The sequence below is a fragment of the Catellatospora tritici genome, from assembly GCF_019083965.1.
Classification (GTDB): Bacteria; Actinomycetota; Actinomycetes; order Mycobacteriales; family Micromonosporaceae; genus Catellatospora; species Catellatospora tritici.
Genome location: NZ_JAHRCY010000002.1, coordinates 630,314 through 685,713, shown reverse-complemented (window position 1 = coordinate 685,713; position 55,400 = coordinate 630,314). Strand labels below are relative to the sequence as shown.

The 55,400-nt window shown below is 71.9% G+C and carries 55 protein-coding genes, 1 tRNA gene and 2 pseudogenes (1 of these 58 cut by a window edge); 34 read left to right on the top strand and 24 right to left on the bottom strand.

The genetic code is table 11. The annotated features are described in order from the left end of the window. Positions 1 to 1,160 carry the 5' portion of a SigE family RNA polymerase sigma factor gene (locus tag KUA19_RS07075; protein WP_254548701.1) on the bottom strand. Its footprint begins 631 nt before the window's first position, so 1,160 of the gene's 1,791 nt are visible here — the first part of the coding sequence; it begins with the start codon at positions 1,158 to 1,160; the stop codon falls past the left edge of the window. A gap of 74 nt (positions 1,161 to 1,234) precedes the next feature. On the opposite strand from KUA19_RS07075, the gene KUA19_RS07070 reads away from it, so the two are divergent. The 3 genes from KUA19_RS07070 to KUA19_RS07060 all read left to right on the top strand — a co-directional run bounded on the left by KUA19_RS07070 (position 1,235) and on the right by KUA19_RS07060 (position 2,733). After that, a complete protein-coding gene (locus KUA19_RS07070) occupies positions 1,235 to 1,606 on the top strand; it encodes an NADH-quinone oxidoreductase subunit A (protein ID WP_217395256.1) in 372 nt (123 codons plus the stop codon). Between the two features lie 123 nt (positions 1,607 to 1,729). Next, on the top strand, positions 1,730 to 2,260 hold the full coding sequence (locus KUA19_RS07065; RefSeq protein WP_217395255.1) for a DivIVA domain-containing protein: 531 nt from the start codon (positions 1,730 to 1,732) through the stop codon (positions 2,258 to 2,260). Further along, positions 2,257 to 2,733: an SRPBCC family protein gene (locus KUA19_RS07060; protein WP_217395254.1), complete on the top strand. Its 477-nt coding sequence runs from the start codon at positions 2,257 to 2,259 to the stop codon at positions 2,731 to 2,733. Before KUA19_RS07065 ends, KUA19_RS07060 begins: the two co-directional genes overlap by 4 nt. A 45-nt stretch (positions 2,734 to 2,778) precedes the next feature. On the opposite strand, the gene KUA19_RS07055 is transcribed toward KUA19_RS07060, so the two are convergent. Continuing rightward, positions 2,779 to 3,645, bottom strand: coding sequence for a sterol desaturase family protein (locus KUA19_RS07055; RefSeq protein ID WP_217395253.1), 867 nt, complete (start codon positions 3,643 to 3,645; stop codon positions 2,779 to 2,781). 42 nt (positions 3,646 to 3,687) lie between these two features. Here KUA19_RS07055 and KUA19_RS07050 point away from each other — a divergent pair, with 42 nt between their 5' ends. Further along, positions 3,688 to 4,260 carry a DNA-3-methyladenine glycosylase I gene (locus KUA19_RS07050; protein WP_308167361.1) on the top strand — a complete coding sequence of 191 codons (573 nt, stop codon included), beginning with the start codon at positions 3,688 to 3,690 and terminating at the stop codon, positions 4,258 to 4,260. Between the two features lie 24 nt (positions 4,261 to 4,284). Beyond that, positions 4,285 to 4,473: pseudogene (locus KUA19_RS07045) on the top strand (hypothetical protein); the annotation flags it as partial. 254 nt (positions 4,474 to 4,727) lie between these two features. On the opposite strand, the gene KUA19_RS07040 reads toward KUA19_RS07045, so the two are convergent. Together KUA19_RS07040 and KUA19_RS07035 are read right to left on the bottom strand one after the other, a co-directional pair. After that, positions 4,728 to 5,513: an enoyl-CoA hydratase-related protein gene (locus KUA19_RS07040; protein WP_217395250.1), complete on the bottom strand. Its 786-nt coding sequence runs from the start codon at positions 5,511 to 5,513 to the stop codon at positions 4,728 to 4,730. After that, positions 5,513 to 6,310 carry a PaaX family transcriptional regulator gene (locus tag KUA19_RS07035; RefSeq protein WP_217395249.1) on the bottom strand — a complete coding sequence of 266 codons (798 nt, stop codon included), beginning with the start codon at positions 6,308 to 6,310 and terminating at the stop codon, positions 5,513 to 5,515. The genes KUA19_RS07040 and KUA19_RS07035 overlap by 1 nt, the downstream gene beginning before the upstream one ends. 289 nt (positions 6,311 to 6,599) lie before the next feature. On the opposite strand from KUA19_RS07035, the gene KUA19_RS07030 reads away from it, so the two are divergent. Both KUA19_RS07030 and KUA19_RS07025 read left to right on the top strand, forming a co-directional pair. Continuing rightward, on the top strand, positions 6,600 to 6,767 hold the full coding sequence (locus tag KUA19_RS07030; protein WP_120317235.1) for a DUF3117 domain-containing protein: 168 nt from the start codon (positions 6,600 to 6,602) through the stop codon (positions 6,765 to 6,767). 275 nt (positions 6,768 to 7,042) lie between these two features. Next, positions 7,043 to 8,506, top strand: coding sequence for a leucyl aminopeptidase family protein (locus KUA19_RS07025; protein WP_217395248.1), 1,464 nt, complete (start codon positions 7,043 to 7,045; stop codon positions 8,504 to 8,506). Here KUA19_RS07025 and KUA19_RS07020 read toward each other — a convergent pair. Beyond that, positions 8,503 to 9,117, bottom strand: a complete 615-nt coding sequence (locus KUA19_RS07020) for an O-methyltransferase (RefSeq protein WP_217395247.1) — start codon at positions 9,115 to 9,117, stop codon at positions 8,503 to 8,505. The two genes, KUA19_RS07025 and KUA19_RS07020, sit on opposite strands and share 4 nt — an antisense overlap. A gap of 81 nt (positions 9,118 to 9,198) precedes the next feature. Here KUA19_RS07020 and KUA19_RS07015 point away from each other — a divergent pair, with 81 nt between their 5' ends. Both KUA19_RS07015 and KUA19_RS07010 read left to right on the top strand, forming a co-directional pair. Continuing rightward, positions 9,199 to 10,473, top strand: coding sequence for a S1C family serine protease (locus KUA19_RS07015; protein WP_217395246.1), 1,275 nt, complete (start codon positions 9,199 to 9,201; stop codon positions 10,471 to 10,473). Positions 10,474 to 10,538: 65 nt separating this feature from the next. After that, positions 10,539 to 10,961, top strand: coding sequence for a twin-arginine translocase TatA/TatE family subunit (locus KUA19_RS07010; protein ID WP_217395245.1), 423 nt, complete (start codon positions 10,539 to 10,541; stop codon positions 10,959 to 10,961). A 1,202-nt stretch (positions 10,962 to 12,163) separates the two neighbouring features. Here KUA19_RS07010 and KUA19_RS07005 read toward each other — a convergent pair. The 5 genes from KUA19_RS07005 to KUA19_RS06985 form a co-directional block, all read right to left on the bottom strand. Next, complete coding sequence (locus KUA19_RS07005; protein WP_217395244.1) at positions 12,164 to 13,309, bottom strand: Mrp/NBP35 family ATP-binding protein; 1,146 nt, start codon at positions 13,307 to 13,309, stop codon at positions 12,164 to 12,166. Positions 13,310 to 13,544: 235 nt separating this feature from the next. After that, entirely contained in the window at positions 13,545 to 14,057 is a 513-nt protein-coding gene (locus KUA19_RS07000; protein ID WP_217395243.1) for a DUF1003 domain-containing protein, read from the bottom strand. A 10-nt stretch (positions 14,058 to 14,067) separates the two neighbouring features. After that, entirely contained in the window at positions 14,068 to 15,318 is a 1,251-nt protein-coding gene (locus KUA19_RS06995) for a magnesium transporter MgtE N-terminal domain-containing protein (RefSeq protein ID WP_217395242.1), read from the bottom strand. A gap of 62 nt (positions 15,319 to 15,380) precedes the next feature. Next, positions 15,381 to 15,860, bottom strand: a complete 480-nt coding sequence (locus KUA19_RS06990) for a hypothetical protein (RefSeq protein ID WP_217395241.1) — start codon at positions 15,858 to 15,860, stop codon at positions 15,381 to 15,383. A 133-nt stretch (positions 15,861 to 15,993) separates the two neighbouring features. After that, a complete protein-coding gene (locus KUA19_RS06985; RefSeq protein WP_372451771.1) occupies positions 15,994 to 16,719 on the bottom strand; it encodes an HAD family hydrolase in 726 nt (241 codons plus the stop codon). Positions 16,720 to 16,798: 79 nt separating this feature from the next. On the opposite strand from KUA19_RS06985, the gene KUA19_RS06980 reads away from it, so the two are divergent. Continuing rightward, entirely contained in the window at positions 16,799 to 17,794 is a 996-nt protein-coding gene (locus tag KUA19_RS06980) for a DMT family transporter (protein ID WP_372451770.1), read from the top strand. 100 nt (positions 17,795 to 17,894) lie between these two features. Here KUA19_RS06980 and KUA19_RS06975 read toward each other — a convergent pair whose 3' ends face one another. After that, positions 17,895 to 18,662, bottom strand: a complete 768-nt coding sequence (locus tag KUA19_RS06975; protein ID WP_217395238.1) for an SDR family NAD(P)-dependent oxidoreductase — start codon at positions 18,660 to 18,662, stop codon at positions 17,895 to 17,897. Positions 18,663 to 18,750: 88 nt separating this feature from the next. Between KUA19_RS06975 and KUA19_RS06970 the strand changes: the two genes are divergently transcribed. Together KUA19_RS06970 and KUA19_RS06965 are read left to right on the top strand one after the other, a co-directional pair. Then, entirely contained in the window at positions 18,751 to 19,410 is a 660-nt protein-coding gene (locus tag KUA19_RS06970) for a DUF4190 domain-containing protein (protein ID WP_217395237.1), read from the top strand. Between the two features lie 71 nt (positions 19,411 to 19,481). Further along, positions 19,482 to 20,636, top strand: a complete 1,155-nt coding sequence (locus KUA19_RS06965; protein WP_217395236.1) for a class I SAM-dependent methyltransferase — start codon at positions 19,482 to 19,484, stop codon at positions 20,634 to 20,636. Positions 20,637 to 20,641: 5 nt separating this feature from the next. Here the strand turns inward: KUA19_RS06965 and KUA19_RS06960 are convergent, their stop codons facing one another. The 6 genes from KUA19_RS06960 to KUA19_RS06930 form a co-directional block, all read right to left on the bottom strand. After that, positions 20,642 to 21,715, bottom strand: a complete 1,074-nt coding sequence (locus KUA19_RS06960) for a hypothetical protein (RefSeq protein WP_217395235.1) — start codon at positions 21,713 to 21,715, stop codon at positions 20,642 to 20,644. Positions 21,716 to 21,768: 53 nt separating this feature from the next. Then, complete coding sequence (locus tag KUA19_RS06950; protein ID WP_254548697.1) at positions 21,769 to 22,704, bottom strand: biliverdin-producing heme oxygenase; 936 nt, start codon at positions 22,702 to 22,704, stop codon at positions 21,769 to 21,771. 149 nt (positions 22,705 to 22,853) lie between these two features. Continuing rightward, the gene (locus KUA19_RS06945; protein WP_217395234.1) at positions 22,854 to 24,662 is read right to left on the bottom strand and encodes a DEAD/DEAH box helicase; all 1,809 of its coding nucleotides are present in this window, start codon (positions 24,660 to 24,662) and stop codon (positions 22,854 to 22,856) included. A gap of 300 nt (positions 24,663 to 24,962) precedes the next feature. Then, positions 24,963 to 25,619 (bottom strand): ferritin-like fold-containing protein, encoded by a 657-nt coding sequence (locus tag KUA19_RS06940; protein WP_308167359.1) that lies wholly within the window; start codon positions 25,617 to 25,619, stop codon positions 24,963 to 24,965. A 74-nt stretch (positions 25,620 to 25,693) separates the two neighbouring features. After that, complete coding sequence (locus KUA19_RS06935) at positions 25,694 to 25,918, bottom strand: DUF3107 domain-containing protein (RefSeq protein ID WP_217395233.1); 225 nt, start codon at positions 25,916 to 25,918, stop codon at positions 25,694 to 25,696. Between the two features lie 97 nt (positions 25,919 to 26,015). Continuing rightward, on the bottom strand, positions 26,016 to 26,666 hold the full coding sequence (locus KUA19_RS06930; protein ID WP_217395232.1) for a TetR/AcrR family transcriptional regulator: 651 nt from the start codon (positions 26,664 to 26,666) through the stop codon (positions 26,016 to 26,018). 190 nt (positions 26,667 to 26,856) lie between these two features. Here KUA19_RS06930 and KUA19_RS06925 point away from each other — a divergent pair, with 190 nt between their 5' ends. From KUA19_RS06925 to KUA19_RS06905, 5 genes are all read left to right on the top strand, one after another. Next, complete coding sequence (locus KUA19_RS06925) at positions 26,857 to 29,013, top strand: hypothetical protein (RefSeq protein ID WP_217395231.1); 2,157 nt, start codon at positions 26,857 to 26,859, stop codon at positions 29,011 to 29,013. A 21-nt stretch (positions 29,014 to 29,034) separates the two neighbouring features. Next, entirely contained in the window at positions 29,035 to 29,940 is a 906-nt protein-coding gene (locus KUA19_RS06920) for a DUF3152 domain-containing protein (protein WP_254548695.1), read from the top strand. Beyond that, positions 29,940 to 30,836, top strand: coding sequence for a DUF3152 domain-containing protein (locus KUA19_RS06915; protein WP_254548693.1), 897 nt, complete (start codon positions 29,940 to 29,942; stop codon positions 30,834 to 30,836). The genes KUA19_RS06920 and KUA19_RS06915 overlap by 1 nt, the downstream gene beginning before the upstream one ends. An 87-nt stretch (positions 30,837 to 30,923) precedes the next feature. Continuing rightward, on the top strand, positions 30,924 to 32,105 hold the full coding sequence (gene moeZ, locus KUA19_RS06910; protein WP_217395230.1) for an adenylyltransferase/sulfurtransferase MoeZ: 1,182 nt from the start codon (positions 30,924 to 30,926) through the stop codon (positions 32,103 to 32,105). A 149-nt stretch (positions 32,106 to 32,254) separates the two neighbouring features. Beyond that, positions 32,255 to 33,100 (top strand): prenyltransferase/squalene oxidase repeat-containing protein, encoded by an 846-nt coding sequence (locus KUA19_RS06905; protein WP_254548691.1) that lies wholly within the window; start codon positions 32,255 to 32,257, stop codon positions 33,098 to 33,100. Here the strand turns inward: KUA19_RS06905 and KUA19_RS06900 are convergent. Together KUA19_RS06900 and proB are read right to left on the bottom strand one after the other, a co-directional pair. After that, positions 33,097 to 34,341 (bottom strand): glutamate-5-semialdehyde dehydrogenase, encoded by a 1,245-nt coding sequence (locus KUA19_RS06900; protein WP_217395229.1) that lies wholly within the window; start codon positions 34,339 to 34,341, stop codon positions 33,097 to 33,099. The genes KUA19_RS06905 and KUA19_RS06900 overlap by 4 nt on opposite strands. Before the next feature lie 115 nt (positions 34,342 to 34,456). Then, positions 34,457 to 35,584: a glutamate 5-kinase gene (gene proB, locus KUA19_RS06895; protein WP_217395228.1), complete on the bottom strand. Its 1,128-nt coding sequence runs from the start codon at positions 35,582 to 35,584 to the stop codon at positions 34,457 to 34,459. A gap of 262 nt (positions 35,585 to 35,846) precedes the next feature. Here proB and KUA19_RS06890 point away from each other — a divergent pair, with 262 nt between their 5' ends. Further along, complete coding sequence (locus KUA19_RS06890; RefSeq protein ID WP_217395227.1) at positions 35,847 to 36,140, top strand: MGMT family protein; 294 nt, start codon at positions 35,847 to 35,849, stop codon at positions 36,138 to 36,140. A gap of 111 nt (positions 36,141 to 36,251) precedes the next feature. Here the strand turns inward: KUA19_RS06890 and KUA19_RS06885 are convergent, their stop codons facing one another. Beyond that, complete coding sequence (locus KUA19_RS06885; RefSeq protein ID WP_217395226.1) at positions 36,252 to 37,649, bottom strand: gamma-glutamyltransferase; 1,398 nt, start codon at positions 37,647 to 37,649, stop codon at positions 36,252 to 36,254. Positions 37,650 to 37,677: 28 nt separating this feature from the next. Between KUA19_RS06885 and KUA19_RS06880 the strand changes: the two genes are divergently transcribed. From KUA19_RS06880 to htpX, 12 genes are all read left to right on the top strand, one after another. After that, complete coding sequence (locus KUA19_RS06880) at positions 37,678 to 39,111, top strand: MFS transporter (protein WP_217395225.1); 1,434 nt, start codon at positions 37,678 to 37,680, stop codon at positions 39,109 to 39,111. Between the two features lie 127 nt (positions 39,112 to 39,238). Beyond that, positions 39,239 to 40,258 (top strand): hypothetical protein, encoded by a 1,020-nt coding sequence (locus KUA19_RS06875; RefSeq protein ID WP_217395224.1) that lies wholly within the window; start codon positions 39,239 to 39,241, stop codon positions 40,256 to 40,258. Between the two features lie 61 nt (positions 40,259 to 40,319). Further along, positions 40,320 to 40,841, top strand: coding sequence for an NADH-quinone oxidoreductase subunit B (locus KUA19_RS06870; RefSeq protein ID WP_217395223.1), 522 nt, complete (start codon positions 40,320 to 40,322; stop codon positions 40,839 to 40,841). Between the two features lie 66 nt (positions 40,842 to 40,907). Beyond that, a complete protein-coding gene (locus KUA19_RS06865) occupies positions 40,908 to 41,468 on the top strand; it encodes an NADH-quinone oxidoreductase subunit C (RefSeq protein WP_217395222.1) in 561 nt (186 codons plus the stop codon). 67 nt (positions 41,469 to 41,535) lie between these two features. Next, the gene (locus KUA19_RS06860; protein WP_217395221.1) at positions 41,536 to 42,492 is read left to right on the top strand and encodes a complex I subunit 1/NuoH family protein; all 957 of its coding nucleotides are present in this window, start codon (positions 41,536 to 41,538) and stop codon (positions 42,490 to 42,492) included. A 150-nt stretch (positions 42,493 to 42,642) separates the two neighbouring features. Further along, a complete protein-coding gene (locus tag KUA19_RS06855) occupies positions 42,643 to 43,161 on the top strand; it encodes a NuoI/complex I 23 kDa subunit family protein (RefSeq protein ID WP_372451769.1) in 519 nt (172 codons plus the stop codon). Then, positions 43,158 to 43,655, top strand: a complete 498-nt coding sequence (locus KUA19_RS06850) for an NADH-quinone oxidoreductase subunit J family protein (RefSeq protein ID WP_217395219.1) — start codon at positions 43,158 to 43,160, stop codon at positions 43,653 to 43,655. Before KUA19_RS06855 ends, KUA19_RS06850 begins: the two co-directional genes overlap by 4 nt. Beyond that, the gene (gene nuoK, locus KUA19_RS06845; protein ID WP_217395380.1) at positions 43,655 to 43,996 is read left to right on the top strand and encodes an NADH-quinone oxidoreductase subunit NuoK; all 342 of its coding nucleotides are present in this window, start codon (positions 43,655 to 43,657) and stop codon (positions 43,994 to 43,996) included. The genes KUA19_RS06850 and nuoK overlap by 1 nt, the downstream gene beginning before the upstream one ends. After that, a complete protein-coding gene (locus KUA19_RS06840; protein WP_217395218.1) occupies positions 43,993 to 45,762 on the top strand; it encodes an NADH-quinone oxidoreductase subunit 5 family protein in 1,770 nt (589 codons plus the stop codon). Before nuoK ends, KUA19_RS06840 begins: the two co-directional genes overlap by 4 nt. Positions 45,763 to 45,956: 194 nt before the next feature. Then, positions 45,957 to 47,447 (top strand): complex I subunit 4 family protein, encoded by a 1,491-nt coding sequence (locus KUA19_RS06835; RefSeq protein ID WP_254548689.1) that lies wholly within the window; start codon positions 45,957 to 45,959, stop codon positions 47,445 to 47,447. Further along, a complete protein-coding gene (locus tag KUA19_RS06830) occupies positions 47,444 to 48,955 on the top strand; it encodes an NADH-quinone oxidoreductase subunit N (protein ID WP_308167357.1) in 1,512 nt (503 codons plus the stop codon). The genes KUA19_RS06835 and KUA19_RS06830 overlap by 4 nt, the downstream gene beginning before the upstream one ends. 178 nt (positions 48,956 to 49,133) lie before the next feature. Beyond that, positions 49,134 to 50,012 (top strand): zinc metalloprotease HtpX, encoded by an 879-nt coding sequence (gene htpX / locus KUA19_RS06825; protein WP_217395216.1) that lies wholly within the window; start codon positions 49,134 to 49,136, stop codon positions 50,010 to 50,012. Positions 50,013 to 50,230: 218 nt separating this feature from the next. On the opposite strand, the pseudogene KUA19_RS06820 reads toward htpX, so the two are convergent. Continuing rightward, positions 50,231 to 50,422: pseudogene (locus tag KUA19_RS06820) on the bottom strand (hypothetical protein); the annotation flags it as partial. 128 nt (positions 50,423 to 50,550) lie between these two features. Next, a complete protein-coding gene (locus KUA19_RS06815) occupies positions 50,551 to 51,042 on the bottom strand; it encodes a YajQ family cyclic di-GMP-binding protein (protein WP_217395215.1) in 492 nt (163 codons plus the stop codon). Positions 51,043 to 51,170: 128 nt separating this feature from the next. Between KUA19_RS06815 and KUA19_RS06810 the strand changes: the two genes are divergently transcribed. Further along, positions 51,171 to 51,251 (top strand) — tRNA-Tyr (locus KUA19_RS06810). A gap of 133 nt (positions 51,252 to 51,384) precedes the next feature. Here KUA19_RS06810 and KUA19_RS06805 read toward each other — a convergent pair. Then, entirely contained in the window at positions 51,385 to 52,332 is a 948-nt protein-coding gene (locus KUA19_RS06805; protein ID WP_217395214.1) for a site-specific integrase, read from the bottom strand. A gap of 774 nt (positions 52,333 to 53,106) precedes the next feature. Then, complete coding sequence (locus KUA19_RS06800; RefSeq protein ID WP_217395213.1) at positions 53,107 to 53,355, bottom strand: hypothetical protein; 249 nt, start codon at positions 53,353 to 53,355, stop codon at positions 53,107 to 53,109. Between the two features lie 330 nt (positions 53,356 to 53,685). Between KUA19_RS06800 and KUA19_RS06795 the strand changes: the two genes are divergently transcribed. The 3 genes from KUA19_RS06795 to KUA19_RS06785 all read left to right on the top strand — a co-directional run bounded on the left by KUA19_RS06795 (position 53,686) and on the right by KUA19_RS06785 (position 55,373). Next, positions 53,686 to 54,087, top strand: coding sequence for a hypothetical protein (locus KUA19_RS06795; protein ID WP_217395212.1), 402 nt, complete (start codon positions 53,686 to 53,688; stop codon positions 54,085 to 54,087). Between the two features lie 793 nt (positions 54,088 to 54,880). Then, a complete protein-coding gene (locus tag KUA19_RS06790) occupies positions 54,881 to 55,129 on the top strand; it encodes a hypothetical protein (protein ID WP_217395211.1) in 249 nt (82 codons plus the stop codon). Positions 55,130 to 55,193: 64 nt separating this feature from the next. Further along, positions 55,194 to 55,373 carry a hypothetical protein gene (locus tag KUA19_RS06785; protein WP_217395210.1) on the top strand — a complete coding sequence of 60 codons (180 nt, stop codon included), beginning with the start codon at positions 55,194 to 55,196 and terminating at the stop codon, positions 55,371 to 55,373. Positions 55,374 to 55,400: the final 27 nt, after the last annotated feature.

Genomic DNA, 55,400 nt, shown 5'->3' with positions numbered 1-55,400 from the left:
ACCCAGAAGCCGGGGTAGAGCGCGCCACGCTCCCCGACCCAGCCCAGTGCGCGCAGGGCACCGCCCGAGGTGCGGGTCACCGCCAGCAGCTGACCCTGGCCGTCGCCGCTGTCGTCGGCTTCGAGCAGGCACTTCGCGTAGAGCACGGCCTCGGCCCGCCCGTCGCCGGTCAGATCCCCGAACGCCTCCCGGGTGCTGTCGAGCATTACCACGGGGTACCCGTCGCCGCCGGTGACGGCCATGCCGCTGTCGGAGGGGTGGAACGTCAGCGTGCCCGAAGGGCAGCCCTCCCAAGCGGGGAGGGTGATGGTCGCCGTCGCGAAGTCGATCTTCGTGATCGGGTCGCCTGGCGCGACGCTCGGCACGGGGGCCGGGTCGGGTCCGGGCACCACCGGGCCGCTGGATGTGGGGCCGGGCGTGGCCGGGATCGGGGTCGGGCTGGGGCTCTCGGCCGGGGGGAGCGGAGGGGCATCGAGCGGGCGTACCCACTGGAAACCGACCAGGACCAGCGCGGCCAGCACCGCCGCCGCGGCCCCGGCCAGCGCGGTCCGGCGCACCCGGCGGCGGGTGTCGCCGCGCCTGCGCACCGCCTCCGGCGCCACCGTGTCGCCGCGTGTGTGGTCGGCCAGCCGCACCGCCAGCTCCGCCCGCCCTCGCGCCAGCCAGGACTTGACCGTGCCGACCGGCACGCCCATCTCCCGGGCCACGTCGTTCACCGGCAGGTCCACCAGGTGGTGCAGCACGATCGCCTGCCGCTGGTCGGCGGGCAGCCCGCGCAGCGCGGCCACCAGCGCGACGTGCTCCGGGTCGGGTGGGGCGACCGTGTCGGAGCGCTGGCGCACCAGGTGCGCCGCGGCCACCTTCAGGTGCCGCCAGCGGGAGTGGGCCAGATTCGCCGCCACCCGGTACACCCAGGCGGCCGGGTTGTCGTAGCGCGACAGCTCGGCCCAGCGCTGCCAGGCCCGGCAGTACGCCTCCTGGGCCAGGTCGTGCGCCTCGGCCCGGTCGGCGGTCAGCGCGTACGCCGCGGCCACGGTGCCGGTGTAGTGCGCCTGGTAGAACGAGTCGAAGTCGGCGGCGGACGCCTCGGCGCGCCGCTTCGGCGCGGTCGCGAGGTCACCGGCGGGCAGGCCGTCCGGCGGGGTGACGGACATGGTCATGCAGGGTCACACACCTTGCCCCCGCATCCGGTTGCACGAGTCCCAACCGTTACGAGAGGCGCTAGGCTGCCCTCGTGGACGGTTACCTCGGCCCGTACGCCACAGTGGGGCTGCTGCTGCTGGTCGGCGTGCTCATCATCGGCGGGGCGTTCACCGCCAACCGGTTGCTGCGGCCGTCGCGACCCAACGACGCGGACGGCAAGTTCGATACGTACGAGTGTGGTCTGGACCCCGTGGGCGGCGGCTGGGCCCAGGTGCACATCCGGTACTACATCTACGCGTACCTGTATGTCCTGTTCGCGGTCGAGGCGGTCTTCCTGTTCCCCTGGGCCGTGGTCTACCTGGCGGGCGGGGCCAAGGTCATCGCCGAGATGGCGGTGTTCGTGGCCGTGCTCGCGCTCGGGCTGCTCTACGCCTGGCGTAAGCAGGCCCTGCGCTGGCTCTGAGCCGTCGCCCCGGGGTCGCCGCCCGGGGTCGGTTCGGCCTCGTCCCACTGGGTGGGCGGATCGGCCCGGACAGGTCGCATGGCAGGGTCGCGCTGAAGCGTCACACGTGCCACGATCGTGGGCATGGGCAACCTGCTGCTTCTGATCGTCGTCGCGCTCACCGTGGGCGCCGTGGTGTTCGGGGTGATGACGCTGGTCACCGGGGGTGACCCGGGGCTGACGCCGGCCGAACCCGACGAGCGCGCCACGCCGTTGCCCGCCGACCGCCCGCTCGTGGAGAGCGATGTCTCCTCGACGACGTTCGACGTCGGCTGGCGCGGATACCGGATGGCCCAGGTCGACCAGACGCTGCGCCGCCTGGCGTACGACCTCGGCTACAAGAGCGAGCTGATCCAGGTGCTCGAGGCCGAGGTCGCCGCGCTGCGCGAGGGCCGCGTCGAGGACGCCGACACGCTCGCCCGCGCCCGCGCCAGCGCGCTGGGCCAGGCCGCGCCGTCGACCGAACCCGTCGCGACCGTCGCCGAAACGGACACCGAGGCCGCTGAGGCGGACGCCGCGCAGCCGGTCGAGGCCGAGCACGACACCGATGTCGACGGCGACGCCGCCGCCGAGACCACCGATCCGGCGCCCGCCGTCGAGCCGGTCCGGCGGTGACCGGAACCGACCCGGCCGCACCCGGCTCAGGCGAGGTGACGGCGACGATCATCGTCGCCGCCCCGGCCGAGCGGGTGTATGCCGCGTTCACGGCCTGGGAGCGGCAGGGCGACTGGATCCCGCTCACCAAGGTCCGTGTGATCGAGGGGGACGGCGGCGAGGGCAGCCTGATCGAGGCGGTTACCGCCGCCGGTCCGGCCACCCTGCGCGACGAGATGCGCGTGGTGAAGCTCGACCCGCCATACGAGGTGCGCGTCGTCCACTGTGGCAAGGTGCTGCGCGGCCCCGGGGTCATGCGCTGCACCCCGATGGCCGGTGACCGCACCCAGGTGGTCTGGCACGAGTGGTTCCACCTGCCGGGCGGGGTCGCCGGGCGGGTCGCGTGGCCGCTGCTGTGGCCCGGCTCGAAGGTCAGCCTGAAGCATTCCCTCAAGCGCTTCGCCCGCCTGGTCGAGAACGGCCGCCTTCCGTGAGTGAATCCCGTTCGGGACGGCGCGATTCCGCGTAGGGCCTTGGCGTCAGCCGCGCTGCGCCGTCGGTGCGGCGGCCGGTTCGGCAGGCGACCAGCCGGGGCCGCGTACGAGGGTGGCGGGCCAGTGGCGTAGGCGGCGGGCGCGCAGGTCGCGGAAGATGGACGCGTACTCGTGGTAGGCCACGCGCAGCGGGTTGTGGGTCTGGATGTTCGTGGTCAGGCCGTACACCGGGCGCTCGGTCTCCGGGGCGAAGGTGCCGAACATCCGGTCCCAGATGATCAGCATGCCCGCGAAGTTGCGGTCCAGGTAGCCGCCCTGCGAGGCGTGGTGCACCCGGTGGTGCGACGGCGTGTTGAAGATGAACTCGAACGGCCGCCACATCTTGTCGATGCGCTCGGTGTGGATCCAGAACTGGTACACCAGGTTGATGCCGCCGCAGAACGCGGTGACCCGCGGATCCACGCCCACGGCAGCCAGCGGCAGGTAGAACAGGAAGCCGGTGAAGCCGGTCCAGCTCTGCCGCAGCGCGGTGGACAGGTTGAACGTCTGCGACGAGTGGTGCACCACGTGCGAGGCCCACAGCATTCGGATCATGTGGTGGCCGCGGTGCGACCAGTAGTAGCAGAGATCCTGCCCGATCAGGAACAGCGGCAGCGCCCACCAGTGGAACTCGATCCGCAGCGGGGTGAGCAGGTAGACGGCAGTGGTGGCCAGTCCGGTGCCGAGTCCCCACAGCAGATCCCAGCCCAGGCTGCCCAGGCCCATGCTCAGGTTGGTCGCCGTGTCCTTGCCGCCGTAACCGACCTCGTCCTCGTCCGGATGGAACCAGTAGGACACGCGTTCGAGGACCATGAGCAGAATGAACAGCGGGACCGAGTACAGCACCACCGGGGGAAAGCTGGGCAGCTCCATGGGTTCCGAAGAGTATTCGCGTACGACGGAGGGGGCAATAGGGTGAGCGTGGTCATCGGTACGGACGGGCTGGCACGGTGCGCCTGGTCAGGCAGCGCGCCGGAGTACAACGCGTACCACGACGACGAGTGGGGCCGTCCGCTGCGCGGTGACGACGCCCTGTTCGAGCGACTGAGCCTGGAGGCGTTCCAGTCCGGGCTGTCCTGGATCACCATCCTGCGCAAGCGTCCGGCGTTCCGGGAGGCCTTCGCCGGGTTCCACATCGCGTCGGTGGCCGCGTTCGGGCCCGCCGACGAGCAGCGGCTGCTGGCCGATCCGGGCATCGTGCGCAACCGGATGAAGATCGAGGCGACGCTGCACAACGCGCGGGTGGCGCTGGAGCTGGAGGGTGGGCTGAGCGCGCTGCTGTGGTCGTACGCCCCGGATCCGGCCGCCCGGCCGCGCCCGGCCGCGCTGTCCGAGGTGCCCGCGACCTCGCCGGAGTCGGTGGCGATGGCCAAGGCGCTGAAGAAGCGGGGGCTGCGCTTCGTCGGCCCGACCACCGCGTACGCGCTGATGCAGGCCACCGGCATGGTCGACGACCACGTCGCGGGCTGCCATCGCGCCGCCCTGTGATGGGATGAACCTGTGCAGAACGAATGGCTGGTGAGCGTGTCCCTGCCGATCGAGGCGGCCACGCCCGCCGAGGCGGTGGCGGAGTTCTGGCGGTACGTCGTGGAGCTGGGCCCCGCCGAACTACCGGCCTTCGTGTCCCCGGCCCACGACGAACTCGCCATGACCGCCTATGTCGCCGACGGCCCCGCCCCCCTCGACCCCGAGGACGACTGACCCTACTGCTGGCGCCCGCCTCCGCGGGCGCGGCGATCGGCTCTACTGCTGGCGCCCGCCTCCGCGGGCGCGGCGATCGGCTCTACTGCTGGCGCCCGCCTCCGCGGGCGCGGCGATCGGCTCTACTGCTGGCGCCCGCCTCCGCGGGCGCGGCGATCGGCCTTTGAGGCCGACCGCATCGGCGCGTCGCTACATCGCCTGCGGCGATGTCACGCTCCTTTACCGATGCGGTCGGCGGCCGATCGCTGGCGCCCCTAGCGGCCTTCGAACCTCGGGGTGCGCTTTTCGACGAAGGCGTTGGTGGCCTCGCGGTGGTCGGTGGTGCCGCCCGCGACGGTCTGGGCGGCGAGTTCGACGGCCAGGGCGTCGGCGAGGGTGCCGGTGGCGCCTTCAAACAGTTCGCGCTTGATCTGGGCGTACGCCACGGTCGGGCCCGCGGCGAGGCGGGCGGCCAGCTTCTGGGCGGCGGGCAGCACCTCGTCGTCGGAGTCCAGTAGGCGGGTCAGCAGGCCGAGGTGGTGCGCCTGCTCGCTCTTGACCGGCTCGGCCAGCAGCAGCAGCTCGGTGGCCTTGGCGTGGCCGATCAGGCGCGGCAGCGTCCACGACACGGCCGAGTCGGCGGCCAGCCCCACCCGCGCGAACGCCATCAGGTACGAGGTGGACGGTCCGCCGATGCGGAAGTCGGCGAGGAAGGCCAGGCCCGCGCCGGCGCCCGCGGCCGCGCCGCGCACCGCCGCCACCACCGGCACCGGCAGCGCGGCCAGCGCGGCGACCATCGGGTTGTAGTGCTCGGAGACGGTGTCCAGCGGCGCCTTGGTCGCCAGCGCGGCCAGGTGCTCGCGCAGGTCCTGACCGACGCAGAAGGCCCGTCCGGCGCCCGCCAGTACCACCGCGCGGCAGCCGGGGTCGGTGGCGAGCTCGAGGAAGGTGTCCCGCAGGGCCACCTTCAGCGCCACGTCCAGCGAGTTCAGCGAGTCGGGGCGGTTCATGGTCACCGTGACGACACCGTCGGTGCGGTCGACGAGCAACGGTCCGGACATCAGTTCTCCCTCAGGCAGTGATCGACGAAACGGTCGGCGGCGGGCCGCAGCCGGGCTGCGTGTCGGTCGAAGAAGGCGGCCGCCGCCGTGCCGGGCCAGTCCGGCGGAAGCACGGAGGCGGGCAGCTGGGGGTCGCGGAACAGGAACGCGCGCCAGGCGTGGACCAGGGCGCAGCGGGCCGCGTACGCGCTGCGGTCGTCGGTGAGCCTGGTCACCGAACCGACGACGGGGGTCAGTTGTGCTACGAACCCAGCGTAGGCGGCGCCCACGGCGGAGATGTTCCAGGCGCGGGCGATCATCGCGGCGGCGTCGCCGCCGGTGTGCGCGGCGGAGAACCGGTCGAAGCGCACTCCCGCGTCGAGCAGCAGCTGGTCGACCTCACCCGCGGGGCGGGCGGCGATCCACACCGCGGACTCCAGGCGGCCGTACCCGAGGAAGGCGAGGTCGGCGGCGAGACGGTCGCGCTCGGCGCGCCCCAGCGTCGCCGGGTCGGGCTGCGCCACGACGATCAGGTCGAAGCGGCCGTCCCAGCCGCCCCGGCCGGTGCGGTAGATGCGCGCGGCGGCCTCGTCGAGACGGCGCACGGCGCGGGGCGTCAGTTGGTAGCCCGGCCCCGACGTGAGGCGTACCGGCGCGAGCCAGCCCTGTCGCACCATCCGGGACACCGCGGTTCGGACGGCGGGCGCCGCGATTCCGAGCGGCGCGAGCAGCCGGATCAGGGCCGCGATCGGCGCCCTGCTGCCACGTTGTCGCAGGTGATCACCGTAGAGGTCGAAGAGTGCCGAACGGGCCTGCATGAGGGGTGATTGTGACAGATGTGAACTGTGGTGGCGAGATGATGTCACAACGTGACCGGCCCGGTTTGGGCTTCGCGTGGTCCATCAGGGAAAATCATTGGTCGGCACCCACGCACGGCTCACCCAACCGTGTCGGGTGCCGGACAGCGTACGACGGCGCGGAGCCGTGACGGGCAGCTTTCGGGCAGGCCCGCCAGGCGAAACCGCCGACGTGGCAAGGCGGGGAGGCCCGCCGAAGTCTTGCATTCCAACCCGGGTGCAGGTCTGGCAAGTCTGAGGGGAGACACACATGGCGGCGATGAAGCCGCGGACGGGCGACGGTCCGCTGGAGGTCACCAAAGAGGGCCGGGGAATCGTCATGCGCGTGCCGCTGGAGGGCGGCGGGCGGCTTGTGGTGGAGATGACACCAGACGAGGCCACTGCCCTGGGCGAGGCGCTCAAGCTCGCCGTCGGCTGACGAGCTCAGCACAAGCAAGGCACACCCCCGCCCGGGTCCGCCGCCACGCGGACGGCGCCCTCCCGGTCGGCCCATCCCTCCATGGCACTGTGCTTCGGGTGCCGCGCTCACCGCGCGGCACCTCGCCCTTTTTCACGCCACCCGACCCCGAGCCGTGGTGGCGGCGACACCGCGGTTCGGCATGCGGCGGTCGCGTTCCACCTCGGCCGCGGCCGGTGGCCGGGTGGAACGCGGTAGGGTCAGGCGGCTGGTACCTGGCGGCGGAGGGGCAGAGCATGATCACGATTCGACTCGGTGGTACGCGACCGGAGTCGGCACAGGGCTGTGTGGCGGTCCCGGTGTCGACGGCGGAGAGCGACGCACCGGTCGCGATCGCGGCTGGCCTGCTCCCAGACGACGTCACCGCCGAGGCGGCGGCGTACCTGACCGAGACCGAGCACAAGGGGTCGGCCGGTGCGGTGCAGGCCCTGCCCCGGCCGCTGCGGCAGCCGGCGAAGCTGCTGCTGGTCGGTGTCGGGGCCGGTGACGAGGCCGGTTGGCGGACCGCCGGCGCGGCGCTGGCGCGGGCCGCGGCCCGCGAGGAGCGGCTCACCGTCCTCGCCCCGGCTGACCTCGACGACGCCGCTCTGCGCGGGCTGACCGAGGGGCTGTGGCTGGCGTCATACCGATTCGGGATGACCGAACCCAAGGCCGACGCCGTGCCGAAGCTGGCCGAGGTCGTGGTGGCGGTGGCGGACTCCCAGGAGCGGGAGATGGTGCTGGCCGCCGCCCGTACGGTCGCTGAGCTGACCCGGTTCGCCCGGGACCTGACCAACACCCCGTCGCAACTGAAGACCCCCAGCTGGTTCGTCGAGCAGGTGCTGGCCCGCACCGGCACCGCCGTCACCGCGCGGGTACGCGAGCAGGACCAGCTCGCCGCCGAGGGGTTCGGCGGCATCGTCGCCGTGGGCGGCGGCTCCGCCCAGCCCCCGCGCCTGCTCGAGCTGAGCTGGGCGCCCGAGGGCGCCACCCGGCACGTGGTGCTGGTCGGCAAGGGCATCACCTTCGACACCGGCGGCATCGACATCAAGCCGACCGACGCCATGCAGCTGATGCGCAAGGACATGGCCGCCGCCGCGACCGTGTGCGCCACCGTCCTGGCCGCCGCCGAGCTCGACCTCCCGGTGCGGATCACCGCACTGGCCCCGCTGGCGGAGAACATGGTCTCCGGCAGCTCCTGGCGCTCCGGTGACGTGGTCACCCACTACGGCGGTCTCACCTCCGAGGTGCACAGCACCGACGCCGAGGGGCGGGTCGTGCTCGCCGACGCGATGGCGTACGCGGTCGCGCACCTGCAGCCCGACCTGCTGCTCGACCTGGCGACCCTGACCGGGGCGTCCCGCGTCGCCCTGGGCAAGAAGACCGCCGCGGTGTTCAGCGACAACGAGGAGCTGCTGGCCGGGATCGGCGCGGCCGCCGCGCAGGCGGGCGAGCTGGTCTGGCGCATGCCGCTGGCCGACGAGTACGTCAAGGACGTCGCCGCCGAGATCGCCGACCTCAACAACGCGGCCGGCAACCCCGGCGCCATCACGGCCGCCCTCTACCTGCGCGAGTTCGCCGGCCCGCTGCGTGACCGCTGGCTGCACGTGGACATGTCCGCCCCGTCCTGGAGCGGTGGCAACGACGCCGAGCTGGCCAAGGGCGCCACCGGCTGGGGCGTGCGCACGCTCGTCCGCTGGCTGACGGGGCTGGCGAACTAGACCCGTACCGCCGCGAGCAGACCCTCGCCGACGGGTAGGACGGCGGGCTGCCAACGCTCGTCGTCGCGAATGGCCAGCGCCACCTCCCGCACGGTGAAGACATCGCGGCCGGTGGTCAGCACGCCGTGCAGCACCACCAGGCCGCCGGGCCGCAGCAGGCGCAGCGCCTCGTGCACGCACGCGGCGTACTCGGTCGGCTCGGCGTCGACGAAGACCAGGTCGTAAGCGCCGTCAGCCAGCCGCGGCAGCACCTCCAGCGCCCGTCCGGTGATCACCCGGGTGCGCGACGCGGGGAAGCCCGCCTCCACGAACAGCCGCCGGGCCATGCGCTGGTGGTCGGGCTCCAGTTCGATGGTGGTGAGCACGCCGTCGGGGCGCATGCCGCGCAGCAGCCACAGCCCGCTGACCCCGGTGCCGGTGCCGATCTCCACCACGGCCCGCGCGCCGCACGCCCCCGCGAGCATCCGCAGCGCCGCGCCGACCGCGGGCGAAACGGGCTGCAACCCCACTTCGACGGCCAACCCCCGGGCCGCCTGCGTGATCAGGTCTTCGGGGACGAACGAGGCCGGAAAGTCCGCCGACGGTCCAGGCTGGCGCAGCGACGTCGTCATGTACGCACCTTCCGCGAACAGTGATTTTTCACGTTGGAACCGTGCCATTCTGGAGCCGGGAACGGGACGGGGGGTCTGCCAGTGACCGACGGCTGGGTATATCGCCGACCGGATGACGAGGAGCGCGCGGCAGCTCACAGCACGCCGCCGCCGGCCGCACCGGCACCGCACTGGTGGTCCGACGCGCTGAACGATCCGTGGCGTGATCCGCATTCTCCGGCGACGCTGACATCGGCTGCGCAGCAGCCGCACCAGCCCGCGCCCGAGCCGCTGGCCGAGCCCGACCATACCCGACGTCGTACGTTGTGGACAGTCGCCGGAGCGGCGGTGCTCGCAGGGGTGCTCGCCGGAGTGCTGGGCGGCGCGCTGGGCGTACGGTTCAGCGACGATCCGGTCACGGTGCGTTCGGTGCTCGGCGCCCCTGGCTCCTCACCGATGCAGCGGGCCCCCGACTCGCTGGCCGCGGTGGCCCGGATGGTGCTGCCCAGCGTGGTCACGGTCCGGGTGCCGGTCGACGGCAGCGTCTCGCTGGGCTCCGGCTTCGTCGTCACCTCCTCCGGCTACGTCGTCACGAACGACCACGTGGTCTCCGGCGGCTCCGGCGTGGCCACCGTGATCTTCGACGACGGCAGCAGCTCGCCCGCCAAACTGATCGGCACCGACCCCGAGTCCGACGTCGCGGTGCTGCAGATCCAGGGCAAGCACGAGGTGACCCCGGCCGTGCTGGGCGACTCCGACTCGGTCGCGGTCGGCGACGCGGTGGTCGCGGTCGGCTCGCCACTGGCGCTGCGCGGCACCGTCACCGCCGGTATCGTCAGCGCGCTGGACCGGCCCATCGCCACCGCCGCCGAGGACGGCACCACCCGCTACTACGCGGCGATCCAGACCGACGCCGCGGTCAACCACGGCAACTCCGGCGGTCCACTGGTCGACGCGGCCGGTCAGGTCGTCGGGATCAACGCCGTGATCAAGTCGATGGCAGGCAGCGAGGAGTCGGCGGGCAACATCGGCCTTGCCTTCGCCATCCCGATCAACCACGCGCGGCGGGTGGCCGACGAGATCATCGCCGAGGGCCGGGCGCACCGGACCGTGATCGGTGCCGAAATCGAGGACTCGTTCCGCGGTCCGGGCGGCGGGGTGAAGTTGGGGCAGGTGGTGGCCCTGGGACCGGCCGCCGAGGCTGGGATGCGTACCGGCGACGTGGTGGTCACCTATGGCGGCCACATGATCGGCGAACCCACGGACCTGGTCGCACTTGTGCGGAAAACTGCACCGGGTGACATGGTCAAAGTGACCTACAAACGGGGGTCTACCAGGCACGATACGTCGGTGACCCTCGTCGCTGACGCCGACTGAGGGGTGGCCTGTCGGGCCGGGGCGCACGTACCCTTGCCGATGCGGGACACAGTCGGGAGGCAGCGGTGCTAGACAACCTGAACAGCTGGGAGTTCATCGGGCTGCTTCTGCTCGCCCTGCTGATCTTCGGCGAGAAGCTGCCCAAGGTCATCCAAGACGGTATGCGGATGCTGCGCAACCTGCGCTCCATGGCGACCAACGCCACCGGCGACCTAAGCCGCGAGCTGGGCACCGACATCCGCATCGAGGACCTCAACCCCAAGGCGTTCGTACGCAAGCACCTGCTCAGCGAGGAGGACGAGGCCGCCCTGCGCAACCCGCTCACCGGCCTCTACGACGACCTGCGCAAGGAGGTCGACGGCGTGGCCCGCTCGGCGCAGGAGACCCGCAGCTCCATCAGCGCGATGACCTCCACCACCCCGTCGACCCAGGTCGCAGCCGCACCCGCCCCGACCCCGCGCACCCACAACTTCGACGACGCTACATAGCTGGCGCCCGCCTCCGCGGGCGCGGCGCTGTGCTGCTGGCGCCCGCCTCCGCGGGCGCGGCGCTGTGCTGCTGGCGCCCGCCTCCGCGGGCGCGGCACGCTCGCCTTTCAGGCGGCGTCTTCCCTCGTCGCTGCCGAGCCTGCGGCTCGGTCACGCTCCTCAGTCCAGACGCCGCCGGCGAGCGTGCAGCTTTCGCCGCGCATGGCTACCCCCGCCGGATGATCACCTGCCTTCGGGCAGCGGGATCTCGTTTCCTTCGGGTCCGGGTTCACGTGGCTTCGGGGCTCTGGGGTCGGCTGCCTTCCGGACCTGTAGATCATCTGGCTTCGGGGCTCTGTGCGATCGCCGATTCCGGTTGGATCGCGTGGAGCGGGGCCGGATTTGGTTGGCGGGCGTCGCTTGCGGGTGCGAGCGGCGGATTCGGTGCTTCGGCTCGCCCGGAGAATGACCGTTGGCAGCGATCTTGCATGCTGTCATCTTTGCCATGATCGCGGCTGGCGGTCGGAATCTCGGATTCGGCCTCTGAAGACGCCCGGAAAATGACCGGAGAACGCGATCTTCGAGTGTCTGCGCCGCGATGATCGGTGTCGTCGGTCAGAACATGGGCTGGATCCGGCTGTTTTGACCACTGACAGCGATCTAGTGGACCGAAGCGAGCGCGGCGGCCGACGGGTGCCGTCAGAGCTGCTCCCGGCCGTCAACGTTGCTGCAGTTCGGGGAAACTGCCCGAATCTTGGGCGCCATTCGCGCAGTTTCCCCGAAACTGCGCTTCCAACGGGGCGAAGATCGCGACCTGCGGGCGCGAAGTGGGTATGCGGGCGTGGCCGCGGCCCGCCAGGGCGGGTCCGACGCGGGCACGGCTCGACACGTGGGCTCGACGCGGGGCGCGTGCCGCTCGGCCATTTCAGCCGCTCCCGGCCGTGATCCGCTCCGGCCGTTACAGCCGCTTCCGGCCCGGTGCAGCCACTGCGGGCCGTGCGGCCGCTCCCGGCCCTGTGCGGCCGCTCCCGGCCGTGTGAGGGCCGCTCCGGGCCCTGTGCGGCCGCTCCCGGCGGTGTGAGGGCCGCTCCCGGTGCAGCCGCTGCGGGCCGTCCACAGCCGCTGCGGGCCGCGAGGGGCACGGCGGCCGCGAGGGGGCACGGCAGCCGGACGCCGCCCGCAGATCTTGGCGGGCGGCGGCGCGTGGCGGGGAGGGTGGGTGGTTACTTGCGGGCGGGGGACAGGCCCAGGGATTTGCCGAGCAGGGAGTCGCGGCGGACGGCGAGGCGGTCGGCGACGGCGTTGAGGGCCTTGCCCGCGGGGGAGTCGGGGGCGCTGAGCACGACCGGCGTGCCGTCGTCGCCTGCCTCGCGTACGCCGGTGTCCAGCGGGATCTGGCCCAGCAGCGGCACCGAGGCGCCGGTGAGGCGGGTCAGCGAGTCGGCGACGGTCTGACCGCCGCCGGAGCCGAACACCTCGAGCACGGTGCCGTCGGGCAGGGTCAGCCCGGACATGTTCTCGATGACGCCGACCAGGCGCTGGTGGGTCTGCAGCGAGATCGCGCCCGCCCGCTCGGCGACCTCGGCCGCGGCGGCCTGGGGCGTGGTGACGACCAGGATCTCGGCAGTGGGCAGCAGTTGGGCCAGCGAGATGGCGATGTCGCCGGTGCCGGGCGGCAGGTCGAGCAGCAGCACGTCCAGGTCGCCCCAGTACACGTCGGCGAGGAACTGCTGCAGGGCGCGGTGCAGCATCGGCCCGCGCCAGACGACGGCGGCGTTGCCGCTGGTGAACATACCGATGGAGATGACCTTCACGCCGTGCGCCTGCGGCGGCATGATCATGTCTTCGACCTGGGTGGGGCGGCCTTCGACACCGAGCATGCGCGGCACCGAGTGGCCGTAGATGTCGGCGTCGACCACGCCGACCGAAAGGCCGCGCGCGGCCAGAGCGGCGGCGAGGTTGACGGTGACGCTGGACTTGCCGACGCCGCCCTTGCCGGAGGCGACCGCGTACACGCGGGTGCGGCTGCCGGGCTGGGAGAACGGGATGACCGGCTCGGCGGCGGCACCGCCGCGCAGCCGCTTCTGCAGGTCCTGGCGCTGGTCGGGGCTCATCACGCCGAAGTCGATCTCGACGGCGGTGACGCCGGGGACCGTGGTCGCGGCGGCGGTGATGTCGGTGCGCAGGGTGTCCTTGAGCGGGCAGCCCGCGACGGTGAGCAGGATGCGGATGTGCGCCGTACCGGAGTCGACCTTGACCGACTCCACCATCCCCAGTTCGGTGATGGGACGGCGGATCTCCGGGTCGTTCACGGAGGCGAGCGCCGTGAGGACGGCCTGCTCGTCGGTGTTCACAGCAGCGGCGGACATGCGCCCATGCTACCCGCGGGATTGATCATCACTGGCTTTCCGGTGGGTGCGGTGGCACGCGCAACATTCTCGGCTGTGACATGACCGGATTCTCGGCTGTGACATGACCGGATTCTCGGGTGTGGCATGAGCGTTTCTCGGCTATCGGATGAGCGAAACCGCGTGCCGTGGCAGGATCGGTGGAGTCGGCCGCGCGCCATGCCCCTTGCGGCGCGCGGCCTCTTCCTTCCTCGGCTCAGGCGGGTCGGTTGCCGCGCTGTTCGAGCTGGTAGCGGCGTTGCGCGGCGTCGTCGAGCTCCTCGGCCAGCTTGGCCAGTTCCGAGCGGATGTAGTCGCGGGTGGCGACCTCGTTCAGGGCCATCCGCAGCGAGGCGATCTCCCGGGCCAGGAATTCGGTGTCGGCTTTCTGCGCGGTGGCGCGGCGGCGGTCCTCGTCCAGGGTCAACCGGTCGCGGTCGGCCTGGCGGTTCTGCGCGAGCAGGATCAGTGGCGCCGCGTACGACGCCTGCGTGCTGAAGAACAGGTTGAGCAGGATGAACGGGTACGGGTCCCACCGCATCCCGAACACGCCGATCAGGTTCAGCAGGATCCACACGATCACGAAGATCGTCATGTAGACGATGAACTTGGCCGTACCCATGAAGCGGGCGAACTTCTCCGCGAAGTCGCCGAACGCCTCCGGGTCGAGCCGGGGCAGCCTTACCCCGCTGGCGTCACGCGGCTGGTCGAGCCGCCCCCGGTCGCTCACCGCGCGCCGCTCATGAGGTGGCTCGCTTGGTCTCGTGCCGTTCCCGCCAGTCGCGCGGCAGCAGGTGGTCCAGCACGTCGTCCACGGTCACCGCGCCGACCAGCCGGTCGGCCGAGTCCACCACCGCGATCGCCACCAGGTTGTACGTCGCCATCCGCCGGGTGATCTCCGCCAGCGGCAGGTCCGGCGGCAGTGGTGCGATGTCGCGCTCCAGCACCCCGCCGAGCAGGTCGCCGGGCGGCTCGCGCAGCAGCCGCTGGAAGTGCACCGTGCCCAGGTAGCGGCCGGTCGGCGTGTCGATCGGCGCCCGGCACACGAACACCTGCGAGGCCAGCGCCGGGGACAGGTGCTTCTCCCGGATCCGGGCCAGCCCATCGGCGACGGTCGCGTCCGGGGTCAGGATCACCGGCTCGCTGGTCATCAGTGCCCCGGCCGTATTGGGCCGGTAGTGCATCAGGGCCCGCACCGGGGCGGACTCCGCCGGCTCCATCAGGTCCAGCAGCAGCTGCCGCTCGACCGGGGGCAGCTCGGCGAGCAGGTCGGCGGCGTCGTCGGCGTCCATCTCCTCCAGCACGTCGGCGGCGCGCTCGCGGTCCAGCCGGGCCAGGATGTCGACCTGGTCGTGCTCGGGCAGCTCCTCCAGCACGTCGGCCAGGCGCTCGTCGTCCAGGGCGGCGGCGACCGCGTGGCGGCGCTGGTCGGGCAGGTCCTGCAGGGCGCTGGCGAGGTCGGCCGGGCGCAGCTTCTCCAGTACGGTCAGCAGCGAGGCCGTGCCCTGGATCGCCGACGGCTCGATCAGGCCGGTCAGCTCCTCCCACTCGAACTGGTGCAGCTGCCCACGCCGCCCCAGGCGGCTGCTCACGTCGCGCACCGCGACTCGGCCCAACTCCCACTCGCCGACCCGGTAGGACTCCATCGCGATGTCGACCACCATGGCCAGGGTGCCGTTGGGCGTGGTGACCCGGCGGTCCAGCAGATCGGCCAGGACGAGCAGTTCGGTGCTGCTCTTGGCGAACCGGCGCAGGTTGATCTGGCCGGAGCTGAGCACGACGCTGTCGGCGTCCAGGCTGATGACGCGGCCGATGGGCAGGAAGACCTGGCGCCGCAGCGGCATCTCGGCGACGATGCCGACCACCTGCGGCGGGTTGGTGCTGCGTACCCGAACGACCACGTCGCGGACCCGGCCCACCTGGTCGCCGTTCGGGTCGAAGACGGCGAGGCCGGCGAGCCGGGCGACGAAGACCCTGGTCACCGTGGCCATATTGGCATGTTATGCGTATTTCTCACACGGTTTACGGTGTTTGCGGCAGCCGGGCGACGGCCTCAGCGGCGGCGTACCCGGTGCAGCCGGAACGGCTTGCGGGTCGCGTTGGCGGCCGGGGTGGGCCGCGGCTCCGCCCGCTCCGAGTCGTCGCCCCGCGGTGCGGGCTCGCCCGTCGGACTGAGGCTCAGCAGCACACACTCCTGGGCCCACCGCGCCGCCAGCGCCTCGGCGGTGCCGGGGGCGTTGAGGCGCTTGCCCGCCAGCGCGATCGCGACCGACCCCCAGCGCTCGTCCTCGGGCAGGATGCGCTCGACCGACGCCGGGTAGGTGACCACCGCGCCGCCGTGGTCCCCGCGCAGCGTGACGTGGGCCGAGGCCGCCTCGGCCAGTCCGGGAGCAGACTGCTCACCCGGACCGACGATCACGTGCAGGCGGCCGTCCTGGGGCAGGCACCACAGGGCGTACGCGGGACCGTCGCCCACCGCCACCCAGGCGATCGCCGCCTTCTTCCCGGCCTCTTCCACCAACGGATGGGTCATGCGCCCATTCTCACCCGCCCCCGCCCTCCGGGGTACCACCCCACCCGTCCTTGATCACCCAAGTTGCCGGGCACTCGTGCGTATCTTGCGCCCGCTCACGCCCGATTGCCCGGCAACTTGGCGCGGGTCTTGGTCAATGGGCGGGGGAGAGGGCGGTCAGGGCGAGGGTGGTGGCTTCGGGGAGGGTGGGGGCGGACGGGCCGGTGAAGGTGTCGTCGGTGGCGAAGACCAGGTGGTCGACCAGGTCGGGGGCGGCCAGGCGCACCGCGCGGATGCCCAGCGCCTCCGCGCCGCTGAGCTCCCGCGACCCCCCGTCGCCGACGAAGGCACAGTCCTGCGGGGCGACGCCGAGCCGGTCGCAGGCGGTCAGGTACATCTCCGGTCGCGGCTTGCAGTGTCCGACGTGTACGGAGAAGACCTTCGCGTCGATCAGGTGCGTGATCGGCATGCCCCGCATGATCTCGGGCAGCTCCCAGGCGCAGTCGCTCACCACCGCGAGCCGGATGCCCCGCCGCCGCAGCTGCCAGAGCGTGGGGAAGGCCTCCGGGCGCAGCCGGGTGTCGGCGCGTACCGCGATCAGGCGGGCGGCCTGGGCGGCCCGCAGTCGGGAGGCGCTGGGGGCCACGCCGAGTTCGCCCGCGATCCAGCGCATGGTCTCCAGGGCGTCGCCGTAGGCGCCCCGGCAGCGGGCGTAGAAGGAGGTGTCGAGCACCGCCCGGTACTCGGCCGGATCGCAACCCAGCAGGCGGGGCACCAACTCGTGGGCCGGGCCGCGGGTGCAGGCGCTGGTCAGCGTGCCGTAGAAGTCGAGCAGCAGCGCGCGTGGGGAAACAGGATAAACCGATTGGTATGAATCCATTCGGATGAGAGTAATCATACGGTCACGTGAATGACATAGGATGATCGCCCACAGTGCTCGCAAGATCGCACAGAGTGGTATGGAAAGATCGGGCGACGTGCGCCCTAGGCTCGATCCACTCACCATCGCCGCCGTGACGGTCGCGATCATCGCCGTCTCCTCCTCGGGCGCGCTCATCGCGTACGCGGCCGCGCCCGCCCTGGCGATCGCCTTCTGGCGCAACGCGATGGCCGTCGGTGTGCTCGCCCCCGTGGCGGTGATGCGCCGCCGGGACGAGCTGCGTGGCCTGCGGGCCAAGGGCGCGCTGCGCTGGTGCCTGCTGGCCGGGATCGCGCTCGCCGCCCACTTCGGCACCTGGGTGCCGGCGCCGAAGCTCACCACCGTCGCCACGGCGACCGCCCTGGTCGCGACGCAGCCCGTGTGGGCCGGTCTCATCGCGGTCGGGCAGGGCCGCCGCCTGGGCCGCTGGACGTGGTTCGGCATCGCGACGGCCGTCGTCGGCGCGGCCGTCACCGCGGGCGTCGACTTCACCAGCGGCGGGCACACCGCGCTGCTCGGCGACGTGCTGGCGGTGCTCGGCGGCATGATGGCCGCCGTCTACACGTCACTGGGGGAGAAGGCGCGGGCGCAGACCAGCACCACGACGTACACCACCGTCTGCTACTCGGTCTGCGCGGTCCTGCTGCTCGCGGTCTGTCTGGCGTTCGGGGTGCAGCTGTCCGGGTACCCGGGCTCGACCTGGGTGGCGCTGCTGGCGCTCACCGCCGGGGCGCAGCTGCTGGGCCACTCGCTGCTCAACTACGCCCTGCACAAGATCTCGGCGACGACCATCAGTGTCCTGGTGCTGCTGGAGGTGCCCGGCGCGGCTCTACTCGGCTGGGCCTGGCTCGGCCAGACCCCCCGCCCCGCCGCCTGGCCGGGCATCACCCTCCTGGTCGCAGGCGTGGCCGTGGTGGTGCTAGGCGCCCGCCGCACCCCCACCCCGCCCACACCGGACCCCCTCGACCTCGACACCGACCAGCCCACGCCTGAAGCCCGACCCACCCCCGCGATCGGCCGCCGACCGCATCGGTAAAGGAGCGTGACATCGCCGCAGGCGATGTAGCGACGCGCCGATGCGGTCGGCCTCAAAGGCCGATCGCCGCGCCCGCGGAGGCGGGCGCCAGCAGCACAGCTCAGCCCTGGCGGACGCTCTGGCCGCCGTCGACGACCAGCATCTGCCCGGTGATGTAGCTGGCGGCGGGCGAGCACAGGAACGCGATCGTCGAGGCCACCTCGTCGGGGGTGCCGGGACGACCCATCGGTGTCTCGTACCCCTGCTTGAGCTCCACCAGGGTCGATGCCGAGGTGTGGATGGTGCCGGGGGCCACCGCGTTCACGGTGATGCCGTCCGCGACCAGCTCCATCGCCAGCGCGCGGGTCAGGCCCAGCACGCCCGCCTTGGCCGCCGCGTAGCCCGCCTCGGCGGGCAGCGCGTTGACCGGCCCGGCGGTCGCGGACAGGTTCACGATGCGGCCCCAGCCGCGCTCCGACATGCCGCCCAGGAAGGCCCGGCTGCTCAGGAAGGCCGTGGTGAGGTTGCGGTCGATCTCGGCCCGCCACTCCTCGAAGGTCAGCTGCGCCACCGGCCGGATCACCTCGGGCATGGCCCGGCTGGTCAGACCGGCGTTGTTGACCAGGATGTCGACGTCGCCGAGCTGCTCGGTGACGGCGTCGGCCAGCGCGCCCACCTCCTCCTCCAGGGTGAGGTCGGCGACGAAGCCCAGCACGCCCAGCTCGCCCGCGCGCTCGTGGATGCGCCGGGTGGTGGAGACCACCGCGACCTTCGCACCGAGCGCGGCGAGCTGGCGAGCGGTGGCGAAGCCGATGCCGTGCGGGCTGCCCGCGCCGGTTACCAGGGCAATCCGGCCGTCCAGCCGGAAGGGATCCATCCGCTCGTTCATGGTTCGATCCTGCCGGTTTGTCCGAGCTGACGCTAGTAGGCAAGACCCCTTACTCTGACGGGACCCCTCTCGACCTGGAGTTTCCGCGATGAGCGACCCGACCGCGCCCCCGCCGCCCAACCCCCAGCCCGGCGCCGCGCCGGCGTTCCCCGAGCCCGCGCCGCTCACCTTCGGCGAGGCGGCAGCGTCGTTCACCACCGCGCCCGTCGAGTCGAGCAGCCCGGCCGAGCCCGTGCCCGCCGACACCCCCGCCCAGGCCGCGCCCACCAACCCGTACGGTGCCTGGGCCGGTGTCACGCCGGGTGCGGCGCAGCCCGATCCGGCGACCGTGCCCGGTCAGTATCCGGCCGCCCAGTACCCGCAGGGCTACGCCTACCCCGGTTACCCGGCCCATCCCGGTTACCAGGCCTACCCCTACGGCTACGCGTACGTCCCGGCGCGGCGGACCAACGGCCTGGCCATCGGCGCCATGGTCACCTCGATCGTGGGCGCGATCACCTTCTGCTTTCTCTACGGCATCCCCGGGCTGGTCCTCGGCCCGGTCGGCGCGATCCTCGGCCACGTCGCCCGCCGGCGCATCCGCGCGTCCGGCGAGGAGGGCGACGGCATGGCCCTGGCGGGCGTCATCATCGGCTGGATCGTCACCGGTCTCTCGCTGCTGCTGCTCATCGGGATCGTGATCTTCTTCGTCTGGCTCGCGCAGCAGCCGACCTACAACTCAGACCCCGGCACCTTCGCCACGATCTGAGCGGCGTGGGCGACGTGGCCGACACCACGCCCGCCCGCACCGTGCCCCGCCCATCAGCCATGCTTGACCGTATGGCGACTCCACCGTCCGACGCCCTGGCCCAGGGACTGGCCGAAGTACGCGCGCTGCTGCTCGGGCCGGACCTGGTCCGGGCCACGGCCGCCGGCGCGCGCCGGGGGCAGACCCCGGCGGTGCTGCGGGCGACGCTGCGCCCGGTGACCCTGAAGTCAGGCGACCGGCTGCAGTTGGTCACCGAGGACGGCCAGCGCCCCACCACCGTGAACCTGGCCCCGGGCGCCGAGGCGGCCGCGCGCGTGGACGAGCTGCTGGCCGAGCCGTTCGGCGGCTGGGTGGTGGAGACGGCCCACGGCTCGCTGCGCCTGCAGGCCACCAAGAAGGGCGCCGTGCTGCACCGGGGCGCCGCCGTCGCGCCTCCGGCGAGCACCGAGCACGACCGGGCCAAGGAGCACCTGCTCGACCCCGGCGACCCGCTGTACGACGTGATCGGCGGCGACGCCGCCAAGCGCCGCCAGGTCGACGCGTTCCTGCGGGCGCTGGCCGCCACCCTGCCCGCCCCCGCGCAGCTGCCCCGCCCGCTGCGCGTGGTCGACCTCGGCTGCGGCAACGCGTACCTGACCTTCGCGGCGTACCGCTACCTGTCCGGCCAGGGCGTCGACGTGCGCCTGATCGGCGTGGACATCCGGCCCGACCAGCGTGAGCGCAACACGGCCCTGGCCCGGCGGCTCGGCTGGGAAGACCACGTCACGTTCGTGGCGGGCAGCATCGCCGACGCGCCGGTCGACGCCGCCGACGTGGTGCTGGCGCTGCACGCCTGCGACACGGCCACCGACGACGCGCTGGCGCGGGCCATCTCCTGGGACGCCCGCTGGATCCTGGCCGCGCCGTGCTGCCACAAGGACATCTCCCGGCAGCTGCGCAAGCGGCCGCCGGAGGGGGCGTACGCGATGCTGACCGAGCACGGCATCCTGCGGGAGCGGTTCGCCGACGTGCTGACGGACACGGTGCGGGCGGCGCTGCTGCGGCGGCAGGGGTACGCGGTGGAGGTGGTCGAGTTCATCGACTCGGCGCACACGCCCCGCAACGCGATGATCCGCGCCCACCGCACCAACGCCGCGCCCACCGCCGATCCGGAGCTGGACGCCCTGCTCGACCAGTGGCACATCCACCCCCACCTGGCCACCCTGCTCGCCGACCCGCCCCGCTGACAGGGCTAGCTCGCGACGGGTGCCGCCGGTGTGCCCGCCTCGGCCTGCTGCGGTGCGCGCGTCGGCGACAGCGCGGCCGCCAGCGCGGCGGCCGTGTCGGCCAGCAGCGTGTCCGGCCGCATCGGCTCCCCGGCCAGTTCCGAGATCAGCACCGCGAAACCGGGCAGCGCGAACCCGTCCTCCTCGCCGATCGCCGGGGCGATCTTCGCCAGCGACGCCCGGGTACGTCCCCACGCCTCCAGCAACTCCCGCCGCGACGGCACCCCGAACCCGTGCCCGACCGGCGCGCTGTGCCGCAGTCGCACCACCGCGGACCCGTTCAACGCCTCGGCCAGGCGGCAGCCGTACGTGACGAGCTCGGCCTGGTGCGGGCTGAGGCGGCTGTACACGGTGCAGCGGCGATGGCAGCCGACGGCGCAGACCGACAGCGCGTGCGCGGTGTTGGAGTGCTGGCGGTCCAGGTATGCCCGCCAGCCGGCCGCGTTCTCGTGCGCCACGGCCAGGGACCGCCGGGCGGCGGACTTCTCCGGCTTGGTGTGCGGGCACTCGCGGTCGTCGAAGTCGCCCCAGGCGCTGCCGTCGCCGCCGACGGAGCCGGGCATGCGCACCGGGTCGGCTGCGTGGCCGAGCACCCGTTCCCAGGCCAGCAGCGCCGCGTACTCGCTGGCGATGTGCACTCCGGCGACCACGGCGTTGGTCTCGCCGCGCCGGAAGCGCGCCGCGATGACCTCCAGCAGCAGCCGGTACGCCGGACGCATGCTGCCCAGGGCGCCCCGGTGCTGCTCGCGTGGCGCCTGCGGCATGCGGCAGGCCAGGGCGCGTTCGCGCAGCGGCTCCGGCACGTGGTCGCCGTCGACGGTGTCGGCGACGGCGTGCTCGGTGTTGGCGTCGGCGGCCGGGTTGCTCTCGCCGAAGTCCTCGGCGTCAAGGTCGAGCAGCCGCTGCCCGAACGCGCAGAGCTGCTGCACCCGGGCCACGTCGTGGGTGGTCAGCACCGCACCGGTCGAGGCCAGGGCGGCGACCTCAGCGAACGCGTACCGCCCGGCGAGCGCGACGAGTACCTCGTGAGCGGTCTTCACCTGGCCAGTCTTCCACGACCAGGCACGCCGGACCGGTCAGCGACGACGGCCCGCTAGCGAGACGGCACACCAAGGATCTCGCACGCCTCGCGGTAGAGCCGCGTGACCTCGATTCGCACCTGCGCGCGCTCGGTGAGTCTCGCGGCGAACGGGACCCGGATCGGCGTGTCGACCCCGGCCACGACGGCGCGGAACTCGATGCCGGCGGCGTCCATATCGGACATTACGGCCGACGAGGTCTGCGGCCGGGTCGGCTCGGGCAGGGCGGCGCGACAGATGAGCAGCGAGTCGTCGGCGTGGTCGTCGTTCATGTGCCGCATGATCTGGGCGATGACCTCGGGCGGGAACGGGTTGGGGTATACCCGGCCGAGGTCGGCGAGCACGTCGGTGTTGAGCCGGTACGCCAACCTGACCTCGTCGATGACCTCTGCCCGCGCCGCCTCGTCCCAGGGGGCGGTGTCGAGGGCGGTGCGGTAGCCGTTCTTGAACGCGTCGAGGTCGCCGAGGTCGAAGGCGTAGAAGCGGAGGCCGTCGCCGCCGAGGGTGAGGGCGTAGGCGCGGGCCAGGGCACGGGCGACGTACTGGCCGCCGGACAGGTCGCCCAGGTAGCGGTTGTAGTGGTGCGCCACGTAGCGGCCGGGCGAGTCGAACGCGGTCTCGCGCAGGCGTCGCGTGTACTCGGCGGTGGCGGGCACGGGCGTGAGCGCGTCGCGCCAGTCGGGGCCGAGCAGGAACTCCAGGTCGGCGGCGAGCGCGGGCAGGCGGGTGAGCCCGTCGTGGTGGAACGCTCCGGCGACCGGGTGCCCGTGCCAGGCGCGGGCCGCCTCCTCCAGCACCTCGTAGATGAGGTGGTGCTGCGCGGTGAGGGCGGCGTGGGCGGCCACGGTCAGGCGGCCCCGGGTCAGGTCGTCGAGGAAGGACGTCTGCTCGGCGGCCTTGTGATCGGTCCAGGTGGCGGCGCGCAGGCGGGCGGAGAAGGGCTCACTCATGCGGAGCACCGTACGTTAATAAGGTAAGCCTAACCTCAAACTTTAGGTTGACCTTCGATCTGTCCACGGCCGCCTCGGGTACGAACGGAAAAACGCCTCCCCACCGGTTTTACCGGTCGGGAGGCGTCAGTCGTACCGAAAAGCGCTGGTCAGCTCTCGGCGGACGGCGTGGAAGGGCGGCGCCGACGGCGGCGGGCAGGTGCCGCGATGGTTGTCGTGTCGTCCGGCCCGAAGGGGTCGGAGGGGTCGGAGAACTCCAGCACCAGGGACGCCTCGCGCGGCGGCTTGGGCTCGCCGTCGCCTTCGTGCGTCACCGAAGCGGCTGCTGCCGCGCCGCTGCCCTCGTGGGTCACCGAAGCGGCTGCTGCCGCGCCGCTGCCCTCGTGGGTCACCGAAGCGGCTGCTGCCGCGCCGCTGCCCTCGTGGGTCACCGAAGCGGCTGCTGCCGAGCCGCTGCCACGACGGCGGCGACGTCGACGGCTGCGACCGGCGCCGTCACCGGAGTCCGCCTCGACCGTACTGTCGCCCGTGTCGGCCACGGGAGCGGCGTCGGATTCGGCGGCCTCTTCACCGGCGAGGCGACGGCGGCGGCGCGGGGTGCGCTCGCGCGGCGGGGCCTCGGCCACCGGCCCGCGCTTGCCGCGCGCGCCGCGGCGGCTGCCACCGCCCAAGTCCTCCTCGACCTCGGCAGACAGCCCGGCCCGGGAGCGCTGCGCGCTGGGCAGGGTGCCGCTGATGTCGGTGGGGATGTCCAGGTCGGTGTAGACCCACGGCGAGGTGTGGTACGTCTCGACCGGGCCGTCCGGGCCGGTCAGCTCCAGGCTGAGCGTCTTCTCGACGATCCGCCAGCGCGGCATGTCCTCCCAGTCGACGAAGGTCACCGCGACACCGGTGGCCCCGGCGCGGCCGGTGCGGCCGATGCGGTGCACATAGGTCTCCGGGTCGTCCGGGCAGTCGTAGTTGATGACGTGGGTGACGCCGGAGACGTCCAGGCCGCGGGCGGCGACGTCGGTGGCGACCAGTACGTCGATCTTCCCGGCGCGGAACGCCCGCAGCGCCCGCTCACGCGCGCCCTGGCCCAGGTCGCCGTGCACGGCCGCGGCGGCGAAGCCGCGGAAGTCCAGGTCCTCGCTGACGCGGTCGGCGTTGCGCTTGGTCCGCGTGAAGATCATGGTGAGGCCGCGGCCGTTGGCCTGCAGCACCCGGGCCAGCAGCTCCAGCCGGTTGAGCTGGTGGGTGCGGTAGACGACCTGCTTGGTCTGCGGGCTCACGCCCGGCTCGGTGCTGTGCCCGGCGTGCACCGTCACCGGCGTACGCAGGAAGCGGCGCGACAGCGTCACGATCGGGTCGGGCATGGTCGCCGAGAACAGCATCGTCTGCCGCTCGACCGTCAGCATGGACAGGATCTTCTCGACGTCGTCGAGGAAGCCCAGGTCGAGCATGCGGTCGGCCTCGTCGAGCACGAGCGCCTTGACCTTGTCGAGCTTCAGGTGCTTCTGCTTGCACAGGTCCAGCAGGCGGCCGGGGGTGCTGACCAGGATCTCGACGCCGGACTTGAGCGACTCGACCTGCGGCTCGTACGCGACGCCGCCGTAGAGCGCGAGCACGCGGACGCCGCGGGACTTGCCCGCTCCGGCCAGGTCCTTGGCGACCTGGAGGCCGAGCTCACGGGTGGGCACGACGACGAGTGCCTGCGGTGCGCCGCTGTTGTCACCCTCGCCCGGCGCGATCACGCGGTCGATCAGCGGGATGCCGAAGCCGAAGGTCTTGCCGGTGCCGGTGGGCGCCTGGCCGATCATGTCGCCGCCGCGCAGCGCGATCGGCAGCGCGTACTCCTGGATGGCGAATGCGCGCTCGATGCCCATCGCGGCGAGGCTGGCCACGGTCTCCGGGCGCACGCCGAGCTCGGCGAAGGTGGGCGCGAGGGTCGATGTTTCGTTGTTCGTGATGTCGGTCATCAGGTGCTGGGGTGCCCTCTCAGTGATCCGCGGCCGGTTGCCGGATGGCTGGTCGGCCCGCGAATGTCGGTACGCCCAGTTGTCATCGAAGGGCGCATATTCAGTCTCGAACGCGGGGCGCTGGCGGAGACGGAGATGAATCCGGTCCACGGGACACGATCGGGTCGATCGCGGCGCCGCACACGCGATGACATGGGCGCCTGCCCATGCCAGCTCACCTATCGTACGACCAGGTTCGCGTCTGGTCACCTGGTGCGGGCCGATTGACCGCAGATTAGTGGGATATCACACGCAAATCGGTCAATTGTTGAGGCCGACCGCTGTCATCCGGGCCGTATGGGCGCTCGTCAGCCGCCGGAACAGCCCCTCGGCGGCCTCGCCCGCGGCCCCGTCGAGCAGCAGCGCGGTCAGCGTGGCGCGCTCCTGGGCCACCTGCTGGGCCTGCGAGAGCGCCTCGCCGACCAGCCGCCGCGCCCACATGGACAGCCGGTCGGCCAGTCCCGGCTCGACGGCGATGCAAGCGCGGATCTCCCGCGCGGCGAAGGCGGCGTAGTCGTCGTGGTGCAGCACGTCGAGCACCAGGGCACGATCGGCGTCGCCGAGCGCGATGGTGGGCACCAGTCGGGCCACCTCGCGGAAGAAGTCGTCGCTGATGCCGTCGCCGACGTACGCCTTGGTCAGCGCCTCGGGCCAGTCGGCCGGCTCGGTGTTGTCGTGGTACGTGCGCAGCGCCGCCGTGAACGGGGCCATCGCGTCCTGCGGGTCCACGCCCAACGCGGTCAGCCGGTCGGCCAGGCGCCGGTAGTTGCCGATCTCGGCGGCCGCCATCTGCGCGAGCAGCGCCTGGCGGCGCAGGTCGGGCGCGAGCCGGGCGTCGGCGGCCATCCGGTCGAAGGCCAGCAGCTCGCCGTACGCGAGCATGCCCAGGAGATCGATGACACCAGCATCAGCCGCCACAGGGGCAGATTACCGCCCGGGAACGCGGAAGGCACGGCACCGAACGGTGCCGTGCCTTCCGTACGAGCCGTCGCTCAGCGGGTGAAGCCCACGCTGCGCGTCGACGATTCGGCGATCTCGACGTATGCCAGCTTGTCCGTCGGGACGATGATCCGACGGCCCTTCTCGTCCACCAGGGTCAGCACCCGGCTGTCCGACGCGAGCGCGTCGGCGACCAGCTTCTCGACCTCGGCGGGCGTCTGCGCGCTGTCCACCACCAGCTCCCGGGGGGCGAACTGCACACCTACCTTGACCTCCACACAACCTCCTCGGCTCGTGAGCGAGACTACCGCGCTGTCGCGGCAGGACGGTTCGAAGCAGGCGGCAGGGCGTGCCGCGCCGGTCAGTGCTCGCCGGTCAGTGTTCGCCAGTGAGTGGGAAGCTGCTGATGCCGCGCCAGGACAGGGCGGCGACCAGGCCCTCGGCTTCGTCCTGGTCGATGACCCGGCCCGCCGCCAGCCACCACCGGGCCGCCACCTGGGCAGCGCCGCTCAGGCCGGCCGCGAGCACCTCCGCGCGGGCCCGGCTGACACCGGTGTCGGACATGATCGTCGCGGTTATCGCCTCGACGCTGACCCGTTCCATCCGGTCGACCCGCTCGGCCACCGCCGGGTCGTTGCGCAGATCCGACTCGAACACCAGCCGGTACGCCTCACTCTCGTGCGAGACGAAGTCGAAGTAGGCCCGCATCGCGCCCCGGACGCGCTCCTTGTTGTCCGTGGTGGCCGCCATGGCCGACCGGATGCGCTCGGCGAACGCGTCGCAGTGCGTGTCGAGCAGGGCGAGGTACAACTCGAGCTTGCCGGGGAAGTGTTGATAGAGGACGGGCTTGGACACGCCCGCTCGTTCGGCGATGTCGTCCATCGCCGCCGAGTGGTAGCCCTGGGCCACGAACACGTCCTGAGCAGCGGCGAGGAGCTGCTTGCGGCGCGCCGACCGAGGCAGCCGGGTCGGCCTGCCCGAGGCTGTCGAGCCGTTCGGGTTGCCCCCACTGGTGGCCGCGGTCATGGCATCTCCTCACCCTGCGGACGGGACTTTGACGGATCTTGCAAACTGGCCCGTCGTTGCAACTTATCGTCATTCGCCGTTCACGGTAGCCTCAGCGTGGGCGACGGAGGAGCGCACGGTGGATGTAACTGGGCAGACCGAGAACGCGGGGCGAGCAAGTCTGCCCCCCGACGGCGGAGCAGACGAATCCGTGACGGACGCTGTCGCGGCAGCCAGAACCGCCGGGCAGGGGCAGCCTACCCGGGCCGACGCGGACGAGGTCTGGTCGAGCGCGGGTGCGGCGCTCGAACCCGGGTTCGAGCCGCTGACGCCGTGGCACACCACGGTGGCTGACCGTCGCGGCATCGACGCGCTGACCGGGGCCGACCCCTTCGCCGCCACGATCACCCGCCCGGTGTCGCCGATTCCCGCCGCCCCGAACGGGCACCACCGGCCCGCGCCGCACGGCCACCGCGCGCTCGACGACGGCCCACTCAGCGAGGATCCGTACGCCGACGAGATGGCCCAGGCCTCGGCCGAGCTCGCTCGGTACGCCGCGTTCGACGAGCCCACCCCGGCGCACGGGCTGCCCCACCTGGGCGCCCCGCCGGTCTTCACGCCGTACCAGCCCACGCCCGTGACGCCGCCGACCGAGGTCACGCCGATCCCGGTGCTGCCGCCGCTGTCCACCGCCCCGTCGGCGCTGACCATGCCCACCGGTGCCTACCCGGCCCCACCACCCGGTCTGCGTCCGTCGCTGCCCGCCGAGCTGTCCGGGCCGGTGCCAAGCGCCCCGACGGCAGCCCATGCGGCCGAACCGCCGCTGGCGGCCATGGCGGAGGCCGCCACCCGCGCCGTTCCCACGGCAGAGCCGCCGCAGCCGGAGCCGTCGATGATGCAGCCCGATCCGCAGCAGACCCCGAAGCACACGCCCCCGGCCGAGACCCCGGGCCGCCCGGCCGAGCAGTCCCGCGCGGCCGAAAGCCGCGGGACAGAGCCCCGAGGGGCGCAGTCACGAGGGACGGAGTCCGAGGACGGACTGTCGCTGGGGGCCCGGTTCGGTCGGGCGTTCGCCGACGCGCCGCTGCCCACCCGTCCTCCGATCGTGCCCGAGCCGGCCACGCCCGCGCCGCCGCTGCCCGCCGCCGCGCAGCAGCCGCCGCCGGAGCCGCAACGGCCGGGACAGCCCCGCGCCGAGGGTCGACCCGGATTCGCCATCCCGGCGCAGGATCCGTTCGGCCGCAACGGCAACGGCAACGGCAACGGCAACGGCGTGCCCGCCGGTGCCCTGGACGCCGACCCGGAAGACGAGGACGACGAGCACCTGCCGCAGCGTGTGCCCGGCGTGCCGGACGTGCCGCCGACCACGCACCCGCTGCCCGAGGGCGACCCGACCGCGGCCACCCCCCAGCTGGACCGGATCGCCTCGCACCTGCGTCGCGACGATCTCCCGACCGAGCAGCGCCCGGACGGTTTCGACGTGGACGCGGTGCTGAAGGCGGTGCGCGGGGTCGCCGGCGTACGCGACGCGGCGCTGCGCACCACCGCCACCGGCGCCCACCACCTGCGCCTCGATCTGGCCGAGGGGGCCGACCCGGCCGCGATCAGCCGGATGGTGGCCCGGATGCTGCAGGAGCAGATGGGCATCGACGCCGCCCCGGCGGGCGGACTGCTGCCCCGACCGGCCGCGCAGCCCGCCGAGGCGCCCGCGCCGACGGCCACCCTGCCCGCGCCGCGCTCGGGTGCGGGGGCCGCGCCGCCGCCCGGTCTGACCGGCCTGCACGACCCGCTGGCCGATCCGCCGGCCCGCGAACCGCGCCGCCGTCACCCGGTGACCGTGCCCCGCCGCGCCCCGGGCGAGCTGCGCAGCAGCGAACGCGCACCCGCGCTGCGCGCCGTGAGCAGTGAACCGGAGCTGCCCCAGACCGCGTCCCCGCCGCCGCTGCACACCGAACGCGACCAGGGTCCGCGCGCCATCATCGAACACGTCCAGACCAGCACGTTCGGTCTGGACGCCACGGTCGAGGTGCGGCTCAACACCGGCACCCGCCAGGCGACCGGAGTCGCCAGCGGCCCCGCCGTCGACGCGTACGTGCTGCGTCTGTGCGCCGCGGCGACCGCCGTGGCCATCGACGACCTGCTGCGCGAGGGCACCACCACCGGCGAGTCCGGACGGTGCTTCGTCGAGCAGGCGACCATCGTGCCGATGGGCAGTTGCGAGGTGGCGGTCGTGGTGGTGCTGCTGGTCTGCGGTGGCTGGGTGGAGCAGCTGGCGGGGTCGGCACTGGTGTCGGGCGATCCCCGGCGCGCGGTCGTCCGGGCGACCCTCAGTGCGGTGAACCGCAGGCTCGCGGCACTACTGCCGTAGGGGATATGGCAGGCTGTCACGATGCGCACCGCCCCCTCGCCCCGTGCCGCCCGCAACTGGGACACCGACACGACGGCCGTACGGGCGTCACGGTCCGAAGCCGGTCGGCTCGCCCGAGCCCGGATGCGGCAGCGGCGACGCCGTACCGCGGTGCTGTGCCTGCTGATCGGCGCGGCCGTCCTGGTCGGCATCGACCTGCTGCGCGGTGCTCCGGAGCCGCCGCCGACCCGTCCGGTCGCGGCCACCCCGGCGTCGCCGAGCGCGGCGGCGTCCCCGTCGGCCGCGCCGAGCCCGTCGCCCTCGCCGGAGCCGGTTTACCGGATGGACGGTCCGACGCCCGCCTCCGGGCCGGGCACCTGGACGTACGCGAGCACCACCGGGAAGGTGATGGGGACCGCGGGCAACATCAAGCGGTTCCGGGTGGCGGCCGAGTCCAACGTCGCCAAGGACGAACTGCCCGAGTTCACCCGCATGATCGACGAGACGCTGGGCGACCCGCGCAGCTGGATCGCGGGTAAGCAGTTCCGGTTGCAGCGGGTCGCGGCGGGGTCGTCGTACCAGTTCACGGTCTATCTGGCGACCGGTGAGACCACCCGCAAGCTGTGCGCGCAGGGCGGCATGGACACCCGGATGAACGGCGTCTCCTACACCTCGTGCCGCCTGCCGGGCCGGGTCGTGATCAACCTGAACCGCTGGCGTGGCTCGGTGCCCGACTACATCGACAAGCACATCGAGCTGCACACCTACCGCAACTACGTGATCAACCACGAGGTCGGTCACGAACTCGGCCACTATCACGAGGCCTGTCCTGGGCCGGGCAAGCTCGCCCCGACGATGCAGCAGCAGACGCTGGGGCTCAAGGGGTGCATCGCCAACCCCTGGCCGTACGTCAACGGCAAGCGCTACGCCGGGCCGTCGGTGGCGTGATGTACACCGGCCAGGAGACGTACCCGACCCGGCGGCAGGATCCCGATGACGGCGCCGGGTTCCGGGCCCGGCGCCGGGCCCAGATCCGGGCCCGCCGCCGCCGCAATCTGATCATCATGTCGTCGCTGCTCGGCGTCGTGGTCGGCCTGGTCGGCATCGACCTGGCTCGCGGCTCGGACGGGCTGCTGCTCGACGACCCGGCCGCCACGCAGGCCACCGCGCCCAGCGAGGCCGCCGCCTCCGGCACGCCCGGTTCCGCCGCGGCGCCGCAGGCGACGGGGCGCGAGGAGAACACTCCCGCGCCGCAGCCCGTCGATCCGGCCGGGGTGCCCACCGCCGGGACGGGCAAGTTCGCGTACGTCGGCGGCACGGGCAAGGTGATCGGCGCCAAGGGCAACGTGCGCAAGTTCCGGGTCGCCGTCGAGCAGGGGACCGCGCAGCAGGCGGCGCCGTTCGGCGGCGAGGTCGAGGCGATCCTGGGCGACCCGCGCGGATGGGCCGGCGCCGGGACCTACCGGTTCCAGCGGGTGGCCGAGCAGGCCACCGCCGAGTTCACGGTGTTCCTGGCCAGCGCGGAGACCTCGAAGAAGATGTGCGCGGCCGGTGGTCTGTACACGGACGCGTTCGTCTCGTGCCGCCTACCCGGCCAGGTGATCATCAACCTGAGCCGCTGGCTGACCGGGGTGCCCGACTACGGCGCCCCGCTGGCCGACTACCGGGCGTTCGCGCTGAACCACGAGGTCGGCCACCAGCTCGGCTTCGGCCACGAGGCCTGCCCCGGGCCGGGCCTGGACGCGCCGGTGATGCTGCAGCAGTCGACCGGGCTGCAGGGCTGCAAGGCGTACGCGTGGCCGTACCGCGGCGGGTTGCTGTATCGAGGTCCCGCTATTCCCTGACGCGCCGAACCGGGCGCGTGACACACCTCGCAGTCCGGGAGATGGTCGATCATGGCGATCAGCGGGTGGGCGAGCGAGAATGTGGTCATGTCATTGCCGCCGCTGGTGGAACCCGCCGAGTCGCTCTCGGTGGACGAGATCCGCCGCTACAGCCGTCACCTGATCATCCCGGACGTCGGGGTTGCCGGGCAGAAGCGGCTCAAGAACGCCAAGGTGCTCTGCGTCGGCGCCGGGGGTCTCGGCTCGCCCGCGCTGATGTACCTGGCCGCCGCGGGTGTGGGGACGCTGGGCATCGTCGAGTTCGACACCGTCGACGAGTCCAACCTGCAGCGCCAGATCATCCACGGCCAGTCGGACATCGGCCGCCCGAAGGCCGAGTCGGCCGCGGCCAGCATCCGCGAGATCAACCCGTACGTCAACGTGGTGATCCACAACACCGCGATCGACCGGGACAACGTCTTCGACATCTTCGGTCAGTACGACCTGATCGTCGACGGCACGGACAACTTCGCCACGCGCTACCTGGTCAACGACGCCGCGGTGCTGCTGGGCAAGCCTTACGTGTGGGGCTCGATCTACCGGTTCGACGGGCAGGCCAGCGTGTTCTGGGCCGAGCACGGCCCCTGCTACCGCTGCCTCTACCCGGAGCCGCCGCCGCCCGGCATGGTGCCGTCGTGCGCCGAGGGCGGCGTGCTGGGCGTGCTGTGCGCCAGCATCGGCGCGATCCAGGTCACCGAGGCGATCAAGCTGCTCACCGGTGTGGGCGAGCCGCTGGTGGGCTCGCTGATGGTGTACGACGCGCTGGAGATGACGTACCGCAAGATCAAGGTCCGCAAGGACCCGGCCTGCGCGCTGTGCGGCGAGAACCCGACCGTCACCCAGCTGCTGGAGGACTACGAGGACTTCTGCGGCGCGGTCTCCGTCGAGGCGCAGGAGGCGGTGGTCGACTCGACCATCACCGCCCGCGAGCTCAAGGAGTGGCAGGACGCCGAGAAGGACTTCCTGCTGGTCGACGTCCGCGAGCCGGCCGAGTTCGAGATCGTGCGCATCCCGGGCAGTGTGCTCATCCCCAAGGGCGAGATCCTGTCCGGCGAGGCCCTGGCCACGCTGCCGCAGGACAAGCAGATCGTGCTGCACTGCAAGTCGGGCGTGCGGTCGGCCGAGGCGCTCGCCGCGCTGAAGGCGGCCGGGTTCAAGGACGCGGTGCACGTCCAGGGCGGCGTGCTGGCCTGGGTGAAGACCATCGACCCGAGCCTGCCCAGCTACTGATAGCGATCTTCGAAGAACTGTCGGTAATCTGACGAAGGCCGACGGCGCGATGTCGCCGTCGGCCTTTCGCCGCCTTTGGCGCTGGTCGGAGAGGTATTCCGACCGCCAGTGCTGTTGACCTTGACCGACCTCCTGAGGTCGGCGACCAGATGGGACACGTACCCTCGATGACCGTGGTGGATCTCGACGCGGCAATCGGTTTCGTGGTGAAGAAAGGCGACCCGGTGGACCGGGCCCGCCTGTCGTACCTGCGTACCGGGGTAGTGCCGGCCGATGACGTCATCTCGGCCATGGAAGCCGGTCAACTTCCAAGTGGCGGCTGGCCCACCTCCCAGCGTGGCAAGGTCGCCTCGATCGACGTCACCTGCTTCCGGCTCGACCAGCTCGACGACCTCGGCGCCCTCGGCCGCCCGGCGGCCCAGCGGGCGCTGGACTGGCTGGGTGGCCGCCAGGCCCCGGACGGCAGCTGGCAGGAGGCCAAGGAGCTGGCCGCCGAGGCGCCCGAGTGGGCCCAGCCCGGCGACCCCGAGGCCACCCTGTACCTGACCGCGAACGCCACGTTCTGGCTGACCGTGTTCGGGCTCGACTTCCGGGCCACGCTGCCCTACGGCGACGACACGCCCATCCCGTACGCGGACACCACCGCGCGCGGCGCCGAGTTCATCAAGAACAGCCTCAACAGCGACGGCACCTGGCCGTCGTATCTGATGACCGGCTGGCTGGGCGCGGCCGTGATGTACCGGCAGGACATGTTCTACGAGGCCGCCCGGATGCAGTCGGTGCTCGGCGAGCGGCTGCCCCGGATGGCACCGGTCGACGCCGCGGCGATGGCCGCCTCGATGCGCCGGGTCGGCGTCTCCGCCGACGACTGGACCATGATCGCGGCCAAGAAGCGGCTGGCGGAGACCCAGCGCACCGACGGCGGCTGGGACTCCGAACAGGGTGAAGCGTTCGACGTACACCTCACCCTGAACGTCATCCGTGCGATCCGCTAGCCCCGCACCTGGCCCTCACCGGTGATCACGAACTTGGTGCTGGTCAGCTCGGGTAGGCCCATCGGGCCGCGCGCGTGCAGCTTCTGGGTGGAGATGCCGATCTCCGCGCCGAAGCCGAGCTCGCCGCCGTCGACGAATCGGGTCGAGGCGTTGACCAGCACCGCGGCCGCGTCCACGTGCGCGGCGAACCGGTTCGCGGCGGGCAGCGAGGTCGTGATGATCGCCTCGGAGTGGCCCGAGCCGTAGCGGCGGATGTGGGCGACCGCCTCGTCCAGCGACGGCACCACCCGCGCCGACAGCTCCAGGGCCAGGTACTCGGTGCCCCAGTCCGCCTCGGTGGCGGGGACGACGGCGTCGTCGTACGCGGCGACCTCCGGCGAACCGTGCACCGTCACCCCCTGCTCGCGCAGCGCCGCCAGCGCCAGGGGCAGAAACTCGTCGGCCACCGCGGCGTGCACCAGCAGCGACTCGGCCGCGTTGCACACCGACGGCCGCTGCACCTTCGCGTTGAGCAGGATCTTCAGCGCCATGTCCAGGTCGGCGCTCTGGTCGACGTAGATGTGGCAGTTGCCGACCCCGGTCTCGATCACCGGCACCGACGACTCCTCGACCACGGTCCGGATCAGCGACGCCCCGCCGCGCGGGATCAGCACGTCGACCAGCCCACGAGCCCGCATCAGCTCCTTGACCGTGTCCCGGGTCGCCGAGTCGACCAGCTGCACCGCGTCGGCGGGCAGGTCGGCGGCGGTCAGCGCGTCGCGCAGCACCGCCACGATCGCGGCGTTGGAGCGGGCCGCCGAACCCGAGCCGCGCAGCAGCACCGCGTTGCCGGACTTCAGGGTCAGCCCGGCCGCGTCGGCGGTGACGTTCGGGCGGGCCTCGTAGATGATGCCGACCACCCCGAACGGCACCCGCAGCTGCCGCACCTGCAGACCGTTGGGCAGCGTGCCGCCCCGGACCACCTCGCCGACCGGGTCGGGCAGGCCCGCGATCTGGCGCAGGCCCTCGGCCATCCCGGCCAGCCGGGACTCGTTCAGCGCCAGCCGGTCCACGGTCGACTCCGGCGTGCCCTGCTCGCGCGCCGCCGCCACGTCCAGCTTGTTGGCCTCGAGAATCTCGGGGGTACGCGACGACAGCGCGTCGGCCATCGCCAGCAGCGCCGCGTCCTTCACCGCCCGCGACGCCGTCGCCAGCACCGTGGCCGCCTCCCGGGCCCGCCCCGCCTGCTCGATCACGCTCATGCGTTCAGCCTCTCCGTCACTCGCCCCGCCCCGCCGTCCGCCCCGCGCGTCCTCGCGCCCAAAGCGTTGGGAAGGGGCCCTTCCACAACGTGTTGCGATAACAAGGTGCCCTTCCTTACCCCGGGAGGAGGACGAGGTCGTCGCGGTGGATGACCTCGCGCTCGTAGGCGGGGCCGAGTGTGGCGGCCAGTTCGCCGGTGGAGCGGCCGAGCAGGCCGGGCAGTTCCAGGGCGTCGTAGTTGACCAGACCCCGGGCGACCGCACGGCCGCCGGAGTCCACCAGGTCGACCGGGTCGCCCGCGGTGAACGCGCCGTCCACGGCGGTGATTCCGGCCGGGAGCAGCGAAGCGCGGCGTTCGACCACGGCGGAGACCGCGCCCGGGTCCAGGTGCAGGCGGCCGCGAGCGGTGGTGGCATGGGCGAGCCAGTGCAGGCGGGCGGTGGCCCGTACCCCCGCGGCGTGGAAGAGGGTGCCCACCGACTCGCCGGACAGGGCCGCGGCGGCCATGGGCGCGGCCGTCAGCACCACCGGGATGCCCGCGTCGCTGGCGATCCGGGCCGCCTCGACCTTGGTGACCATGCCGCCGGTGCCGACACCGGCACTGCCCGCGCCCGTCACGTCGAACGTACGCAGCTGCGCGAAGTCGGCCACCTCGTCGACGCGTCGCGAGTCCGGGTGCGACGGGTGACCGGTGTAGAGCGCGTCCACGTCCGACAGCAGCACCAGCAGGTCGGCCTGCACCAGGGCGGCCACCAGCGCGGCCAGCCGGTCGTTGTCGCCGAACCGGATCTCCTCCGTGGCCACGGTGTCGTTCTCGTTGATGATCGGCACGGCGTTCATGTCCAGCAGCTTGCGCAGCGTCCGGTACGCGTTGCGGTAGTGCGCCCGCCGCGTCACGTCGTCCACGGTCAGCAGCACCTGCCCCACGGTCCGCCCGTGCCGCCCGAACTCCTCCGTGTACGCGTGCATCAGCCGCCCCTGGCCCACGCTCGCCGCCGCCTGCTGCGTAGCCAGATCCCGCGGCCGCTTGGACAGCCCCAGCGGTGCCAACCCCGCCGCGATCGCCCCGGAGGACACCAGCACGACCTCCCGCCGCGCCCCACCCTCCGGCCGCTCGGCCGCGGCGATCGCCGCCACCAGCCCGGCCAACCGCCCCGGATCCAACCCCCCGGCAGCCGTCGTCAACGACGACGACCCCACCTTCACCACCACGCGCTTAGCCCGCGTGACCAGTTGCCGCATTCCCCCATTCTGCCCACCCACACCCCGCCCACCCCGCTCCCATCCCACCCACTGGCGCGCCACCCTCCCCTACGCGTTGATCATGAACCTATGGCACGGCTCGACGGCGTGTCGCGTGCACAGCTTCCTGATCGACCTGGATTCGTGGCCGAGAGCCGAGAGCCGAGAGCCGAGAGCCGAGAGCCGGGAGGGGCGAGAGCCGGGAGGGGCGAGAGCCGGGAGGGGCGAGAGCCGGAGACATATGCGAACTAGCCTGAGCGCCATGACGCCCGAGGAGTACACCGAAGCGGTGCTGCGGTTCGTTGAGCAGATTCCCCCGGGTCGAGTGATGACCTACGGCGCGGTCGCGGATGCCCTGGCGGACGAGTCGGGTCGAAATTCGGCCCGGCGGGTCGGCACGATCATGGCGCGCCACGGCGGCGGAGTGCCCTGGCATCGGGTGGTCGGCGCGGGTGGTCGCCTGCCTCCCGGCCACGAGAACGAGGCCCGCCGCCGCCTCCAGGAAGAGGGCGTCACCTTCCGGGGCGACCACGTCGCCCCGACCCACATCAACTGACGCGCCGCCCGTGGCCCGCACCCGCCCGGAGCCGAGTCGATCAGGAACCTGTGCACGCGACACGCCGTCGAGCCGTGCCATAGGCTCATGATCGACGCGAAAGGGCGGGGGTTAGAGGGGGAGGGCGGAGCCGCCTCGGCGGGGGTCGGCGGCGGGGCCCGATGGGCCGATGGCGGAGACGCCGCCGAAGTAGTGGTTGAGGGCGGGCCAGCGGTTGACGGTGTAGCCGGCGGCGGTGAGGGCGGCGGCCTCGTCAAGGGGGTACGACGGTTCGACGTGGACGATGTCGTCGAGCGGGTGCAGCCGGGCGGCGTCGACCGCCGCCACCGTGTCCAGCTGCTCGATCAGGACCTCGACCAGCGTGTTCAGCAGGGCCGACCGGATCCGTGAGCCGCCCGCCGAGCCGAGCGCCAGCCGCAGGTTGCCGTGGTCGAGCACGATCAGCGGGCACATCATCGAGCCCATCCGCTCGCCGGGCGCCAGTTCGCCGTTGATCAGTTCGCCCTCGCCGAGCATCGAGTTGAGGTGGACGCCGAGGCCGGGCAGCCAGATGCCGGAGCCGAGGCCGAGCGTGGTGGTGACGACGCAGGCGTTGCCGGCCTCGTCGACGGCGGTGACGTTGGTGGTGTCGCCGAGTTTGTCCAGGCGGCGGGGCAGGTCGAGCGCGTTGGCCAGGGCCACGGCGCGGGCGCCGCGGTCGAGATCGGCCAGGTCGGTGGGCAGCGACCGGATGGTGTCGATGACGCGGTTGAGGTCGGTGCGGCCGAGCACTGTGCAGCCGCCGAGCTGCGCTGCGGTCACCTCGCGGTCGATCACCCGGTACGACGCCAGGTCCAGCGGCCCGAGTGATCCGCCGTCGGCGCGTACGGCCTCGACCGTGCTCTGGCCGATCTTGCCGGTGTAGCAGGCCGACGGGCCCTCCGAGGCGATCATGCTCAGCGCGTCGGCCAGCCCGGCGTGGAACAGCAGCTCTCCGCCGCGCAGCAGCCGCCCGCCGGGGGCGTACGCGGCGGTGCCCTGGTCGATCAGCATCGCCTGCACCAGCGACGGCAGGGTCAGCGCGTGCGCCTCGGGGATGGGCACCCCGGTGTGGGCCAGTTCCACCGCGGGCGCGACGACCTCGGCCCAGGGCAGCACGCCCCAGCGGGCGTGAATCTCGCCACACCCGGCGGGCACCCCGGGCACCGCCACGGAGGCTCCGCCGATCTCGTACGGCAGCGGCACCTCTCCGAAGGCGACCTCGATCGGCCGCATCGCGCCGGCCTTACGATCCCCATCCAGGCCAGGCATCGCGACGAAGAAATCAAGGCAGGACACTCGCCCTGTCGAAGCTTCGAAGTAAGTGGCGAATCCGCCACCGCTCAGCCCGGTGAACACGGTTTCCCCGACGCACGCGGCGAGCACCGCCGCGACCGCCGCGTCGGCGGCCGATCCGCCCATTCGGAGTATCCGAAGGCCTACTTCAGCGGTGGCCGGATGGCCCGCTGCCACACCGGCAGGTACCCGCATTCAACTGCCTCCCGTACCATCCGCCCTCATGACATCCAGTGTGGAGGTGATGGAGGCTCCGGGCGAAGCGCTTCCCACGCATGTTCGGGTCGGATATTCCCTCGGGTCGCTGACCACGGGGGCGTTCGGCACGGTGCCCGGCCTGTTGCTGCTGCCGTACCTGACCGACACCCTGGGGGTGGCCGCGGGCCTGGCGGGCCTGCTGGTGCTGCTGCCCAAGGCCTGGGACGTGGTGCTCAACCCGCTGGTGGGCCGGATCTCCGACCGCACCCAGACCCGCTGGGGCGCCCGTCGGCCGTACCTGCTGTTCGCGGGCCTCGGCATGGCGGCACTGTTCGCGGGCATCTTCGCCGCCCCACTCGGCATCTCCGACCTGTCCGGGCTCTACGTGGTGGTGATGTTCCTGCTCACCGCGACCGCGTTCGGCTTCTTCCAGGTGCCGTACGTGGCGATGCCCGCCGAGATGACCTCCTCGCCGGACGAACGCACCCGACTGATGACCTGGCGGGTCGCGCTGCTGGCCACCTCGATCCTGGTCTCCGGCGCGCTGGCGCCGATCATCCGTGACTCCACCGGCGGCGGCGTCCCGGGATACCGCTGGATGGGCCTGTTCGTCGCCGCGATCATGGTCTGCGGCACCTGCTTCGCGTTCTTCAGTACCGCCAAGGCGCCGACCGGCGTCGTCACCGCCAGCGAGCCGTCGCTGCGGGTGCAGCTCAAGGTGGTCGCCGCGAACCGGCCGTTCCGGGTGCTGGTCGCCTGCTTCGTGGTCCAGGCCACCGGCGTGGCCTGCATGCTCGGCGGGGTCGAGTACTTCGCCCGGCACGTGCTCGGCGACCCCGGCACCACCACCACGCTGTTCGTCGTGGTGGTCAGCCCCGCGCTGGTGGTCATGCCGTTCTGGCGCCGGGTCGGCGAGCGGCTGGGCAAGCTCAAGGGGTACGTGGTCGCCTCGATCACGCTGACCGTGTCGACGCTGGTGCTGGTCGCGGCACCGGTGCTGCCGCACTGGGCGGTCTACGCCATCATCGCCGTGATCGGCTTCGGTTACGCCGGACAGCAGCTGTTCGGCCTGGCCATGCTGCCCGACTGCATCGCGTACGACACCGCCCGCACCGGCAAGCGCCAGGCGGGCGTGTTCACCGGCGTTTGGACCGCCGGCGAGACCCTGGGCCTGGCGCTCGGCCCGTTCATCTTCGGGATCGTGCTGCAGGTGTTCGGCTACATCTCCACCACCGCGGGCACCGTGGTGGCGCAGTCCGACTCCGCGCGTACCGGAGTCCTGCTCGGATTCACTGTTGTGCCGGGTCTTATCGTGGGCATCGCGCTGGTGCTGCTGCGCGGATACGACCTGGGCGACATGCCCACCGCGACGCAGCCCCAACCAGCACGAAACCAGGTGCGGGCGGTTGCCGGCCGCTCGACGTCATCCGGAGCGAATGCGCAGGGTGACGTCGGTTAAGGCCGCAGAGCCCGCACCACATGGCAAGGTGCGGGCGGTTGCCGGCCGCTCGACGTCATCCGGAGCGAATGCGCAGGGTGACGTCGATTGAGGCCGCAGCGCCCGCACCGCATGAGAGGGAGCGCGGGTGTTCGCACAGCAGGTGCAGGGATTCCACCAGCTCGTCCTGGGGCATGACCCGACGGCGGCGCTGTCGGCGGTCGCGCCGCTGGTGCGCGCCGCGCAGCAGGTGCCGCCTGCGGAGCTGACCCCCGCGGTGGCGTATCTGGCCCCGGCGATCGGGGCGGCGCCGCTGCCGTTCGTCGCCGCCAACGCCGCCACCGTCGCCGGGGCGATGGTCGAGCTGGGTGCCGACCCGGGGCCGCTGACCCGGATCGTGCTGGAGCGGTTGAACGGCGCGCTGACTGGCACCCATGCCTTCCTCGACACCTGGTTGGTCCGCTTCGCCGGGCGCCCGCTGCCCGAACGCGACCAGGCCGGGATGACGGTGGCGACCGGGATGCTCGGCGCGGCCATCGGCCCGGTGCCCGCGATGCCGCTGCTGGCGGCGTGGCGCGACGGGCCGCACTGGGCGCTGGCCGCGGTGGCCTGCCTGCAGCACGAGTCGGCCCGCGCGCAGCTGGGCGACCGGGCCGCCTGGACGGCACAGGTGGACCCGCTGCATTCGACGGCGCCCGCGTTCATGCGGCTCATCCTGGCGCTGCGCATCATCGACGAGCACATCCTGGTCGTGCACCGGCCCAGCCGCCACGGTGCGATGGTGTGGGTCGGCGGCGTGGCCGACAACTTCCAGCTACAGGTGCTGCTGGCCGACGCCATGATCGGCGCGGGGCTGGTCGAGGGGCGGCGGCCGGAGCAGCGCTGGGTCAACGCGATGCGCTTCGGCCCGGACAGCACCGAGCTGGAGCACGTGGACGACTTCTTCCACCTGGCCGACGCCACAGGGGCGGTGCTGCGCAACGAGACCGGCCCGGCCGACATCCCGGCCATCAGCGGCACCCGGATCGTGGTGCTGGACGCGCCGCGCTACAGCCGCCACTGGCGGCCGGGCCGCCGCTTCCCGATCCCCGCGCAGGCCAGGGTGGACCGCATCCTCACCCAGCAGGAGGTCGACGCCTGGTTGGGTTACGTGGCGCCCGCGCACTGAGCCGCCTCAGGTCTGCCGCCGGGTCTGTGGTCCGCGCCCGGCGGAGGTCTAGGCTGAGCGCATGGCCCTGCCCTCGGTGCTCGGAGACCCGATCAAGTTCGTGCTGAACTGGGGTCGGCGTTACTCGCTCTGGGTGTTCAACTTCGGCCTGGCCTGCTGCGCCATCGAGTTCATCGCCAGCAGCATGAGCCGCCACGACTTCATGCGCCTGGGCGTCATCCCGTTCGCGCACGGGCCGCGCCAGGCCGACCTGATGGTGGTGTCGGGCACGGTCACCGACAAGATGGCCCCGGCCATCAAGCGGCTGTACGACCAGATGCCCGAGCCGAAGTACGTCATCTCGTTCGGGGCGTGCAGCAACTGCGGCGGGCCGTACTGGGACTCGTACTCGGTGACCAAGGGCGTCGACCAGATCATCCCGGTCGACGTGTACGTCCCCGGCTGCCCGCCCCGCCCCGAGGCGCTGCTGCACGGCATCCTGCGGCTGCAGGAGAAGATCGCGGCCGAGGAGTCGGGTCTGGGCGGGGTGCACCGCCCCGATGTCGCCGCGCTGACCGCCCCGCCGGTCAACCCCGGCCGCTGACGTCACGGCCCGGCCGCGGCCGCGAGTGGTCGAGCGCCGGGCGTTCGCGGGCATAGGATGCCGGGCATGACGCCGGAGGAGATCGGGGCACACCTGACGCGCCTCGTCGAGGGAGCCCAGGCGGGCGTGTCCGGCGGCGGGCCGTACGCGCGGGCCGTCGTCGACGTGCCGCCGCAGGCGTGGCCAGTCGCGTTGGCGGCCGCCCGCGACGGGCTGGGCTGCGACTTCTTCGACTGGCTGTCCGCGGTGGACGAACTCGACGCCGGGTTCGACGTGGTGGCGCACCTGTGGTCGACCGCCGGTCGGCACGGAGTGCTGCTGCGCACCCGGGTGCCCGTCGACGCGCCGAGCCTGGCGTCGGCGGTGCCGGTGTACCCGGGGGCGGCCTGGCACGAGCGCGAGACGTTCGAGATGTTCGGCATCGGCTTCCCCGGTGAGCTGGAGCCGCTGCTGCTGCCGCCGGAGTTCGAGGGCCACCCGCTGCGCAAGAGCTTCGTGCTGGCCAGCCGGGTCGCCAAGCCGTGGCCCGGGGCCAAGGAACCCGGCGAGTCCGAGACCGGCACCAAGCGTCAGGCGGTCCGTCCGCCGGGCGTGCCCGCGCCGGGGGAGTGGGGTCCGGCGTCATGAGCGACCGGAGTGAGCGAATCATGTGCGGCCGCCGTCGTGGTGCCGTCGCGCGAAGCGGAGCGGCATCATGACCTGGGAGATCGTGCTGCGGGTGGCCCTGGTGGCGGTGGCGTTCCTGACGCTGCCGCTGCTGGTCGGGCAGACCGAGCACAAGGTGATGGCGCACATGCAGGCCCGGGTCGGTCCGATGTACGCGGGCGCGTTCCACGGCTGGGCGCAGCTGATCGCCGACGGGGTCAAGTTCGCGCAGAAGGAGGATCTGACCCCCCGCGAGGCCGACGGGCCGGTGTTCCGGCTGGCCCCGGCGGTGGCGCTGCTGCCGTACCTGCTGGTGCTGCTGGTGATCCCGCTCGGGCCCGGTGACCTGGTCGGCCAGCCGCTCGACGTGGGCCTGTTCTTCGTCCTCGCGATCGTCGGTGTCGGCGTGGTCGCGGTGCTGATGGCCGCGTGGGCCTCGGCAAACAAGTACGCGCTGCTCGGGGGCCTGCGCGCCGCCGCCCAGCTGCTCGGGTACGAGCTGCCGTTCGTGCTCGCCGCCGCCAGCGTCGCGATGGCCGCCGGCTCGCTCAGCCTGCCGCAGATCGTGGCGTCGTGGCGGCCCTGGTGGCTGCTGTGGCAGCTCCCGGCGATGCTCGTCTTCTTCGTGGCGGGCCTGGCCGAGATCCGGCGCCCCCCGTTCGACATGCCGATCGCCGACTCCGAGCTGGTCTTCGGCTACCTCACCGAATACACCGGCCTGCGCTTCGCCTTCTTCCTGCTCGCCGAGTACGTCGGCATCGTCGTCATCTCGGCGCTGACCGCCGCCCTGTTCCTCGGCGGCTGGCACGGCCCGTGGGCCGAGTCGGTGGGCTGGCTGTGGATGCTGCTGAAGACCGGCTTGGTGGCGTTCGTCGTCATCTGGCTGCGGGTGGCCTGGCCGCGGCTGCGGGAGGACCAGCTGCAGCGGCTGTGCTGGCTGGTGCTCGTTCCGGTGGCGCTGGCGCAGCTCGTCCTCACCGCCGCCGTCCGCGTCGCCCTGCAGTAAGGAAGGGCCCCTTCTTATCGTTATCTGAGGTAGAAGGGCCCCTTCCCAACGGCGCGGCCTCGGCTGCGGCGGGCAGCTCGGCCGCGACGGGCGGAGTGGATCAGCGCTTCGGGGACCTCCTACTCGCGCGGGGGACGGTGACACGGCAGGATGGTGCGCATGAGCATTCCTGGCGCGGGATTGGGCAAGGGGCTGGCCGTCACGCTCAAGACGCTCGTCGCGCCGAGCATCACGCAGCAGTACCCGGACGTGGCCCCTGAGCTGCCACCCCGCTCGCGCGGCGTGATCGCGCTGCGGGAGGAGAACTGCACGGTCTGCATGCTCTGCTCGCGCGAGTGCCCCGACTGGTGCATATACATCGACTCGCACAAGGAAGAGGTCGTGGTGCCGGGCGCGGCCCGCCCGCGCCAGCGCAACGTGCTCGACCGCTTCGACATCGACTTCTCCCTGTGCATGTACTGCGGGATCTGCATCGAGGTGTGCCCGTTCGACGCCCTGTACTGGTCGCCGGAGTTCGAGTACGCCGAGTACGACATCAAGGACCTGCTGCACGACAAGGACCGCCTCGGCGAGTGGATGGCGACCGTGCCGCCCCCGCCGCCGCACGACCCCAACGGTGAGCCGTCGAAGGAGGAGACCGCCGTGGCCAAGCGGGCAGGCACCTCGTGACGCTGCTGGACGTCGCGCTCACCGTGGCGGGGCTGCTGGCGGTGGCGGGCGGGGTCGCGGTGGTGAGCACGAAGCAGCTGGTCCGCGCCGGGCTGTGGCTGGTCGTCGCCCTCGGCGCGGTCGCGATCGAGTTCCTGCTGCTGGGCGCCGAGTTCGCGGCCTGGGTGCAGGTGCTCATCTACGTCGGTGCCGTGGTGGTGCTGCTGCTGTTCGCGGTGATGCTGACCCGCGCCCCGATCGGGCGCAGCCCCGACCTGGACCGCCCGCTGCTGCCCGCGCTGCTGGTCGGCGCCGCCGCCGGGCTGGGCCTGGCGGGACTGTTCGTGGCCGCGTTCGGGAAGCTGACCGTCAAGCCTCCGGCGCCGGGCACCGCGCAGGCGCTGGGCACCGCGATCTTCGACGACTGGGTGCTGCCGTTCGAGGTGCTGTCGGTGCTGCTGCTCGCGGCGCTGGTGGGCGCGATCGTGCTGTCGCGGCGGGAGACCGCCCGATGATCCGCCCGGTGATCCCGCTGGTGACCGCGGCCCTGCTGTTCGGCCTCGGTACGTACGGCGTGCTGCGGCGGCGCAACGCGGTGCTGGTGCTGATGTCGGTCGAGTTGATGCTCAACGCCGTCAACCTGATCCTGGTCACCGGTGACGTGCTGCGCCCGAAGGTGACCGGCCAGGTGTTCACCCTGTTCGTGATCGTGCTCGCGGCCGCCGAGGTGGGTGTCGGCCTGGCGCTGGTGCTGCGCCTGTTCCGGCTGCGCCAGGACATCAACATCGACCAGGTGCCGCTGGATGAGCCCGAACCGGCGCCCGCGCCCGTGCTCGACGAGGAGCCGACGCGATGACCGAGCTGCTGGTGCTGGCCCCGCTGCTGTGCGGTCTGGTGGGCTTGCTGGTGCCCATGCGGAACCGTCCGGTGGCGGCGGCGTTGGGCATCGCCGGGGCGGCCGCGAGCCTGATCGCGGTGGTGGCGCTGCTGGCGCGCGGGACGACCGGCGCGCAGACCCGCACCTGGGTCGGCTTCGGCGACCTGTCCGTGACGCTGACGTCGCTGCTGGACACGCGGGCGCTGCTGGTGGCGCTGGCCGTGGCCGTGGTGGCGCTGTGCGTGCAGGTCTACTCCAACGGCTACCTGCACGGCGACGAGCGCTACGGGCCGTACGCGGCCCAGATCTCGATCTTCACGGCGGCGATGCTGACCGTCGTGTGCTCCGGCGACCTGATCCTGCTGCTGATCGGCTGGGAGATCATGGGCGCCTGCTCGTACCTGCTGATCGCGCACGACCGCGCGCTGCCCGAGGCGCCGCGCGCCGCCGTGAAGGCGTTCCTGGTGACCCGGGTCGGCGACGTGGGCTTCCTGCTCGGTATCGCCCTGCTCGGGGTGAACGCGGGCAGCTTCCAGATCACCACGGTGCTGGTCGCGGTGCCGACGATGGGCACCGGCACGGTCACGGCGGCGGCGTTGCTGCTGCTGGCGGGCGTGTTCGGCAAGAGCGCCCAGTTCCCGCTGCACACCTGGCTGCCCGACGCGATGGCCGGTCCGACCCCGATCTCGGCCCTGATCCACGCCGCGACGATGGTCGCCGCCGGTGTCTACGTGGTGGCCCGCCTCTACCCGGTGTTCGCCGCCGCGCCGACCGCGCGGATCGTGCTCGGCGTCAGCGCGGCGATCACGCTGCTGCTCGGGGCGCTGGCCGCCACCGCCGCCGACGACCTGAAGCGGGTCCTGGCCTGGTCGACGGTGTCGCAGCTGGGCTACATGATGGCGGCGCTGTCGGTGGGCGCGATCAACGCGGCCCTGTTCCACCTGCTCGCGCACGCCGCGTTCAAGGCGCTGCTGTTCCTGGGCGCCGGGTCGGTGATCCACGCGGTGGGCAGCAACCTGATGTCGCGGATGGGTGCCCTGCGCAAGCCGATGCCGTGGACGTTCTGGACCATGACGATCGGCCTGGGCTCGCTGGCGGGCCTGCCGCCGCTGGTCGGCTTCTTCAGCAAGGAGGCGGTCGTCGGCTCGCTGCACGAGCAGCCGGTGCTGTGGGCGGTCGCGCTGGTCGGCGTCGCGCTGACCGCCTGGTACGCCACCCGGGCCTGGCTGCGCGTCTTCTTCGGCCGGGGCAGCGAGCACACCGCCCACGCGCACGAATCGAACTGGTGGCTGCGCGGCCCGCTGGTGCTGCTGGCGATCCCGTCGGCGGGCCTCGGCGTAGGCGTGCTGCTCACCACCTCCGGCCTGATCCACCTCGACGTCGAGGTGCTGCTGCCGCTGGCGCTGGCCGCGCTCGGCGGCTGGGCCGCCTGGTGGGGCTGGCGCCGCGCCGACCAGGGCGACCCGGCGCAGGTGCTGGGCACCGCGGGTCCTTTCCTCGCGGGCGGCCTCGGGCTGGACGCGGTGCAGGACGCGCTGGTGGTGCGCCCGGTGCGGGCGCTGGCCCGCGCGGTCACCGCGCTCGACACGGGCGGGGTCGACGGCGCGGTCAACGGCCTGGGCCGGGCCACGGTCGCCGCCGGTGGCGAGGTGGTCGCCTGGCACCGCGCCCCGCTGCCGCGCGCGCTGGTGGCCGTGCTGCTCGGCGCGGTGGTCGTGACGGTGACGGCGGTGATGTTCGGATGAGCGAGCGGAGCGAGCGAACGATGGGCTCAGTGCGGCTTGTGCCTCATGCCGGTTGCTCGCGTAGCGGGGAACCGGCATGAGCGAGCGGAGCGAGCGAACGATGGGCTCAGTGCGGCTTGTGCCTCATGCCGGTTGCTCGCGTAGCGGGGAACCGGCATGAGCGAGCGGAGCGAGCCGACCATGTGGCGGGTGCCATGAACGACAGCGTGATCCTGATCGGGCTGCTGGCGGTGCCGCTGGCCGGGGCCGTGCTGGCCGCCGCGCTGCGCGGCCGGGCCGGGGTGGTCGCGGCGACGGCCGTCTCCGCGCTGACGCTGCTGCTGGCGGTGCCGCTGGGCTTCGACCGCGCACCCGCCCCGACCGGGCGCGGCGTGCATCCATGGCACGCGGTGGACCTGTCCTGGGTGCCCGCGCTGCAGCTGCGGCTGCAGCTGGGCGTCGACGGCATCTCGTACCCGCTGGTGCTGCTCACCGCTCTGCTGACGCTGCTGTGCTGCGGCTTCCTGCTGTGGCAGCGCCGCGATCGGGCGCACCTGCTGGCCGCGCTGCTGCTGGTGATCGAGGTCGGCATCCTCGGCACGTTCCTGGCGCTGAACCTGGTGCTGTTCTTCCTCGCCTTCGAGGTCGTGCTGCTGCCGATGGCGGCGGTCATCGCGGGCTGGGGCGGCCCGGCCCGACGCGCGGCCGCGCTCAAGTTCGCGCTCTACACTCTGGCCGGATCGGTGCTGCTGCTGGTCGGCGTGGTCGCGGTGGTCGTCCAGGCCAAGACCGCCGACCTGGTATCGCTGACCGCCCAGCCCACCCTCGGCCGCACCGCCCAGCTGTGGATCTTCGGCCTGTTCGCGCTGGCGTTCGCGGTGAAGAGCCCGCTGTGGCCGCTGCACACCTGGCTGCCCGACGCGCACACCGAGGCCCCGACCGTGGGCAGCGTGATCCTGGCCGGGGTGCTGCTGAAGATGGGCACGTACGGGCTGATCCGGGTCGGGCTCGGCGTCACCCCGCAGGGCGCGGCGCAGTTCGCGACGCTGCTCGGGGCGCTGGCCGTCACGGCCATCCTGATCGGGTCGCTGGTCTGCCTGCGGCAGACGGAGCTGAAGCGGCTCATCGCGTACTCGTCGGTCGGGCACATGGGCTTCGTGCTGCTCGGTATCGCCGCCGGGGCGGCGGGCAGCGCCATCGGCGTGCAGGCGGCCCTGATCGGCAACATCGCGCACGGCGTGCTCACCGGCCTGCTGTTCTTCCTCGCCGGAGCGATCAAGGACCGCGCGCACACCGGCCTGCTCGGCGACCTGGGCGGGCTGCGCGAGCGCCAGCCGTGGCTCGCGGGCATCCTCGGCCTGGCCGCTCTGGGCAGCCTCGGGCTGCCGGGCCTGGCCGGGTTCTGGGGCGAGGCGTTCGCGGTGGTCGCGGCGGTGCAGCTGGGCGGCACCGGCTGGCTGGTGCTGGCCGTGCTGGCCGCGATCGGTGGGGCGCTGACCGCGGCGTACCTGCTGCGGCTGCTGCGCCGGGTCAGCCACGGTCCGGCCGCCCCGGCGTTGGCGGGCGCGGCCGAGGCGCACGTACCCGAGCTGGTGGCGTGGGCGCCGCTGGTGCTGCTGGCGTTGCTGATCGGCGTGCTGCCGGGGCTGGTGCTGACCGCGTCGGCCGGTGCGGTCGACGCCCTGACCATGGGGGTGACGCCGTGACCTGGACCCCGCTGACACCCCTGCTGGCCGCCGCGGCCACCGCGGTGCTGGCTCTGCTGTCGGACCTGTTCGCGCCGGGGCGCTGGCGGGTGCCGTACGTGGTGGCGCTGCTCGGCACGCTGGTGACGCTCGCAGCGACGCTGGCCACCCCGGTGCGCCGGGCGGGCAGCGTGTTCTGCGCGGGCACCTCGACCGGCGGCGACGCGATCTTCCCGGTCGACTGCGCGTACGTCTACGACGGCCGGGCCAAGCTCGTGGCCGTCGTGCTCGTCGCGCTGACCGCCGCCGCGCTGCTGCTGTGGGCTCCGGCCCTGCGCGACGGCGAAGCCCCCGTCGGGGAGGCGGTGTTCCTGCTGGCCAGCGCCATGACCGGCGGTGTCGCGCTGGCCGGCGCCGGTGACCTGGTCACCCTGATCGTGGCCCTGGAGACGCTGACCGTCCCGCTGTACGTCCTGGTCGCGCTGCACCGGCGGCGCCAGCCCGACGCCTCGGCCGCGTCGGTCACCTTCTTCGCCAACAGCGTCGTGGCCACCGCGGTCAGCCTGCTGGGCGCGGCCCTGCTCTACCTGTCCACCGGCACGGTGCAGCTGCGCGGCCTGACCTCGGTGCCCGAGTCGATCCCCGGCGAGTGGCACCCGGTGGCGCTGGCCGGGCTGGTACTGGTGCTGGTCGGCCTCGGCTTCAAGGTCGCCGCCGCACCCCTGCACGCCTGGGCGCCCACCACGTACGACGGCGCGCCGGTGCCGGTCGCCGCGTTCCTGTCCACCGCCTCCAAGCTCGGCGGCGTCGCCGCGATCCTGATCGTGGTGCAGGGTGTGCTGCAGAACGGGCCCGCGGGTCCGGACCGGGGCATGTTCATCGTCGCCGGGGTGGCGCTGGCGATGCTGGCGGCCCTGTCGATGGTGCTCGGCACGCTCGGGGCGCTGCGCCAGCGACGTACGGTCCGCCTGCTGGCGTGGTCGTCGGTGGCCCAGGCGGGGTTCGTGCTGGCCCCGCTGGGCGGGCTGTCCGGTCTGGTGGCGCTGGGACCGGCGGTCGCCTTGCTCGACGCCGCCCTCGTGTACGCGATCTTCTTCGTGGTCCTCGAGGTGGCGGCGTTTGCCGCGGTGGTGGCGCTGCGGCCGGGTGAGGCCGACGGCGGCAGCCTCGACGACCTGCGCGGGCTGGGTCGTCGCGCGCCGTGGCGGTCGGCCGGGTTGGCGTTCGCGCTGATCGGGCTGGCCGGTCTGCCGCCGGTGCTGGCCGGGCTGTTCGCGAAGATCACCGTGCTGCAGGCGCTGGTCGGGGTCGACTCCTACCGCCTGGCGATGCTGGTCGCCGTGGTCTCCGTCGCGGGCCTGGCCGTGTACTGGCGTCCGGTGGCCGCCCTGTACCGGGTCGAGGACGGCGCGGCGGTGACCCGGCCAGGCTGGGCGCCGACGGCGGCGCTGACCGTGGCAATGGCCGCCGGGGTGGTGCTCACGGTGGCACCGCAGCTGCTGTACACGGCGGTCAACGCCTGGCGCTGACGCCGCCACCCCTTCACGATTGGCGCATACGCTCCGTAATCGGGCAAACGGGTCTACCTGGGTGTTGGCTAGAATTTCTTTCAGCCGACTCACAGCGCGTAACGGGAAGGCCACCGGGTATCAACCGGGTTGGACCGGGTGCGCGGGTAACCCACCGCGCCAGACGTGGAGGGAATGGATGCACAGCCACAACGGCCTCAAGACGGCGGCCCTGCTCGGCGTACTGACCGCGATGATCCTGGCGGTCGGCTACTGGTTGGGTGGAAGCGGCGGCCTGGTCATCGCGGTGCTCATCTCGCTGGTCATGAACGGCGTCAGCTACTTCTTCTCCGACAAGCTGGCGCTGCGCTCGATGCACGCGCAGCCCGTCAGCGAGGCGGACTTCCCGCAGCTCTACCAGATGGTGCGGGAGCTGTCCCAGCAGGCCGGCCAGCCCATGCCCCGCCTGTACGTCAGCCCCACCATGCAGCCGAACGCCTTCGCCACCGGACGCAACCCGCAGCACGCGGCGGTCGCCGTGACCGAGGGCATCACCCGCATTCTCGACTACCGCGAGCTGCGGGCCGTCATCGGCCACGAGCTGTCGCACGTCTACAACCGCGACATCCTCATCTCCAGCGTGGCAGGGGCGCTGGCGGGCATCATCACCATGCTGGCCAACCTGGCCTGGTTCCTGCCCATCGGCGGGGGCGACGACGAGGACGGTCCGAACCCGCTCGCCCTGATGATGATGCTGATCCTGGGCCCGCTCGCCGCGACGGTCATCCAGCTCGCCATCAGCCGCAGCCGCGAGTTCCAGGCCGACGCCTCCGGCGCGCAGCTCACCAACGATCCGCTGGCGCTCGCCAGCGCGCTCAAGAAGATCCACATGGGGGTGCAGCAGATGCCGCTGCCCGCCGAGGGCCAGCTCGCCAGCTCCGCCCACCTGATGATCGACAACCCGCTCCGGGGCGGCGGCATCGCCTCCCTCTTCTCGACCCACCCGCCGATGGAGGAGCGCGTCCGCCGGCTGGAGGCCATGGCCGCCAACTCCGGCCCCATCCAGTACATGCGCTGACCGCACCTACCCGCGCTGAACGCACTGATCGGCCCGGACGCCACGGCGTCCGGGCCGATCAGCATGAGGTGAGATGTCAGCCCGCGGCGACGTTGTGGGCGTTGCCCGCTGAGATCACGTTGACCCGAGGCAGGGTGGTGACTTGACCGTCTGGTCGTCATTGTCGAGCAGGGCCAGCGCGTGCCGGGCGTAGGTGGCGATGGCGGAACCCCGCGCAGGCCCACGACCTCAACCGGTGTGTTCCGGCTGCCGCCGGTGACCCCGATGCCGAGCTGGCCCAGGTTGTTGTTGCCCCAGGACATCACCCGTCCGTCGGCCAGCAACGCGAGGCTGAAGTCCGTTCCCGCCGCGATGGCCCGGACAACTGATCGCTTTGCCAGCGGTTCCCATGGAGCGAAACCCCTGGTCATGGACAGCGTAGATGTACCAGCGCGCGGATGGGGGTGGGCGCTCGCGGCGCGCCGCGAGGGAACCCGGATGGGCAGAGAAACGCCTGGGCCGGGGTGCGCGACGCACCCCGGCCCAGGCAGTCGTGGGCCTACCGGTAGTTCGTGAACTGCAGGGCGACGCCGAAGTCTCCGCCCTTCAGCAGGGTGATGACCTCTTGGAGGTCGTCCTTCTTCTTCCCGGTAACCCGCAACTGGTCGCCCTGGATCTGAGCCTGGACGCCCTTGGGGCCCTCGTCGCGGATCTTCTTGGAGATGGCCTTCGCCTTCTCCGAGTCGATGCCCTGGACGATCTTGCAGTCGATCTTGTAGGTCTTGCCGGAGGCCTTCGGGTCGCCCGCGTCCAGTGACTTCAGAGAGATGTTCCGCTTGATCAGCTTCTCCTTGAAGACATCCAGTGCGGCCTTCACCCGCTCCTCGGAGTTGGCCTCCAGGGCGACGTTCTCGCCGGACCAGGCAATGGAGGCCCCCGTGTCGCGGAAGTCGAACCGCTGCGCCAGCTCCTTCTCGGTCTGGTTCAGCGCGTTGTCCACCTCCTGCCGATCTACCTTGCTGACGATGTCGAAGGACGGGTTAGCTGCCATGCGTTCCGTTTTAGCAGATCCGGCGGCGCGCCGTGCTCATGGTCCGACCCGGTTGCACATCCGGGGCTCGGTACCGCTATCCTTATCGAGCCACGCCGCCCCAGGGCGGTGGTGGTAACGCTGTACCAGGCGGGTTGCCCGAGCGGCCAATGGGAGCGGACTGTAAATCCGTCGCGAAAGCTACAGAGGTTCGAATCCTCTACCCGCCACACGCAGCAAAAAGAGCCCCTGACCAGGCAAAACCCGGTCAGGGGCTCTTTCGTGTCAGTCCAGCTGTGTCCAGCCGGGTATGGCTGAATCCCGGTGGCTGCGCCAAATACGCGCCAAAGTTTTGACGCATGATCACAGCGCGTCGGGCGACTCCTTCAACGCGGCCCGGATGCGCCGCAGCGCCAGGTCTACCTGCCCGTAGATGCACTTCGCGTACACCTTGAACTTCGCGTACACCTTGAGCAGCACCCGCACCGAGTTCCCCGCCCAGTCGGCCACCTGGGTAGGCGCCACGCCCGCATTCAGCCACAAGCTGAGGCAGGCGTGCCGTAGGTCGTACGGCCTGCCCGCCAGTGGCGAGGCGGCCTCAACGGGTGTGAGCACTCGCTCGCGCACCCTTGCCCATACGGTGGTGTAGCTGTTGTTGGGGATGGTCGTGCCCGGCCAGGTGTCGAAGTAGCGCCCGCCCGGCCCGCGTCGAGTCACGAACATGCAGCCGTCGCGGCCCGGCCGGAAACGCTCGCGGTGCGCCCGCAGGATGACGACTCCCTCGGGCGGGATCGGCACGCTGCGGGTGGTCTTCTTGCTGCGGTGCTTGAGTGAGCGCGACTCGTGCGCGCCCTCCCCGTCCGACCAGCCTTCGCCTACCGCCACGCTGGCGCCCGACAGGTGCCACCAGCCCCAGGCGTCCGAGTCGTCAGCGCGCGGAAGCTCGCACTCGGTGTCCTTGACGTGCAGCAACTCTTCTGGCCGTAGAGCCGAGTAGGCCATGCCAGCGAAGAAGCCTTCCAGTTCGGGGGTGTCCTCGCGCACCCCGGCCAGCAGTCGAGCAATCTGGCCCGGATTGGCCACCACCCGCCGGTCAACTTCGTCGTCGTTCTGCGGGGCGGTCCACTTCACCCCGTGCAGGGGATGAGCGGCGAGTCGTCCCAGCTCGACGGCGTAGGCGAGCGCCCCATAGAAGATCACTCGCTTGCGGGCGACGGTGCTGGCTGCCGCCGCAGTGCCGTCCAGCTTCAGCGTCAGCGCGTCGAGGACCTTACGCATCAGCGCCGGATCGGCCATCGCGGTCAGCCGCACGGTGTTGCTCTCCAGCCAGCGAATTGCCGACTCACGCTGGTAGGTCCCGCCGTACCCGACTCGATCAAGGTCTCTGATCGAGGCGTCATGCCGTAGCTGTCACCGTTGTCACCGCCTGTCACCGGCAGGCGGTGACAACGTTTGAAGGCAGCTGAGCTGCGAGGACACACGCCAGGTAGGTCGGTTGTCACCGTGTCATCGCCCCGCTCGGGCCTTCGTCCACGGCGCGGGCAATGCACGGGCGGTGGCCCGGGCAAGCCCGCATCGGCGCAGGTGAGCGAACGCGGCCTAGCGGTCTTCGTGACCGCCGCGCCGTGTCCGGCTAGTTACCTGATCTCGCAGTATCGTGAGGGATAGGCCCTGGACACGTTCGCGTGTGCCCTACAGCGGCCGAGGAGGTTGCTATGCCTTCCTGGTGGGACGATGTCGTTCAGGCGGTAAAAGACGTGGTGAATCCCCCACCGAAGCCACCTGAGACGGCGGGGGGCGAAACGCAGAGCGGACAATCAGTAAACCCAGCCCCCGGCGATCCTCATAACGCTCCAGACAGGCAACCGCCACCTAACCAGGGTCCGTACCGTGGCCCGAGCGACCCGAACGCGCAAGGAGGCCTCCCTCCCGGGTCCACTTCCCTTCCGGGCGGTGCGGGGGGCAGCGAACCGAACACCGGGGCGGGCAAGACCGACGAGGTGCTACCAGCCGCCGCCCTTTTCGCGGCAGGGGTCGCTGCGGCCGCAGCTGACGGTGTACTTGCTGGCGCGGGTGCGTTAAGCGCTATGACACCCCCTCCAGCACCCAGTCCTGGCGGCACACCGGCACCGGCACCGGCGCCCAGTCCTGGCGGGGGGTCGGGTGGCGGCACACCGGCACCGGCACCGGCGCCCAGTCCTGGCGGGGGGTCGGGTGGCGGCACACCGGCACCAGCACCAGGAGCTCCTCCGGACAGCTCCGCAGGCTCGGCGGGCGGCGTCCCGCCGACTCCAGCGCCAAATCCCCCGGCACCGTCGACTCAATCCACATCATGCCCTAGCACGTCCGACGGTCCTGGCCAAGGCCACGCTGAGCCGCCGGACCACTCCGGCCCCGGCGGGTCGGACTACTCCCTGCCGCCGGACCACTCCGGCCCCGGCGGGTCGGACTACTCCCTGCCGCCGGACCACTCCGGCCCCGGCGGGTCGGACTACTCCCTGCCGCCGGACCACTCCGGCCCCGGCGGGTCGGACTACTCCCTGCCGCCGGACCACTCCGGCCCCGGCGGGTCGGACTACTCCCTGCCGCCGGACCACTCCGATGGTTCTGATTTCGGAAGCTTTAACCACGAGTACTAGTCCGCTTCGGAAAGGAAGTCGTGTCGTGACTGTGACTATGACGACTGAGGATCTGCGGCAGGAATGGCTGGTGTGGGCGCAGAATCACCATTTAGGCAGCAGAGTCCAGAACCTTGCCGCCGCAAGCGCAGCAATGGAAGCCGCATCGCGCGGCGCGACGAGCCAGGAGGCCGCCGAGGCAGCGCGCAAAGCAGCAGCATGTCTTGCCGCCGCAGACAGCGAGCCCGAACTGTCGGCCGGAGGGATCACCTGGCAAATGGCGATGCAGCACGCGGCTTACATTCTGGGTAGCCTCCCGCTGGCTTTCGACAAGAACAACAAAATGACCCCAACCTGGGCTTCGAACATGGTTTCACCTGGCGCGGCGGCAGCGCAGGCCTGGATTTCCTTCGCAAGGGAGCTGACGATGCACGGCGACCAACGCTGACCCCCTCGTGGCCGGTGCCATTGTCGGAATCGTATGGGACCGGTTGGCAGGGCCGAGCTGACATCTGTCACCGCTGTCACCGGCTGTCACCGGCAGGCTGTGACAGCTACTTATGACACTTGAGCTGCGACAACAGGTGACAGGTAGACCGGTTGTCACCGTGTCACCGCCTCTGCGGCGGCTTCACCCAGAGACGACCCGCTTCGCGGGCCTCACTACTGAGGACGCTGCGCGGTCGGCGCCAGCCACCTAGGGCCGCAAGACCGGCTGAACCAAATAGGGGCGCCCCCCTTTGGTTCAGCCGTCTGTCTCTCCGGGCTCAGGGTGACTACTTTGAAGAAGCTTCATCAAGTTAGTTACATATGCAGTCAATGGCGAGCGCTGATCGGGTTCAAGATCGGCGATATTGCGCCAAAGTTTGCGCTGGCGCGACCATACTTCCTGCTCAGGTGGGGTACAGCGTGCCGTCTGTAAATCCGTCGCGAAAGCTACAGAGGTTCGAATCCTCTACCCGCCACAAACAGCAGAAGAGGCCCTGGCCTGCGGAGACGCCGGTCGGGGCCTCTTTCGTGGGTACGGTCGCAACCCGCGTCCCCCGCAGGATCCGCCCGCCGCCCGCACCCGCGCGGAGATCACTGCAGTTTCCGGGAAAGTGCGGGAATCCTGCCCGGAATTCGTGCAGTTTCCCCGAAGCTGCACGAGGCTCAGACCTCTGCTCACGCGGCCTCCTGCTCACGTGCCCGGCCGCACGGTGGTTCGGGCCCGGTTGCCGTGGGCGCCTAGCCTGCCGCGTATGAGCCTGTTCAGTCGTCCCCCGTACGTCGCGACGATCAACGGCGACGTCTTCCGTTGCGTCGTGTGCCAGGGTGGCCTGTTCACCAGCCGTTCCATCAAGCTCAACACCGGCGCGCTGGAGTTCCTGGATCTGGCCTGGGCCAACAAGTCGTCGCTCGGCGTGATCTGCACGAACTGCGGCTACGTGCATGAGTTCCTCGGCGACGCGGTGCAGTTGTGGGACTCGGAGTCCGGCGAGCGCGTCTGACCTCGCCGGTGCTCGACGCACGCACGGGCAGGTGACGGTCGCGCGCGAGCGTTACCGTTGCGCCATGACCGAGCATGACGAGGACCGCGTACCCGAAGAGCGTGCGGCCACCGAGAAGTGGCGTGCCCTGCCTGACCGCATCCACCCGTCACAGCTGGTGGAGACCATCGACCCCGACCCGCGCGTCGAGGAGATCCAGGCGGTCAACTACGGTGCGGAGTTCATCCGCATCGACCACGGCTGAGCAGGCCGCAGTTTCGGGGAAACTGCA

Bases quoted from the DNA above. Each gene is read 5' to 3' on its own strand.
- KUA19_RS07065 (WP_217395255.1), top strand. From the start codon at position 1,730: ATGGGCAACCTGCTGCTTCTGATCGTCGTCGCGCTCACCGTGGGCGCC.
- KUA19_RS07055 (WP_217395253.1), bottom strand. From the start codon at position 3,645: ATGGAGCTGCCCAGCTTTCCCCCGGTGGTGCTGTACTCGGTCCCGCTG.
- KUA19_RS07040 (WP_217395250.1), bottom strand. From the start codon at position 5,513: ATGTCCGGACCGTTGCTCGTCGACCGCACCGACGGTGTCGTCACGGTG.
- KUA19_RS07035 (WP_217395249.1), bottom strand. From the start codon at position 6,310: ATGCAGGCCCGTTCGGCACTCTTCGACCTCTACGGTGATCACCTGCGA.
- KUA19_RS07030 (WP_120317235.1), top strand. From the start codon at position 6,600: ATGGCGGCGATGAAGCCGCGGACGGGCGACGGTCCGCTGGAGGTCACC.
- KUA19_RS07025 (WP_217395248.1), top strand. From the start codon at position 7,043: ATGATCACGATTCGACTCGGTGGTACGCGACCGGAGTCGGCACAGGGC.
- KUA19_RS07020 (WP_217395247.1), bottom strand. From the start codon at position 9,117: ATGACGACGTCGCTGCGCCAGCCTGGACCGTCGGCGGACTTTCCGGCC.
- KUA19_RS07005 (WP_217395244.1), bottom strand. From the start codon at position 13,309: ATGTCCGCCGCTGCTGTGAACACCGACGAGCAGGCCGTCCTCACGGCG.
- KUA19_RS06995 (WP_217395242.1), bottom strand. From the start codon at position 15,318: ATGGCCACGGTGACCAGGGTCTTCGTCGCCCGGCTCGCCGGCCTCGCC.
- KUA19_RS06990 (WP_217395241.1), bottom strand. From the start codon at position 15,860: ATGACCCATCCGTTGGTGGAAGAGGCCGGGAAGAAGGCGGCGATCGCC.
- KUA19_RS06985 (WP_372451771.1), bottom strand. From the start codon at position 16,719: ATGGATTCATACCAATCGGTTTATCCTGTTTCCCCACGCGCGCTGCTG.
- KUA19_RS06980 (WP_372451770.1), top strand. From the start codon at position 16,799: ATGGAAAGATCGGGCGACGTGCGCCCTAGGCTCGATCCACTCACCATC.
- KUA19_RS06975 (WP_217395238.1), bottom strand. From the start codon at position 18,662: ATGAACGAGCGGATGGATCCCTTCCGGCTGGACGGCCGGATTGCCCTG.
- KUA19_RS06970 (WP_217395237.1), top strand. From the start codon at position 18,751: ATGAGCGACCCGACCGCGCCCCCGCCGCCCAACCCCCAGCCCGGCGCC.
- KUA19_RS06965 (WP_217395236.1), top strand. From the start codon at position 19,482: ATGGCGACTCCACCGTCCGACGCCCTGGCCCAGGGACTGGCCGAAGTA.
- KUA19_RS06950 (WP_254548697.1), bottom strand. From the start codon at position 22,704: ATGAGTGAGCCCTTCTCCGCCCGCCTGCGCGCCGCCACCTGGACCGAT.
- KUA19_RS06945 (WP_217395234.1), bottom strand. From the start codon at position 24,662: ATGACCGACATCACGAACAACGAAACATCGACCCTCGCGCCCACCTTC.
- KUA19_RS06930 (WP_217395232.1), bottom strand. From the start codon at position 26,666: ATGACCGCGGCCACCAGTGGGGGCAACCCGAACGGCTCGACAGCCTCG.
- KUA19_RS06920 (WP_254548695.1), top strand. From the start codon at position 29,035: ATGCGCACCGCCCCCTCGCCCCGTGCCGCCCGCAACTGGGACACCGAC.
- KUA19_RS06915 (WP_254548693.1), top strand. From the start codon at position 29,940: ATGTACACCGGCCAGGAGACGTACCCGACCCGGCGGCAGGATCCCGAT.
- moeZ (WP_217395230.1), top strand. From the start codon at position 30,924: ATGTCATTGCCGCCGCTGGTGGAACCCGCCGAGTCGCTCTCGGTGGAC.
- KUA19_RS06905 (WP_254548691.1), top strand. From the start codon at position 32,255: ATGGGACACGTACCCTCGATGACCGTGGTGGATCTCGACGCGGCAATC.
- KUA19_RS06900 (WP_217395229.1), bottom strand. From the start codon at position 34,341: ATGAGCGTGATCGAGCAGGCGGGGCGGGCCCGGGAGGCGGCCACGGTG.
- proB (WP_217395228.1), bottom strand. From the start codon at position 35,584: ATGCGGCAACTGGTCACGCGGGCTAAGCGCGTGGTGGTGAAGGTGGGG.
- KUA19_RS06890 (WP_217395227.1), top strand. From the start codon at position 35,847: ATGACGCCCGAGGAGTACACCGAAGCGGTGCTGCGGTTCGTTGAGCAG.
- KUA19_RS06885 (WP_217395226.1), bottom strand. From the start codon at position 37,649: ATGCGGGTACCTGCCGGTGTGGCAGCGGGCCATCCGGCCACCGCTGAA.
- KUA19_RS06880 (WP_217395225.1), top strand. From the start codon at position 37,678: ATGACATCCAGTGTGGAGGTGATGGAGGCTCCGGGCGAAGCGCTTCCC.
- KUA19_RS06870 (WP_217395223.1), top strand. From the start codon at position 40,320: ATGGCCCTGCCCTCGGTGCTCGGAGACCCGATCAAGTTCGTGCTGAAC.
- KUA19_RS06865 (WP_217395222.1), top strand. From the start codon at position 40,908: ATGACGCCGGAGGAGATCGGGGCACACCTGACGCGCCTCGTCGAGGGA.
- KUA19_RS06860 (WP_217395221.1), top strand. From the start codon at position 41,536: ATGACCTGGGAGATCGTGCTGCGGGTGGCCCTGGTGGCGGTGGCGTTC.
- KUA19_RS06855 (WP_372451769.1), top strand. From the start codon at position 42,643: ATGGTGCGCATGAGCATTCCTGGCGCGGGATTGGGCAAGGGGCTGGCC.
- KUA19_RS06840 (WP_217395218.1), top strand. From the start codon at position 43,993: ATGACCGAGCTGCTGGTGCTGGCCCCGCTGCTGTGCGGTCTGGTGGGC.
- KUA19_RS06835 (WP_254548689.1), top strand. From the start codon at position 45,957: ATGAACGACAGCGTGATCCTGATCGGGCTGCTGGCGGTGCCGCTGGCC.
- htpX (WP_217395216.1), top strand. From the start codon at position 49,134: ATGCACAGCCACAACGGCCTCAAGACGGCGGCCCTGCTCGGCGTACTG.
- KUA19_RS06815 (WP_217395215.1), bottom strand. From the start codon at position 51,042: ATGGCAGCTAACCCGTCCTTCGACATCGTCAGCAAGGTAGATCGGCAG.
- KUA19_RS06800 (WP_217395213.1), bottom strand. From the start codon at position 53,355: ATGATGTGGATTGAGTCGACGGTGCCGGGGGATTTGGCGCTGGAGTCG.
- KUA19_RS06790 (WP_217395211.1), top strand. From the start codon at position 54,881: ATGAGCCTGTTCAGTCGTCCCCCGTACGTCGCGACGATCAACGGCGAC.
- KUA19_RS06785 (WP_217395210.1), top strand. From the start codon at position 55,194: ATGACCGAGCATGACGAGGACCGCGTACCCGAAGAGCGTGCGGCCACC.